Genomic DNA, 57,671 nt, shown 5'->3' with positions numbered 1-57,671 from the left:
TGGTCGATGCTGGTGTACTCAACGGGAGGAAAAAGCAGCTTGATCCAGGACGGATCGTCTATACCTTTGCCTTAGGAACTCAAAAACTCTATGACTTTATTGATAATAACCCTGCTGTTGCAGGTTATACAGCAGATTATACTAATGACCGCAAGATTGCGAGTTTAAATGACAATGTTGTATCAATTAATAATTCCCTAGAGATTGATCTTACTGGTCAAGTTTGTTCAGAATCCGTTGGTCCTCGCATGATTAGTGGATCTGGTGGACAATTAGACTTTGTTGAAACTGCTTACCATTCTAAAGGCGGACGTAGTTTCATCTGTATGGCTTCAACCTTTACAGATAAGCAAGGACAAGTTCATTCTCGCATTAAGCCTTTGTTAGCACATGGAGCTGTTGTTACTGATACTCGTCCAGCTGTCCATTATGTGGTTACTGAACATGGGATAGTTAACCTGAAGGGCTTATTCACCTGGCAGCGGGCAGAGGCATTGATCAGTGTAGCTCACCCTGATTTCCGTGAAGATCTTATAAAAGAAGCAGACAAACTAAAATTATGGCGTAATAGCAATAAACGAGGATAAATAATATGCCATAGGAGGACTGGGCTGATGGAACAAAAGACTATGAAAGCACTAGTATATGAAGGGCCCGATAAATATAGCCTCAAAGATGTTCCAATGCCCGTGATTTCTGATCCACATGATGTAATCGGCAGAGTAACTTTGGGAGCAATCTGCACTAGTGATATTCATACAGTCAAAGGCGAACTTCAAAATGTTCACTATCCTAAGACTATGGGGCACGAGTGTTGTTTGGAAGTTGTTGAGGTTGGATCGAAAATAACCCATGTTAAGCCTGGAGATTTGTGCATTGTTAATCCCGGCGTAGCCTGTGGAAAGTGTTTAGCATGTAAGCTGGGGATTATTGTGGCGTGCAAAAATGGCGGAGTATTTGGCAGTCGTGGACCACTTGAAGGCTGTCATGCTGAGTATATCAAGATTCCTTATGCCCATCATAAGAACGGTCTGATTAAGATCCCGGAGGGCTTGACTGAGGAAGATGTTATTCTACTACCCGATATGCTGGCAACTGCGTGGTATGGACTGAAAAATGCTGATTTTAAAGAGGGCCAAACTCTTGCAGTGATTGGTGTTGGGCCAGTTGGACTAAGTGCCTGTGTATTAGCCAAAAAGGTATTTGGTGCAAAACAGGTAATAGCAGTAGATATACTGCAAAACAGAGTGGATATGGCCTTAAACCAAGGTATCGCTGATTTAGGCTTTAATCCAAACACGGATGAAGTTGTAAAGAAAATTCAGGAAGCAACAGGTGGGTTAGGGGTTGATGTTGTTCTTGAAACTCCGGGACTTGAAGAAACCATGGCAATGTCTGTTGCGGCAACAAGGCCGAGCGGAATAGTATCTACGATTGCAGTATTTAGTGAACCCTTAGTACCTATGCCCTTATTAGATATGATTCTCAGAAATATTCAATTGAAAATGGGGATTCAGAAGAGCGAAGGTTTAGAGGAAATGTTGGAGTGGATTAAAGAAGGGAAAATTGACACCAAATTCATGCTAACTCATCGTGCCCCGTTAAATGATCTGGAAAAGGGATATGAAATATTTGGAGATCATGAAGATGGCTGTGTCAAATGGTTGATTACTCCCTATGAGCGTCCCAACATATAATTGTATATATAATATACAGATAATTCGAAATTCCGTGCCTGCCCTTAAAATGCTCATGTACTTGCCCAGAACGTTATAAGAACTCCTAATAATCATACTAGCATAAGCATGTAAAAACTGTAGTTTATGTCAATAAAAGAATAAAAAGGGAACTAAAAACCATGCGTTGATTATGTTATCTAATCAATGCATGGTTTTGTATATTTTACATACAAATCGGAGCGAATTAATCACATGAAGTGTATAGTATACATACATATGTAATACATAATTATGGTAAAGAGTAGCACAAATCGGCATTTTTAAAACTCTTTATATGATGGCATAAATATTGCTATATCCATAGAATAAGTTATCAGAATATTATGAAGAGAGGAGATATTCTAAAAGTTTGAAATAGTGCGTGTTTACGAGAGGGATCATTGAAAATTGAGGAGGTTCGTCAGAATGCAAGTTAAAGAGATGCCATGGTTACAAAGCTATCCTACCTATGTCAACCCAAACTTAGACTATCCAGCAAAAACTCTTGGGCAAATGTTTGATGAAACTGTTGAGAAAATGCCTGATACTCTAGCCATAATCTTTGAAGGAAGAGAGATTACCTATAAAGAATTTGGCGATCAAGTTAATCGATTTGCAACAGCTTTGGCGGACATGGGCATTGTAAAAGGTGAGCGAGTTGGGCTGATGGGACCGAATTGTCCCCAATGGGAAACTGCTTTCTTCGCTTTACTCAAATTGGGGGCCATCGTGGTACAAACGAATCCTATGTATGTGGAGCGTGAGATAGCGTATCAAATGAATGACGCCGGCGCAACGTCTATCATTGTCTTTGAACCGTTGTATCCTAGAGTAAAGAATATTATCCAAAACACCTCCTTGAAGAATGTTATTGGCTTTAACTTTCTTGCTCCAGTTAAATCAACCCCGGATTTGCAATCCTTTGATGAGTTAATTGCCAAGTATGAACCAAATCCTCCCCAAGTATTGATTGATCATGAAGAAGACATAGCTGTTCTACAGTACACAGGTGGAACAACAGGAGTATCCAAAGGGGTTATGCTTACTCATAAAAATCTAGTCTGCAATACAATTCAAAGTATATCATGGTCTCTTGATTTAAAGTATGGAGAAGAACGTATTTTAACAATTCTTCCTGTGTTTCACGTCTATGGAATGACAAACTGTGTAAACTACGCCGTGGCCACGGCTGCTACTCAAATTCTTTTGCCCCGCTTTGAATTGAATCATTTTATGGAAACAATTAATAAATATAGACCCACCCTTTTTCCAGGTGCACCAACTGTCTATATGGCTATTAATAGTCACCCTCGTATCTCAGAATATAAAGAAAGCTTAGCGGCAATTAAAGTGTGTAATAGCGGTTCTGCTCCACTGCCTTTGGAAGTTGCTCAAAAGTTTGCAAAACTGACGGATGGAGAGGGGAATTTAGTTGAAGGATATGGACTTTCTGAGGCTTCCCCTGTAACCCATAGTAATCCTCTTGATCGACCAAACAGAGCCGGTTCGATAGGTATACCATTCCCAGACACGGATTCTAAAATTGTAGATTTAGAGACAGGGGAAAAAGAACTCCCTGCAGGGGAAATAGGGGAATTATGCATCCGAGGGCCACAAGTTATGAAAGGATATTGGGGAAAACCGGAGGCGACTGCTGAAACATTGCGGGACGGTTGGCTTCATACAGGGGATATCGCGAAAAAAGATGAGGATGGATATTTTTATATTATTGATCGTAAAAAAGATATGATTATCGCCGGGGGCTATAACGTTTATCCGCGTGACATTGAAGAGGTTCTTTACGAACATCCAAAGGTCAAGGAAGTAGTGGTAGCAGGTGTTCCAGATAAATATCGTGGAGAGACTCCCAAAGCTTATATAGTCTTAAAACCTGATGTAGAAGCGACAGCAGAGGAGTTTGTAGATTTCTGTAGATCAAGGATGGCTGCCTATAAAGTTCCACGCTTAGTGGAGTTCAGAAGTGAATTGCCAAGAACTATTGTTGGGAAGGTGCTTCGTCGCCAATTAGTAGAAGAAGAAAAGGCCAAAATGCAGGCCGCAGCTGCAAGTCAAGACTAATATTTGACGTTAGTAAAGGAGTTTCCCTAAGGCAGGAATTATTTATCTATGAAGTAGACTTGGTCAGGATATTTTAAGATTACCTCCATAGATATTACAATAGAGTAGAAAGAACTCTTTGTGTACTTTATATACTGAATTTTCGGTTAATGGCTTGTGCTTGTATGAAATATATACAGTGTTGCAATCTTTAAAGAACTAAGAACAATAGAGTTCTTGAAGATTGCAATTTTTTTTGATTTAGATGGACTCTTTCTAGTTGGCGTTATAGGTTAACTAAGTGCTAGATCATAGAAATTAATCAAGTTTTGGCACAGTAATTGCAATTATTAATCTACTGCAACCACACAGGGGCCTACTCTGGCGTGACTACCATTCCCTGGAGTTCGACCGGAGAAGGCTTTAAACAATATTAACAAAGAGGTGACAAGGATGACTTTAAAAACGCCACAAGAATATATTGATGACATCCGTAATATGAAAATTGATCTATACATGTTTGGAGAGAAGATAGAAAATTACGTTGATCATCCCATGGTTCGGCCCTCATTGAACGCCATGGCCATGACCTATAAGTTGGCTATGGAACCTGAATACGAAGATGTTATGACTGCAATCTCTAATCTTACAGGTCAAAAGGTCAATCGTTTCACACACCTTCATCAAAGTACTGATGATTTGGTGAAGAAAGTAAAAATGCAACGTCTTTTAGGTCAAAAGACCGGCTGTTGTTTCCAACGTTGTGTCGGGATGGATGCTTTTAATGCTGTCTTTAACACCACGTTTGAGATTGACGCCAAACATGGAACAAAGTACCATCAAAGATTTAATGACTTTTTAAAATATGTGCAAGAAAATGACCTTGCTGTAGATGGATGTATGACAGATTCCCGGGGAGATCGATCAAAAGGTCCCGGCGAACAAACTGATCCAGACGCCTACGTTCATGTTGTAGGACGGAATGAAGAAGGTATTATTGTCAGAGGCTGTAAAATGCATCAGACGGGATTGATTAACTCTCATGAAATTCTAGTAATGCCTAATAACTCACTAAAAGATAATGAGAAAGAGTGGGCCGTCAGCTTTGCAGTGCCTCTCGAAGCCCCAGGAATTATTTACGTCTATGGACGACAATCCTGTGACACTCGTAAACTAGAAGGCGGCAGCATTGATGTTGGTAACCAATATTTCGGTGGTCAAGAAGTTATGGCGATTTTCAATGATGTCTTTGTACCTTGGAATAGGGTCTTTATGGATGGGGAAACGGATTTTTCGACTATGCTGGTTGAGCGATTCGCTTCATATCACCGCCAGAGTTATGGGGGGTGTAAAGTTGGAGTAGGAGATGCCTTAATTGGAGCTACTCAAGCAATGGCTGAGTACAATGGTGTTTCTAAAGCATCCCATATTAAGGACAAGATTGTGGAGATGTGCCATCTTAACGAGTCCTTGTATTCTTGCGGAATTGCTTGCTCGGCAGAGGGTCATAAAACAGCCTCAGGCAATTATCTTGTTGACATTTTGTTAGCTAATATTTGCAAACAGAATGTTACACGTTTTCCCTATGAAATTGCCCGCTTAGCTCAAGATGTTGCCGGTGGAGCATTTGTTACAATGCCCTCCGAAAAAGATTTTGATCATTCCGAAGTAGGAGCTTTAATTAAGAAATACTTTATAGGCAAGGCAGATGTTTCAGCGGAAAACCGTCACCGTATGCTGAGATTAGTAGAGAACTTAACTATGGGTACAGCAGCTGTAGGCTATTTAACTGAATCAATGCACGGAGCGGGTTCTCCTCAGGCCCAACGTATTATGATCAGTCGAATGGTTAACTTAGCCCAGCGCAAGAACCTGGCAGAGAGACTTGCGGGGGTTCAGAAAAATACCGATGTTGATTGGCAATAAAGTTGTTAAGATACAAGACAACTAAGTTGAAAAAAAGTTTTTGGCAGAGTATATGTTGAAAGGAGCTTAAATTGTGAAAGAAGTTGTTATTGTCAGCGCTGCCAGGACTGCGGTTGGTGATTTCCAAGGTTCTTTGGAAAGCTTAAAGGCGCACGATCTAGGTGTAATAGCGCTTAAAGGAGCCATTGAGAAGGCCGGCATTTCCCCTAACCTTGTTGAAGAGGTTATGGTGGGCCAATGTAATCAGGCAGGTTCTCCAGGAAACTCCGCTCGTTGGGTAACGCTTAAATCCGGATGTCCTGTTGAAACTATATCTACCACCATTCATCAACAGTGCCCATCATCTATGCGTGCAGCGGATATTTTATCCCAAGAAATAATGTTAGGCAGGGTAGATGTTGCTGCAGCCGTAGGTCAAGAAAGCATGACTAACGCCCCTTATTTGCTTATGCAAGCACGTAAAGGATATCGACTAAATGATGCTGAAAAAATCCAGGATAGTTTAATGATTGGCGGATTGGTCTGTGCTTTTGAGGGCTACCATATGGGTATTACGGCTGAGAATATTGCGGAAATGTACAAGATTACCCGTGAAGAGCAAGACGAGTATTCTTTGCTCAGTCATCGAAGAGCATGTAATGCTATTGAACAAGGTTTATTTAAGGATGAAATTGTACCTGTTGAGATTAAGACAAGAAAAGGGCTTAAGATTTTCGATACTGATGAGCATGCCAATCCCAATGCAACAATGGAGATAGCTGCTAAGGCTAAACCTGTATTTAAAAAGGACGGTACGGTTACAGCCTTTAACGCTTCAGGCTTAAATGACGGTGCTGCAGCAATAATTATGATGTCCTATGAAAAGGCCAAGGAATTAGGATTAAAACCATTGGCTCGTGTGGTGGCATCTGCTTCTGGGGCTGTGGAGCCTAGAATTATGGGCATGGGTGTAGTCCCCGCTGTAGAGAGAGCGCTGAGATTTGCAGGGCTCAAGAAAAATGATATCGATTATTGGGAAATCAATGAAGCATTTGCAGCTCAATTCCTAGGTTGTCAGAAGGAACTTGATATCCCGCTAGAACGGGTTAATGCAGTTGGATCAGGTATATCTTTAGGACATGCGGTAGGAATGACAGGTGTGCGGATTATAATGGCAGCAATCAATGAGTTGAAACGTCGGGGTGGACGTTATGCTTGTGCAACAATGTGTGCGAGCGGAGGCCCTGGATGTGCATTTATAGTTGAACGAATGCCTGAATATAATTAAATGTTAACTAATGTTTAGAACTCTATTTGGTTATAAATATGACTCTTAAGAAAACAGAAACGGTTTGCCTATGAGGAAACTGTTTCTGTTTTGCGTTTTAAAGAAGACCTTTTTCATAAGGTGGAGGGTTTGCACTTCAAATGATAGTACAAAAAAGGAAACATTAAGTTAATGTGATTGTACGTAATTAAAACATATTTTGTTTAAGGTGTGGCTGATAAGACCTTAACAGTTTAACAACTATTCTGATATATCGTAATATTCTACTAGAAAAAATTAAGAAGCAAGGATTAGGGGCTTTGAGAAGTGAGATTCCGAGAATATGTTTAATGTAAACAACTGAGAACTTTGATGTTGGCACAAAACTTGCTTATTGAGATATAAAGCCTTTGTGGATTAATAAGGGAAGATGTGAAGGAATCTAGCATGGAGTTTGATTTGCATACACATACCAATCAGGGTTCGGCCTGCAGTCGTATGAACATTTGGGACTTGATTGAAGCAGCGTGTAAAAAAGGTCTAGATGGCATTTGCATTACAGATCATGATTACTGTTGGGATCAAACAGAGCTTGCCAAACTTAGTAATGAAAGTGGTATACAAATTTATGGCGGAGTTGAACTTAGTACCTCAGTGGGAGAAATACTGGTATATGGAGTGCACCAATCGTTGTTAAATCTTCGAGATGACTTACCAAAATTAGCACAATTCGTGCATAACTCGAAGGGAATAATGGTCGCTGCTCATCCCTTTAGGAAGGATTTTTCTTATTCCACATTTTCAAGGGAAGAGCGTGGCTTGGAGCCAATCGAAGTGGAGGTGATGTGCCGGAGGCCAATATTTGACTTTGTAGATGCTTTAGAGGTCTACAATGGTCGAAGCAATTGGCAGGAAATCCGTGCCGCGAGAAATGCTGTGAGCATTTTAGGTAAGATTGGAACCGGAGGAAGCGACGCACACAATATACTCAGTGTTGGATCTTGTATAACAGTGTTTGAAGATTCAATTCGTAATGAGGCCCAATTGGTAGCTCAGTTGCGAAAAGGACGTATTCGAGCAAAGAAAAAGGAGGTTACGTAATGTGTTGGGTATGTGATAAATATGGTAATGGGGAAAAGTGGTATCTCAATCCGGAAAATTATGCGCGGCGCCTGTATAAGGTACGCAAAGAAGGTAAAGAAGCTGCTGGTGCAGATGCCGACCCACAGGCAGCGGGAATGGGTGCGGGTGTGGTGGCAGAGTTAGTCAAAGCTCGTATAAGTGGGGATTTGGAGTGGGAAAACGAAATCAAAAGTGATGCCTTAGAACATGCCTATCAGACTCACTTCGGACAAGTGGTTACACTTGATGAATATCTTCAAATTCTAGATATTGCCTATCCTTTAGCGAAAATGACCTGCGGATGTCGTCGAGTGCAAAGGGGTATGCCTGATGATGAGAACTTCACCTGTATGGGTATTGGACCTGGTATGTATAAATGGGAACGTTGGCCTGAGACTTATCATGGCGGGGTAGAGTTTGTCACACCGGAAGAAGCTAAAGAATGGGCTATGATGAACCACAAAGAAGGTCGAGTGCAAACAGTTGATGTGTTTGGGACTCCATATATCGGGGGGCTTTGTCAATGTGAGTATCCTGGATGTGTTGCAGTAAGAAATAGAATTGACTATGATTTTAAGTTTCTTTTAAAAGGACATACAGTTGCTAAAGTCGATCGAGAAAAATGTATTGGCTGTAAAAGCTGCCTAGGTCGTTGTCAGTTTAAAGCACTAAATCTTGAAGTCTATACGAGCAAAGCGTATATAGATTTAGATCAATGCTTTGGCTGTGGACTTTGTGTGACGGCATGTCCAAGTGAAGCTATTGAGTTAGTAGACAGACAAAGTTTGCCTGGAATAGCTGAAAACTGGTAAGGGGAGGGACCTGTAAATGATTGCTCAAATCGGCATTGACTATAACTTATGTAAAGATCCCTTGAACTGTCGAAAGTGTTTAAGTGTATGTCCATCAGTGGTCTTCGTTTGCGGCCCTACAAAGGTCTGGAAGGGAAGAGAGAGTGATCCGAGTGAATATCGGATCGTAGGTCGTTATTTTGACAAATGTTCAGGGTGTGGCGACTGTGTGAAAGTGTGTCCTTTCAATGCTATACAGCTCAGTTTTGTCCCGCGTGATCAATTAGCTCAGAAATTCAAAGAGGAAAGAGCCGCTCAAATTAAAGAACGCAATTCTTAACATTCCCGGAACTAAAACTATGAATTTGAAGGGGAGTTTTTAGTATGGCTGTGGATTTTAAGGTCTTACAAAAAATAAAAGGCAACCCTAGCACTGAGGTAGCCCCTGAGCGAAGGTTAAAGATTAACCCCGGACAGGATTATGTCTATGATTTACCTAAGGAACTAATTTATGCCGTAAATAAAGAATTTCCTGTAGAAAGTCTTTTTAACTCGGATAAAGAAATCAGCGAGGATTTTCTTGAGGAACAGGGAAAGTCGTTTATGGCAGTCCTGATCAAAAACACAGATTCGGAAGCCTTCCGAGATCGGACTGCAGATATGATTGAACGAGTTGCTGAGCAAACCGGAATTCGTTTTCCTCACGTCTTTGAAAGATATGTAGAGCATGCAATTATAGTTCTGCGTCCACGAGATGCTTGGACTGTCACAGAAGCCACTACAAAGCAATTAAAGGTTCGCAGTTTTAACTGCTCTTTAGGAAAAAAGTTTGCTGAAAAGGGAATAAGCAATTGCCAGTCCTTCTGCTTCGCGGCTTATCAAGCAGCAGCAGAGAAGGTTGGAGTTCCAGTCTTCATGACTTGTAATAACGATGCTAACGACAGCGGGCTATGTGAACTCGCTTTTCAAAAGCAATAAGGAGGCCAACTGTGCACATCGGACATAACGCAGATGATCTGGATCATGAAAGTTTAGCTATGAGGCATCTAGGAGAGGGGATTCTCAAGGAGCGTGCCGGGTACCTTTATGAAGCTTTAAATGAGTATATGGTAGCCGGTGCCCTTGACCCAGACTCTGAATTTATTAAAGAAAAGCTTATTGAACTGAAAAGAAAGATGGGCCTTTAAAGAAATGGCTATACCTATTTAGCAAAGGTGGGCAGAGGAGTATGATTAATAAAGAATTAATCGGCCGCGAAAGTGAAGCAATAGCTTTAAAAATTAGACTTGAAGATGTACGTAGGTTTGCTGAAGCCATAGGAGTGCGGTTCGATGACCGTGTTCCTGCTACTTTTGTAGGAACATTGGTTCAAGCAAACATACCGGGAGTACAATTGCCGACTCCCGGTATGATTCACGGTGAGCAGAGAATAACATACTATCGACCGCTCAATGTGGGGGATAGCCTTACTTATAAGAAAAGCATCAAAGACGTTTACGAAGGTCGCGGCAAGTTGGGAAAGAACACCTTTCTCGTGCTTGAAACAACGGGGTATGATTTGACTGGGGAATTGGTGTTTTCCAGTAGTTCTGTCCTAATCCAGCCATCTAAGGAGGAAGGGGAATGAAAAGTCTACTAAATTATCAGGTTTCAGATCAACTGCCTGTCCGTGAATGGATCCCAAGCGATTTGCAAGTTCGTCAGTATGCCGAAGCTTCAGGGGATTTTAATCCTATTCATCTTGATGACGATTATGCACGCCAAGCAGGCTTAGAGGGAACAATTGTACACGGAATGTTAACTATGGCCCAAATGGCGGCTATGGTAACAGATTGGATTGGTGAAGAAGGAATTATCAGCAAATTCAATGTGCGTTTTGAAAAAATAGTACGACCGGGAGATATCATAACATGTTCTGGAAATATAAAAGTCCGCTCCGAAAACACCTTGGTTTGTAACTTAGAGGCCTTTAACAACCAACAGAAACGTGTTATGTCAGGACTAGCACATGTTTCACTCAGGCGATGAACGTTCATTTAAAACCCTTGTGTGCGGATTTGTATACACTTTAACAAATTAATGCCCCAGAAAACAAAAAAGACTTAGATTAGGTCTTTTTTGTATTTCTGGGGCATTATAATATATTATAATATTAAGAATATTTAAACTATTACCAAATTTTCCTTTACTTCAATTGGCTTACTCCTATATAATGATTACAAAATAAGTTTAAATGGGGGATAATCATGAGTGTCGGAGCCCATGCAGTCACAACCAGCGATTTTCCACGATGGGATAGAGAACTATTGTTCCAAATATTGGATAGTATTCATGATGTTGTGCTCGTTATTGATTCCGATACAACGATTGTTTATGCAAATGAGGCTTATGCAAAAATTCTCGGGGTACCTGTGGCCAAAGTATTAGGACGGAGATTAGATAAAATTGAGCCAAAAGCAGCAGCTATAGAGATATTACATACAGGTAAGGCAACCAGTGGCAGAGACTACTTAGAATCTTTAGGTATCGATGTAGTAGGCAGCTCCTTCCCTTTATATAATGGAGAAGTAATTATTGGTTGTGTTTCAACATTCAAGAATATAACAGAAGTTGTTCAATTAAACCGTGAACTTCAACAAACAAAAGGTTTGGCCGATTATTTAAAAGAGCAGTTAGAACAATGGGAACACCTGCCTCTATCTTTTAAAGAATATGTAGGACAAAATAGAAATGTAAAAGAGACCTTAATCTTGGCAGCTAAGGTTGCCCGCACGGATAGTACAGTATTAATCCGGGGTGAAAGTGGTGTTGGTAAGGAAGTATTAGCTAGAGCGGTACATAATAGCAGCCGTCGTAAAGATAAACCTCTGATTAAAGTAAATTGTGCAGCAATCCCGGAAGATCTCATCGAGAGTGAACTATTTGGCTATGAAGATGGAGCTTTTACTGGGGCAAAAAAAGGGGGTAAACTTGGTAAGTTTGAGCTGGCCCATGGAGGTACAATCTTTTTAGACGAAATTGGGGATATGAGCTATACAATGCAAGCAAAATTACTAAGAGTCTTGCAAGAGAAAGAGTTTGAAAGAGTCGGGGGAACTAAAACTATCAAGGTAGATATTCGGGTCATCGCGGCCACCAATCGAGATTTGGAAAGTATGATTAAACAAGGTGCTTTTCGACGAGATCTATATTATCGCTTAAATATTGTTCCCCTTAATCTAAATCCTTTACGAGAACGCAAAGATGACATCTTAGCACTCGCTAAAACATTTTTAGATCAGTTTGCCCGTGAGGTTGGGCATGAATTAACTCTCTCTCCCCAGGTTGTTGGTTTTTTCCAAGAGTATGACTGGCCGGGCAACATTCGAGAGTTGCAAAATGTTTTAGAGCACGCAAGTATAGTGTGCAGTGGCCTGACCATAGAGATGTATCATCTGCCAGGTCAAATATTACCAACGCATGAGGATCAATTAAAACAAAAAAAACCTTCTTCGGTTAAAGAAATTGTTGCTTCCGTTGAAAAAGAACTAATCCTCTCAGCCCTAGTAACGCATAAAAACAACCGTACGAAGGCAATGAAGGCTCTGGGCTATTCAAGGAGAGTATTTTACGATAAGTTACACAGATATGGTATAGACTAACAATGATTTGTACGTTTTACGCACGGTTTTAAAATCGAGAATAAAGCTTTGTACCAATTTCCATACAGATTATAAACCTCCAGTCAGGCAAATTTGCTTGACTGGAGGTTTATTTTACACTTGGCAGAAATAACTTGATAGTGCTGGTTTTTTTATGGGTAACCTTCTCCCCGTTTTAAGTCAAAAGGAACCCGACTATTGTTGGTTTTACTACTAAGTAAAGATTCCAGTGCGAATAACTTAATTGTTCAAAATTAGACTAATTTATGAGTTTGGTAAAATAAGTTTCTAATCAGGCATGATTTTTGCTAGTCTTGAATGTTGAGTCAGTATTCAGAAAATTTAAGGAAGTCATTCTTGTAGGGAGGTAATGAAATGGCTTATGAAACAATCCTTGTCGAAATAGAGGACGGCATTGCAATGCTTACGCTTAATCGTCCTGCGGTACTTAATGCTCTTAATGATCAAGTTTTCAGCGAACTTGCAGAAGCCGCTGCGAAGATTGCTAATGACCCATCTGTAAGGGTAATGATAATTACCGGTGGAGAGAAGGTGTTTGCAGCCGGTGCGGATATTGGGCAGATGGCTTCTGCTACCGCAGTTGAAGTGACAATTAGTGACAGACCTTCTCATCGAGCCCTCCAGATCATTGAAAATATGCCTCAGCCTGTTATTGCTGCCATTGCAGGATATGCTTTGGGGGGCGGGTGTGAACTGACCCTGGTAGCGGATGTGCGCATAGCAGCGGATAACGCCCAGTTTGGTTTGCCGGAAATAAAACTGGGCATTCTGCCGGGAGCAGGAGGAACACAACGTTTACCTCGTTTAATTGGTGCCGGTAGGGCAAAAGAACTTATATTTAGCGGCGATTTTATCAAAGCTGAGGAGGCCTTACGCATAGGTCTAGTCAATAAAGTTGTGCCTGCAGATCTGTTATTCTCTGAAGCTAAGAAAATGGCTAAGCGATTTGCCGATCGAGGGGCTGTGGCTTTACGCATGGCTAAATCTTCCGTGAATGAGGGGCTTAGAATGGATCTTGAAGCAGGGCTGCAGTATGAACATAAGTGTTTCAGCCTTCTTTTTGCAACTGAGGATCAAAAAGAAGGGATGAAAGCTTTTTTAGAAAAGAGACCGGCAAAATTTCTGGGCCGTTAGGGAATCTAGGATGAATGCTTAATAGGTTAGATTGTTTAGAAAAAATTATGTAGATTTAATACTAAGCCTAAATTGAAAGGGGTTTGAATATGAGGACTAGAGCTCAGTATATTGAGAGATTAGGAAAGATGAACAACAACCTCTATTGCAATGGACAGAAAATGGATAGGCTTGATGAGCGTCAAGAAGGAACGATTAATGTTATGGGCTTAACCTTTGATGCAGCTTGGGATCCGGCTAGTAAGGAACTATGTACTGCCACATCTCATCTTACCGGAGAAATTATTAATCGTTTTAACCATATTCATCAGAGCGTAGAGGATCTGCACAAAAAGCAAGATATGACTAGATTTATGTGTAATAAGGTGGGGCAGTGTATTCAAAGGTGCATGGGAATAGATGCTGCTAATGCCATTAATGCAGTTTCTTACGAAGCACAAAAGTCACCAAAGGCTAAAACCGCTTATCACGACAACTGGCTTAAGTGGTTGGAAAGGTTTCAGAGAGAGGATCTAGTCGCAAGCTGCGCCCAGACTGATGTTAAAGGTGCTCGTCTTAAACGACCGGCAGAACAGGATGATCCTGACATGTATGTGCACGTGGTAGAAGAAAGGAGCGACGGCATCATAGTTCGTGGTTCTAAGGTTCACATTTCTGAAGCCTCTATCTCTGATGAAATCCTGGTTGTTCCTAATCGGGCTCTCAAAAAGGGTGAAGAAGCTTATGCCTTGGCTTTTGCTGTGCCATCTGACTACGAAGGAATAAAGCAGGTTGTTCATATACACAATCCTCGTAAGCGTGACCATTATGAGAGGGGAATTGAGTATGGCTATACCGATTCTTATATCATCTTTGAGGATTGTTTCATTCCTTGGGAAAGAGTTTTCCTATGTGGGGAAGTTCAGCACGGAGGTATTGCTGCTCTTTTGTTTGCCTTGTTCCATCGGCATTCCTACTCCGGATGTAAGCCGGCCATGCTCGATTATGTCATCGGTCTAAGCGGTCTGGCAGCAGAAATTAATGGTATTGAGAATACGCCACATGTGCGTGAGATGTTATCGAAACTAATCATGACAGGAGAACTGGGTTATGCAGCAGGTTATACTGCTTCCGATTTTGGTAAGCCTGAAGTCTATATTCCAGGTGTTGGAGTTATGAAGTATGGGCCCGGCGGCTATATTCCAAATTCAATCTATGCCAATGTAGGCAGGTGTCTAACTGGAGAGGCAGTTTTCCATGAGCAAGAAATTCTCTGCAATATTGCTGGTGGTATGCCGGCAACCTTCCCTTATGAAAAAGACCTTGCAAATCCAGAGACCAAACAATTATTAGAAAAGTACCTTAACAGAAATCCGAAAATCCCCATTGAGGATCAAATTAAGTATTGGCTGAATTTTGTTGACTTTGGACTTTCCAGTTTTTCTGGGCCTACTCAATATGGTGCTTATCATGGTGGGGGATCGCCGATTATGGAGCAGATTGCTATCACATCCCAGTATGACCTAGAATCGAAAAAGGATATCGTGCGAGCTATTGCCGGTATGTCGCCAAGGCCTACAAAGAAATAATTCGAAGAAGATGTAAATTAATCACCATATTTGGATTCCTTAATAGAGGTACTAATTATTGTCTAACAGAGAGGGTGGATTTCCATGGCCAGTAATTTCCTTTTTAGTAATCGGGATCATAAATTTATCATCAAAGAGTGGTTGGATGGAGGTAAAATTCTTGGTTTAAAACGCTTTCAGGATTATCTGAGTATTGAGGATGTCGATGGAATTCTCGATCAGTCTTTAAAAGTGTGTAAAGAGGTTGTCGCTCCTACAAACGATGATGGTGACTCAATAGGAGCAATTTTCAAGGATGGAAAAGTAACTGTTCCGCCATCCTTTCATAAGGCCTACAAGTATATCCAAGAAAACGGGTGGGGGGCCAGCAATAGTGACGTAGAAGGAGAGGGTGCACTTCCGGAGATCCTAAACCAAGCTGTACGTGAGTTTATTATTGGTGCTAACCCGTCAATGTCCCCCTATATCGGCTTGAGTGGTGGTATTGGTTCAGTAATTAAAGCCTTTGGATCGCCGGAACAGATTGCCCTTTATACCCCAAAAATGTTCCAGGGGATTTGGGAAGGGACTATGTGTTTAACTGAACCTGGTGGTGGTTCTGATGTTGGGGATATGACCTCGAAAGCTTATCCTACAGAGGATCCCTTAATTTATAAGATGAAAGGCACAAAGTGTTTTATTACCGGCGGGGATCACGATCTCACTGAAAACATCATTCATTTAGTATTAGCTCGGGTCGATGGAGCGGCACCTGGCACAAAAGGTTTGTCCTTATTCATTGTACCCAAGATCTGGGTTAATGAAGACGGAAGTTTGGGAGAGTCCAATGACGTTTCTACAGTTGGAATTGAACACAAAATGGGTCTTAAGGGATCCTCGACAGCAGTGCTTAGTTTTGGAGAAGAAGGTCAATGTCGGGGTGTGTTATTAGGAAGCGCACCTGATGAGAGAGGTTTTGGACAGGGCATGGCCCAGATGTTTAAGATGATCAATGGATCACGGTTAGATACAGGACACAGCGCCCTGGCAGTGGCAACTGTAGCCTATAATAATTCCGTACATTACGCTAAAGAACGTGTTCAGGGGCGTCCCATTCACAATCCCAAAGGGGATAGAGTTCCTATCATTCAACATGAGGATATCCGTCGTATGTTGCTGACTCAAAAGGCAACCTTGGAAGCAATGAGAGCGATGATTTTTCAAGGTTACTTCTTTCAGGATTTAATTGAATTTGGAGATGATCCTGCTGATGTAGCTAAGGCAAAACGTTTCATTGAAGTTATAACCCCTCTTGTTAAAGCCTACTGCTCTGACCAAGGTTGGTTAATGATTACCGAAGCCATTCAAGTTTTAGGAGGGTACGGCTTCACGGAGGAGTATCCGGTGGCTCGTCAAGCAAGGGACGTGAAGATCTATTCAATTTGGGAAGGAACTAATTTCATTCAATCCATGGACTTAGTGGGACGTAAATGGAATCTGGATAAAGGAACCATCTTCAAAGAATGGATTATGGAAATAGCTGCTTTTGTGCAGGCAAACCAGAATCATGAAACTTTTGCCCGGGAGTTCCAGGTGCTGGGCAAAGCATTGTTGGCATATCAAGACTTGTTAGGTACAGTGTTAGGCTACTTCAAAGAAAATATCAGACTTGTTCCTTTGTACAGTACAAGAATTCTTAGGATTACTGCGGAACTGTATAGCGGTTATTTACTCATACAACAGGCAATTGTGGCGCAAACAAAACTAAACCAAGGCAATGATGATAAAGACTTCTATCAAGGGAAAGTACAGAGTGCCAGATTTTATATCTTAAATATTTTGCCTGATGTTATGGCGACTGTGAAGATTATCAAGGAAGCAGATACTTCGGCTATTGATATTCCGGAAGGGGCATTTTAATTGTTCGGGGTTTTTCGGTTCTAGTCCTCATGCAACATCTGAGAAGACAGTGTCTTCGAGTGACAGCCAAGTTTTCTTTAGGAGGGTAACAATGAGAATAGAGGATGTTAAGAAAATATGTGTCATTGGTGCAGGAAATATGGGGCATCAAATAGCTTTGAGTGCAGCATTAGCTGGCTTTAAGGTCAGTTGTACGGATATTAGCCTCCAAATGCTTCAAAAAGCCGAAGAATTTGCTCGCACCTATTTGCCGGAGCGAGTTAGCAAAGGCAAATTAACTCAACAAATGGCAGACCAAGGATTGTCCAATATTTCCTTTACCCAAAGCCTTGAAGAAGCAGCGGGAGATGCAGATTTTGTCATTGAGGCTGCCGTGGAGATGATCAATGTAAAGCGAAAGCTCTTTGCAGACTTAGACAGGATTACACCTCCTCAGGCTATTTTGGCAACCAACAGTTCCTTTATTGTTAGTTCTAAGATAGCAGATGCCACGAAACGGCCGGATAAAGTATGCAATATGCATTTCTTCAATCCTGCCCTTGTCATGAAGCTTGTTGAGGTAGTGCAAGGCCCACATACTTCTATGGAAACTGCACAGTTAACAATGGATTTATGCGAAAAAATGGGCAAGAATGGTGTTTTACTCAAGAAGGAGATTTATGGATTTTTAGTTAATCGAATCCTTGCAGCACTTCACCATGAGGCTCAGTTTCTGGCTGATATGGGGATTGCCACACCTGAGGAGATTGATGTGGCAGTAACCAATGCCTTAGGTCATCCCATGGGCCCTTTCCGTTTGCTGGATTTCACGGGCATAGACCTAGCTTATTATATCGGTATGGAAAGGTATCAAGAAACTCAAGATCCTAAAGATAAGCCGTCACCATTAATTGTAGAGAAGTTTGCTAAGGGAGAATGGGGTAGGAAGACGAAAAAGGGTTTTTATGCTTATGAGTGAACTGCCAACCAATCTTTTCAGAAGGAGAAGGTAGCTTCTATGATCAAAAAAGCGGTTTCTCTTGTTAAAGTAACGGATGTTTATGAATCTCTCCAAGAATGTCTGAGATTGTGCGATGGACTTACTGGTCTAAATACGAATGATAAGATCCTTATTAAACCGAACATCGTCAGTTGGGATTTTGATTTGCCTTTTCCTCCTTACGGTGTCATTACCACTAGTGCAGTGATGGGTGCGTTAGTTCGGATTTTGGCGGAGCATGGTTTTAATGATTTGACAATTGGTGAAGGCGCAGTTCTTACGTCAAAGCCCCAGGGAGATGCTGTTTATGACAGGATTGGATATAAAAAGTTACAAGAACGTTTCGGTGTTAAACTTGTGGACTTTAACCAAGCAGAATTTACAACATTAGACTACGGAGAAGGTTTAATACTTGATATTGCCAAATCTGCTTTGGAAGCAGACAAAATTATTAATGTACCGGTTTTAAAAACTCACAATATAGCAAAAGTGTCTTTGGGCATCAAAAATCTCAAAGGATGCCTCAATAAGAAGTCAAAACAGACTTGTCATGGTGTGGGTGATAAGGAACTAAGCAGCATGTTTCCTCGAATTATTGAAAAGTTACCCGTCGCCTTGACTATAATAGATGGCCTTTATACCTTAGAAAAAGGTCCCGGACCAACTGGAAAGGCGTTTAGAAAAGATCTCTTGATAGCGTCTCGTGATCCTTTTGCTTGTGATCTTGTAGGGTCGGCTGTCTTAGGCTATGAAGCGAAGGAGGTGATCCATCTAACCAATTATGCCCAACGTCACGGCTATAGTTTAGAACTGGCAGATTATGAGGTCAAAGGGGAAAGTGTTATAGATCATCAGGAATATGTGGACTACGATTGGGAATGGTCAGAAGATGACACCGGTCCTATCGGATTTCAAAAACGGGGAATAACTGGACTGTCAATTCGCAAGTATGACAGCAGTTTGTGCACAGGCTGTTCAGTTCAGTACAATCCAATGTTGATACTTTTCGGGTCAGCCTTTAAGGGCGAGCCTTTCCCTAACGTAGAGCTAGTCAGCGGCAAGCAGAAGATCGCCTCCAGCGGTTTTGACAAGACAGTTCTCTTTGGTAAGTGCGCTTGTCACTTGAATAAAGAGAATCCCAATATTAAGAAGGCTATCCAACTTTGGGGGTGTCCGCCTGACTTAGAAAAGTTCGTTGAGGCCTTGGATGAAGAGGGGATTAGGTGCGACTATAAAGAGTATGTGCGTTTTCGGCACTACTTGATAGATCGTTACAAAGAAACGGATGGTTTTAAGATTGGGGATTGGTCAGTTGAATAATTATGAACGTTCATAGGGAGGTAAAAAGATACCAGGAAACTCAAGAAATGAGAGGAGGATTTAAATGCAGATTCATAAAGTAGCGGTAATAGGATCAGGTGTCATGGGAAGTACGATTGCAGCACTTTTGGCTAATGCCGGGATTCCAAGCCTGTTACTGGATATTGTACCATCTAAGCTTTCAGCAAAGGATGAGACTGCAGGATTGACCCTTGAAGACCCTAAGGTTCGAAATAGCATTGCGCAAGGGAATAAAGGCAACTTGATAAAAATGAATCCCGCTCCACTTTTAGTACCGGAGTTTGCAGATCGTATAGAGGTAGGAAACCTAAGCGATGATTTAGGACGCTTAAATGAAGTGGATTGGGTCATTGAGGTTGTGGTCGAGCGCCTGGATATAAAGATTGATCTTTTCCAAAAGATTGCTGGGGTTGTTCGGCCGGGGACTATTGTTAGTTCAAATACTTCAGGGATTTCCCTAAAAGCAATGGTTGAGGGGCTTCCAGAGAGCTTTACAAATTATTTCTTGGGAACCCATTTCTTTAATCCGCCACGTTATATGAAACTACTGGAGATCATACCTGGCCCCAATACTGATCCCCAGGTTGTCAAATTCATTGTCGAGTTTGGAGAACGTGTCTTAGGTAAAGGGGTGGTTATGTGCAAGGATACCCCTAACTTTATTGCCAATCGCATCGGTGCTATAGGTTCACCGGTAATACTTAAGGAAATGCTTCGAACAGGATTAACTGTAGAGGAAGTCGATGCCTTAACCGGACCGGTTATGGGTCGTCCAAAGAGTGCCTCATTCCGCACCATAGATCTTGTTGGTTTGGATACTTTTATTCATTCAAACAATAATGTTGCCGAAGGTGTGCCTGGCGAAAAAGACAGTTTCATTCTGCCGGAGTTCATTCATACTATGTTGAAAAATGGTTGGTTAGGGGATAAGACCAAGCAGGGTTTTTACAAAAAGACTAAAGGGCCACAAGGAAAAGTCATTGAAGTCTTGGACATTAATACTTTGACCTATGGCCCACAGAAAAAGGTTCAATTTGCTTCCTTAGAAAAGGCAAAACAGGCTAAAGGGTTGCAGGAAAAGCTTCGTACCTTAGTTAATGGTGATGATGTGGGAGCAGAGTTTGCTTGGAATGTGTTGAAAGCATCCCTGCTTTATGCTGCTACTATCGTCAAGGATATAGCCGAGGATATTACTGCCATCGATCAAGCCATGAGGTGGGGCTATAACTGGGAAATGGGTCCCTTTGAATTGTGGGATGCCTTGGGAGTTAAAGCAATTGCTGATCGTATCCTCGCCGAAGGAGGCACAATTCCACCACTAGTGGATGAACTGCTTTCTAAAGGATATACAAGTTTTTATCAGAAGACGGAAGATGGACAGACCGCCTATTATGGGGATGGGAATTATCATCAAAAACCCATAAGCCCTTATGCCTTTTCCTTTAAACAAGCACATAAAGCCGGTAAGGTTATTATGGGGAACGCGGGAGCAAGCTTAATTGATCTTGAAGATGGAGTTGCTTGCTTAGAATTTCACTCCCCTAACAATTCTATTGGCGAAGATATCGTAACCATGATCCAAAAATCACTTCAAGAAGTTGAAAAGAATTACCTGGGTATGGTAATCGGAAATCAAGGAAAGAACTTCTGCGTGGGTGCGAATTTGATGCTTATTCTCATGGAAGCGGAAGAAGAAAATTGGGATCAAATTGACTTGATGATTCGTGCTTTACAGGATCAGACGATGGCTTTGAAATATGCTAAGAAACCTGTTGTTGCGGCTCCTTTTGGGATGACACTTGGTGGCGGCGCGGAAATTTGCTTGCACACTCACGCTATTCAAGCCTCTTCAGAAACCTATATGGGACTCGTGGAAATGGGGGTTGGCTTAATCCCCGGCGGCGGTGGAACCAAAGAAATGGCTGTAAGAGCAATGGAAGGTATTCTTCCCGGGATTCAAGTGGCACCAGATTATTTCTTTGCTAAGCGGTTTGAAGCAATTGCTATGGCCCAGGTCTCAACAAGTGCCGAAAAAGCCCGGCAGCTTGGATACTTGCGTGATCATGATCGTTATAGCATGAATTCTGAACATATAATTTTAGATGCTAAGGCCCGAGTGATTGATTTGGCACGAAACTTCAGGCCAAATCTGCCGAAGAAGGTTAAAATCGCTGGTCCCGGTGTTCGTGGTACTTTGGAGCTGGGCTTATATGGCATGCGCCAAGGAAACTATATCTCGGATTATGACCAGCATATGGGTAAAAAGCTTGCTTATGCTATGACCGGTGGAAATCGTCCTGCAGGAATGCTCGTTGACGAGCAATATCTCTTGGATCTTGAACGAGAAGCCTTTATGAGCTTACTAGGCGAAGCGAAGACCCAGGATCGTATTCGGCATATGCTCGCCAAAGGCAAGCCATTACGGAATTAGGGGGGAGAAGAATGCAAGAAGCCTTTATTGTACAAGCCAAACGAACTGCTATCGGAAAATCGGGGAAAGGATCCTTGGCCCAAGTCAGACCCGACGATTTAGGTGCTTATGTTATCCAGGACATCCTTAAAAGTGTACCGGCTCTTGATACCAAAGACATTGAAGATCTTGTTATTGGTTGTTCCTTTCCTGAAGCAGAACAGGGAATGAACGTTGCCAAAATTATGGCTTTGCGCACAGGTCTCCCAATTGATGTGTGCGGAGTAACGATTAATCGCTTTTGCTCATCAGGGCTGCAGGCTATTTCCATGGCAGCAGATCGAATTCGCTTGGGTGAAGCAGATGTTATGATTGGGGGAGGGATTGAGAGCATGTCCATGGTTCCCATGGGGGGGGCCAAACCTGCGCCGAATCCATATATGATCCTAAACTGCCCTGAAGCATATATTTCCATGGGCATTACTGCTGAGAATGTAGCGGTAAAGTACGAGGTGAGCCGTGAACAACAAGATGAGTTTGCAGCCGGAAGCCATAAGAAAGCCTGGGCTGCTCAAACCAGTGGGCGCTTTGATGATGAGATTGTGCACGTTCCATTGCCAACATGGGGAAAACCGGGAGAAAAATGGTTTAGCAAAGATGAGGGGATTCGCCCTGAAACCACGGTTGAGTCTTTGGCAAAATTAAGACCTGTTTTCAAGGCCGGTGGCTCTGTCACGGCTGGGAATTCTTCTCAGACCAGTGACGGAGCGGCAATGACTCTTTTGATGTCGGAACGGAAAGTTAAGGATTTAGGCATAAAACCTTTGGCTGTCTGGCGTGGATTTGCCGTGGCAGGTGTGGAACCGGAGCTTATGGGTATTGGCCCGATTAAGGCTATTCCTAAAGTTCTAAAACAAGTTGGATTAACCTTGGATCAAATTGATTTATTCGAACTGAACGAAGCTTTTGCGTCTCAATCACTGGCAATCTTAAAAACTCTGGGGATAGACCCTGCAAAAGTAAATGTTAATGGAGGGGCGATTGCTTTTGGGCATCCCCTCGGTTGTACTGGTGCAAAGCTTACCGCTACGCTGTTAAGTGAAATGACTAAGCGGAAGCTGAAATATGGTATGGTGACCATGTGTATCGGCGGCGGCATGGGGGCTGCCGGGGTTTACGAGTTACTATAGGGTTTGTGAAAGTAAGGGGTCTGTGAAAGTAAGGGTCAAATTGGGGTTTTGTGAAAGTAAGGGGCTAATTGCCCTGTTCACACACGTTACGTTCACTGGCTCGTTGGATGCTAAAGGAATTGCGCCAACCTCTAGGGGCGCTCAAGGGAGTGAACCTGGGCGCAATTGGCCTTCAGCATCGGCACTCGCTGTAGCGTGAACTTCACTAAAGTGTTCACTGTGCAATTGTCCCCTTAGTTTCTGGCGACTGGGCTGGGAACGTAGGAGTGTATAAGTGTATGTTTGGGGTTGTGAAAGTAAGGGGCAAATTAGGGTCTGTGAAAGTAAGGGTAAAATTGCCTGTTCACACACGTTACGTTCACTGGCTCGTTGGATGCTGAAGGAATTGCGCCAACCTCTGGGGCGCTCGGAGAAGTGAACCTGGTCGCAATTGGCCTTCAGCATCGGCACTCGCTTTAACGTGAACTTCACTAAAGTGTTCACTAAAGCAATTGTCCCCTTAGTTTCTGGCGACTGGGCTGGGAACGTAGGAGTGTATAAGTGTATGTTTGGGGTTGTGAAAGTAAGGGGCAAATTAGGGTCTGTGAAAGTAAGGGTAAAATTGTCCGTTCACACACGTTACGTATTACGGGCTCGTTAGATGCTGAAGGAATTGCGCCAACCTCTAGGGGCGCTCAAGGAAGTGAACCTTGGCGCAATATCCTCTTGATTTCTGGTTGATGGGTTGGAGACGGAGTAAGAGGAGGTAAAACCGGTGGGAGGCTGAGGCATAAGCAAAAAGGTGATATTTTTTTTGAGCAAATATATCAGAAAATTCTATAAATTAATTGTTTCATAGCATTATTATTTTACATTAAGCCTTAATTAAGTGATTACCCAAAATATTTCTAAGAGATGAACAAAGAAATTTGAGGAGGTAGTCAGCATGGATGAAGGTATGCGCAAAGAGTGGCCTGGAGATTTAGACCCTAAGTTAAACTATTCCAAGGGTCAGAAACCTTTACACGAGTATTTGAGAGATAATGCCCGCTTAAACCCTGAGAAGGTTGCTATTATTTGGTATGGGCGGGAGATTACTTATAAGGAATTAGATGATCTTAGCGAAGGGTTTGCGACTTATTTGTCAAAATCAGGAGTTAAGAAAGGGGAGCATGTTGCTCTGTTTCTTTCTAATAGTCCTCAGTACTTCATTGCGCATTACGGTATCCAGAAAATCGGGGCGGTTGTTGGCCCTTGCAGTCCATTATTTAAGGAGTGGGAGTTGGAGTATCAATTAAATGATATGCAAGCCAAGGTAATTGTTGCTGTTGACAGCGTATATGATGTTATAGCAAAGGTTCAATCCAAGACTAAAATCGAGCAAATCATTCTAACCAGTTACAGTGATTTTCTCCCTGAGAAACCGACGCTAAATGTCCCCGAAGAGTTTTTTCAACCTAAACCAGTCATATCAGGAGTTCAGGATATGCTGACGGTTATTAAAGGCGTGGAAGCTTTAAATTCTGTCGTAGAAGTTGATATGGAAGATGTTAGTCTGTTAATTTATACTTCTGGCACGACTGGTAAGCCAAAAGGAGCCATGCTTACGTATAAAAATGCACTCTTTAAGGCCGCTGCAGTGTCTCAAAGCAGCTCAATCATGGCAGAAGATGTCCTACTAACGGTGGTACCCCTTTATCATATCGCGGGAATGTTACTGGGGGTCAACTGCCCTATATATGCAAATGCCAGCATCGTGCTCCTATATCGATTTGACCCAATTGTTGTTTTACAAGCAATTGATTTGTATAAGTGTACCTGGTGGTATAGTGTTGCCCCAATGAATATTGCGGTAATGCAAGTGAAGAATGCCGGAGTGTATAATTTCACTTCGCTTAAAACATGTCGAGCCACAAGCTTCGGAATTACCCTGAATCAGGAGATCGCCCAGAAGTGGGCTGAGTTTACCGGAGGGTGTGGACTATGCGAAGGGGCCTATGGTTTAAGCGAAACTCATACTGCGGATACATTTATGCCTTCGAAAGCAGTAAAGTGGGGAACTCAAGGGATTCCAAACTATGAAACCAAGATGAAAATTATTGACCCCGAAACTGGCAAGGAAAGACCATCAGGAGAAATGGGGGAAATAGTCATCTCTAATCCAGGTGTATTTATGGGTTATTGGAATAAGCCTAAAGAAACAACTCAGACCTTGAGTAATGGATGGGTATACACCGGAGATATGGGGATATTAGATGAAGACAATTATCTTACCTTTTGTGGGCGGTTCAAAGAAATGATCAAGGTAAGTGGATACAGTGTGTTTCCTGAAGAAGTTGAAGCTATGTTAATCAGATATGAAGGGATTGCCCAAGTAGCCGTTACTGGAATTTCTGATGCTCAAAAAGGAGAAGTAGTCAAAGCTTATGTGGTAGTTAAACCTGATCAGCGTGCAAATATTACCGCTGAAAAAATTATTGAGTGGGCAAAACAAAAAATGGCACCCTATAAGGTGCCCCGACTCGTAGAATTTAGAGAATCTCTGCCGGCGACAGGAGCAGGAAAAGTTTTGCGAAGACTGTTAAAAGAGGAGCAGTAATTTTGAAAAAATCCCTGGAAAAACGCAAAACACCGAACACCCTTCAAGGGTGTCCGATAGGGATGTAGATTGCCCACTAAATCTCTTATGCGCGCGAGTTTGATCATTTTTTTTGGTTTCATCCTATTTCACACACATCAAAAAACACCCCTATCCGTAGAGTATAATTATACCATTGGATAGGGGTATTTCTGCTTTTGTCTATATAGCCTTAATAATACATGAAAAACGCCATGCCATCAGTGTTTTGCCCTGGATCACCAGTAGTGCTTCGCACATGGTAAACTTGACCACCGAATGATCTCGATTGATTATCGACGATATATGCATAATCATAGTTTCCGGGATTAACCCACCCCATAAATGTATAGGTATGGGAGTATCCTTTAGTGAAAACAATATCACCCGGCTTAAGATTGCCAATGTTTGTATCTTTTTTAAAACCAAGCTTTGTAAGCAAATTACTAAATTGAATGGTATTAGCCATAGAATTGCTAATATTAAAGCCTATTCTCCTCAAGGCTTCAGCTTGAAAATAAACACAGTTATTGATGGTTATCCCGCCATGAAGTGCTAAAGCCCTGTTGTGAACAGATACCTGATTATCTAAATTCAGCATATAGTAATACAGATTGTATCCTACGGTTGAATGAAAACTGCTATAAGGATAGTTATATTTGTAAGTGTTAATGTTGAACCAATAGTTTTTATTAGGTAACAGATTGACAGGTAAGCCGCCAAAATTCAACCTAGAATCAACCGTGGTGATATTAAATAGCGGCGATTGGCTTTGGCCATTTAACAGGTTAACCACATTATTAATGACTTCATCCGGTACAACAACCGACCCGCCCAGAGCGGTAACGTTTGGGGTTGCACCATTTTTATAGAGCTGCGATAAATACATAGCAATACTATCAGGTACCAATGGTGTGGAGGGGTCAATTAGTAGAATGGGGTCGCCATTTAAAGCCGCTAGTATAGTACCTGATAAGGCATCAGGATAGTTCAATCCTGACGCAATGTAGATTGTCTTTGGGTTGGCAGCTAATTGGCTATATGCTAATGAAGCTGTATCGAATCTAGTTTGTCCTGCAAATCGTGTGATTTTTGAATTAGGGGAAATCGATTTAATCTCATTTTCCACGGAGCCTGATACAACCGCAGTTCCGCCAGCGATATAAATGTTCTTTGGTTTATTGTTTGTTAGGTATTCTTGTGCTCCTTTTGGTAAGCTATTGGTTTGCGTCAATAGAATAGGTGAATTGGTTTGACTAGCAAAACTGGAAATAGCTAACGCATCGGGGAAATTTTGACCGCTGGCTATATAAACAGTATCACTCGTCGAGTTTAACTCGTTTACAATTAACTCATTCGTGTCGTACAGGTCTGCGCCACCCAGTCGTTTTATTTGATAACCTTGACTAGAAAGCACGCTATCAAAATCGCTCCCTATTACGCTAGTACCGCCGGTTATATATACTGTGCCTTGCGGTGGCAGATGGGCTTGAATATAATCTAGAGCTGCTTTAGATGTTTGGGTATTACGGTCAACCAATAAGATTGGAGCACTTAATTCATGGGCTAAAACACTGGCTGACAAAGCATCGGGAAAATCATTGCCGGAAGCTAGTACGACATTGCTAACCCTTTGATTAGAAAACTGATTCGCAATGGCAATTGAAGTTTCGTATCGATCTGAACCATAAAGGCGAGGATTAATGCTGATACTAGCCAGAGATAAAGTTGCTGTTGTTGCGATAAAAGTTGCCACTAATATGGGTACAATAGCTAATCTAATCAATTTACGATACTTCATCTCGGCCTCCTTTTTTCAGTACATCAATGTAGCGCATCAATCTGAAATTATTTGCCCTTTTTCGCACAGGGTTCTTCAAGTTTACCATAAACTTGGACGATTCTAACCTCGTAATTTTTTCCATCTTATCGGCATTATAAGGAGAAAAAATGTCAAAAGTCTTTGACTTGGCTTATTAACTTCTTGGCAAAGCAAAATAACCTAGCAGGGATTTTATCCGATGACTACCAGCCGTAAGACTCCATCTTCTATAAGTACGAAAGCATTCAGTGACGAAACCCGGGTGAGGGTTTCGCCCAAGCCGCCTACTCCAAAGAAAAGCATAACGGCGCAGGTTGCTTTCGCCGAACCGCAAACTAAACAGAACAACTTTAGCGGTGAGGATGAGATAACGGCTGATACGTCCCTGGATAAGTTCCTCTTAGCTTCAGATGGAGTAAGTATTCCTCTTAGGCAAACTCCATCTGAAGCTAAGAGTCACTTGATCCTAGCTAGGCTATAAGAAATTCACGCTATAATTACTTTTCTCGAATCTATTTGCATGGTTGAGACATGGAAAAAGGAAACTATACAATCAATTCGTAAAGTATACAGGATTCTTTGCTGATTTTATGGTCAATCCATGTTATAAACGGTTGAATCGTAAGGGTTCTTATGTTAAGTTTAAACAAACACACTAAGATGAATAATGTAGAGCAAAGGCGCTCAAAAAGAAAATTGTACTTCGGGGTTGAGGTACATTCTTTTAGAGTCGCTTTTTTGCTTTATATATTTAAAATTCGCAACGAAGGGTGAGTAATATGCAAAGTTATGGTTTGCCAATGAAACAAGGGCTTTACGATCCAGCATTAGAGCATGATGCATGTGGAATGGGATTCGTTGTGAATATCAAGGGCGAAAAGTCTCATGGCATTATAGATGAGGCCTTAACTGTATTGGAAAACTTAAGCCACAGAGGGGCAAGCGGGGCGGATGAAAACACAGGTGATGGCGCCGGAATACTGATTCAAATACCTCACGATTTCTTCCAAAGGGAATGTGAAGTTTTAGGTTTTAAAATGCCGAAAAAAGGCAGCTACGGCGTAGGGATGATTTTTGCCCATAAGTATGATGATTTTAGAAAAACCCAGATAGAGACCTTTGAAAGAATCGTTCAGGAAGAAGGCCAGAAGATTCTCGGCTGGAGAGAAGTTCCCATCGATAAATCAACCATCGGCGAAGGCGCAAAAGCGGTAATGCCCAGATTTATTCAGGTTTTTATCGAAAAAGATCCTAGCATTACTGATGAGATGGACTTCGAAAGAAAGCTATATATTATCAGAAAAAGGGCCGAGCAAGTGATTGTTCCCATGTGTGAAGATAAGGGGGGAACATTCTATGTTGCCAGCCTTTCCTGCAAAACAATTGTCTATAAGGGCATGCTCACAGCTGAGCAATTGAGAAACTTTTATCTCGATCTTTCTGATCTTGATTTCGTATCAGCTTTAGCAATGGTTCACTCAAGGTTCAGCACCAACACCTTCCCAAGCTGGGAGCGGGCTCATCCTAATAGATACATTGTTCATAATGGTGAGATTAATACCATTCGAGGCAATGTAAACTGGATGAAGGCCAGACAAAAGTGTATCGCTTCCCCGCTATTTGAGGATCTCTCAAAAGTCTATCCTATTGTGGACGAGTCGGGCAGTGACTCCGCTATGTTCGACAACAGTTTGGAATTTCTTCACCTAACCGGCAGGTCGCTGCCGCACTCCGTAATGATGATGATCCCTGAACCCTGGGAAAAGAATGAGCAAATGTCTAAAGAAAAGAAGGACTTTTATCAATTCCATGACTTTCTAATGGAGCCCTGGGATGGTCCGGCTGCCATGGGATTTACCGACGGTGTGGTCATCGGTGGGGTATTAGACAGAAATGGACTCAGACCTTCTCGGTATTACGTTACAAAAGATGATAAAGTTGTCTTGGCCTCAGAGGTCGGGGTAATTGATATAAAACCTGAAAATGTAAAATATAAGGGCAGGTTGGAACCTGGCAAAATGCTGCTTATTGATACTCAAGCGCAAAGAATCATCTCAGATGAAGAGTTAAAGCAAAGTGTATCAATAATGCATCCTTATGAAGAATGGAACAACCGCCATATCGTCAAACTCAGCGATCTGCCTGTTGAGAAGGTAAAGGAAGAGAAGGTAAGTGAAGACCTAATTCAGCAACAGAAGGCTTTTGGTTATACCTTTGAAGATATTACTATGACTATTCAGCCTATGGCAACCCAAGGGGTTGATCCTATAGGCGCGATGGGTATGGATTCACCATTAGCGGTATTATCAGAGAAACCCCAGATGTTGTATCTGTACTTTAAACAGCTCTTTGCTCAAGTTACTAATCCTCCTATTGACGGAATAAGAGAAGAAATAGTTACATCAAGCAGCGTGTTGCTGGGTGATACGGGAAACCTTCTTGATCCTGATCAAAGAAACTCAGCTAGTCTGTCCCTTGATTACCCTATACTGACTAATGAACAACTTGAAACCATTAAGCAGCTAAACAATGGCAGGCTCAAAGCTGCCACCCTTTCCATACTTTATAAGGCCTCGGAAGGGGTAAGCTCTATGGAAAAGGCTTTAGATAGAGTTTTCGCAGAAGCCGACAAGGCTATCAGTGAAGGGGCAAATATTATTATCCTCTCAGATCGGGGCGTCAATGAGGAGTTTGCAGCAATTCCTGCGCTTTTAGCATCCTCAGGACTTCATCACCATCTAATTAGACGAGAAATTCGAACAAATTTAGGAATAGTCTTAGAATCTGGTGAGCCGAGAGAAGTCCACCATTTCTGTACCTTAATTGGTTATGGGGTCACTGCAATCAACCCGTATTTGGCCTATGAAACAATTCAAGACCTTGCTGAAAAAGACGTATTAAACGGGCTTAGTTATGAAGAGGCTAAAAAGAATTATATCAAAGCTGCGGTAAAAGGGGTTCTTAAGGTACTCACAAAAATGGGGATTTCCACGATGAGAAGTTATCATGGTGCCCAAATTTTTGAGGCCGTAGGGCTTAAAAAGGAGCTTATTGACAAATACTTCACTTTTACCCCCTCCAGACTAGAGGGTATAGGACTTGAAGAAATTGCCCAGGAAAATCAAATGCGGCACGAAAGCGCTTTCGATGAGAATTCACTCTACACTGATTCGCTTGAAGTAGGCGGACACTTCCAATGTAAGGATGATGGGGAAATCCATCTCTATAATCCTGAAACTATCTATATGCTGCAAAGAGCATGTAGGGAAGGAAACTACCACCTCTATAGAGAGTATTCTAAAAAGGTTAATGATGACGAACTCTACACCTTAAGAAATATTCTGGATTTTAAGGTTAATGCCGATGACATCATTCCCATTGAGGAAGTAGAGTCGGTTGATTCGATTGTCAAACGATTTAAGACCGGAGCTATGTCCTATGGATCTATCAGCAAAGAGGCCCATGAGTGTCTGGCTATTGCCATGAACAGGCTTGGTGGTAAAAGTAACTCCGGTGAAGGTGGAGAAGACAGCGAACGCTTTAAAGTAATGGCCAACGGAGATACAAAAAACAGTGCTATTAAGCAAGTTGCTTCCGGGCGGTTTGGGGTTACCAGCAACTACTTGGTAAATGCTCAGGAGATTCAAATTAAGATGGCTCAGGGTGCCAAGCCAGGTGAGGGTGGCCAGCTTCCGGGACGAAAGATTTACCCAAGCATAGCTAAGGTAAGGCATTCAACCCCAGGTGTAGATCTTATTTCACCTCCACCCCATCATGATATTTATTCCATTGAAGATTTGGCAGAGCTAATATATGACCTAAAAAACGCCAACAGGGATGCACGAATTAACGTTAAATTGGTTTCCGAAGTTGGAGTTGGAACCATCGCTGCAGGAGTAGCAAAAGGAAAAGCTGACGTCATTCTTATCAGTGGATATGACGGAGGAACCGGGGCCTCACCTAGAACAAGTATCAAGAACTCAGGACTTCCATGGGAACTGGGACTTGCCGAGACTCATCAGACCTTGGTTCTAAACAAGTTGAGAGATAGAGTAGTTGTCGAAACTGATGGCAAATTGCTTTCAGGCCGAGATGTAGTTATTGCGGCTATGCTTGGGGCTGAAGAGTACGGATTTGCAACAACACCGTTAATCGCCCTGGGATGTGTGATGATGAGAGTTTGTAATCTAAACACATGCCCTGTGGGAATAGCTACTCAAGATGAAACTTTGAGGAAAAACTTCACAGGGAAACCAGAACATGTTGAAAACTTTATGAGATTTATTGCTCAGGAAATGCGTGAGCTTATGGCTAAGCTGGGCTTTAGAACCATCAATGAGATGGTTGGACGTTCGGATAAACTAAAAGCAAAAGAGAATGTAAAGCACTGGAAGGCTAAACACTTAGACCTATCCCAGATTCTTTATCAACCATATGCCGGCGCAGATATCAGTCGATTCAATACCCAGCCCCAGAACCATATGCTGGAACAAACAATGGATGTCAAAAAACTTCTGAGAATTTGTAAACCTGCTCTTGAGAATCAAACACCAATTCGGGCCAAACTCAAGATCAATAATGTGGACCGAGTTGTCGGCACAGTCATCGGAAGCGAAATTTCTAAGAGATACGCAGAAGCAGGACTTCCTGAAGATACAATTAAGCTTACCTTTGTGGGGTCAGCGGGACAAAGCTTTGGGGCATTTACCCCGAAAGGATTGTCCCTCGAATTGGAAGGAGATTCTAACGACTATTTAGGAAAAGGTCTTTCAGGGGCAAAAATTTCGGTTTATCCTCCGAAAACTTCTGACTTTGAACCTGAGAAGAATATCTTGATCGGAAATGTTGCTTTTTACGGAGCAACTTCAGGGGAAGCCTATATCAATGGGATAGCGGGAGAAAGATTCTGTGTAAGGAACAGTGGGGTAAAAGCAGTTGTCGAAGGTGTAGGCGACCATGGCTGTGAATATATGACCGGAGGCAAAGTGGTTATTCTGGGCAAAACAGGAAGGAACTTTGCAGCCGGAATGTCTGGTGGAATAGCCTACCTTCTTGATTTTGATGAAGCATATTGCAACAAATCACTGGTTTTACTGGAGAAAATTGGATCTGAAGAAGAAATGAATGAAATTCGGGAAATGATTCAAAAGCATGTCGAGAATACCGGCAGTCCTCTGGGCAAGAAGGTTCTGGAGAGCTGGAAAAGCTATTCACTAAGATTCACTAAGGTCATTCCAAAGGATTACAAACGTATGCTTGAGAACATTGATAAAGCTCATAAGGCCGGCTTAGAAGGTGAAGAGGCCTTACTGGTTGCCTTTAAAGAGAATTTTAAAGATGTTTCCAGGACTTAAGTGTGAGGTGGGACTGAAATGGGAAAAGCGACTGGATTCTTAGAGTACAAGAGAGTTAAACCGAAGAAACGTTCCCCAGAGGAAAGAATCAAAGACTGGAATGAGATAAGACTTTCACGGGATCCTGATGTTATAAAAACTCAGGGTGCACGATGTATGAACTGTGGAGTACCTTTCTGTCACGGTGGTGTGTTGTTAAATGGCATGGCCTCGGGATGTCCTCTGCACAATTTAATTCCGGAGTGGAACGAACTGATCTTTAAGGGTCAGTGGGAAGATGCTTATAAAAGGCTGACTAGAACCAGCCCTTTCCCGGAATTTACGTCCAGAGTTTGCCCTGCACCCTGTGAAGGTGCCTGTACTGAAGGCTATATCATGGAGCCTGTTACTATCAACAGTCTTGAGTATGAGATCATTGAGAAAGCCTTTGCTGAAGGGTGGGTAAAGCCCCGAAAGGGTAAAGCCACAGGAAAGAGAATAGCAATTGTCGGTTCCGGCCCCGCAGGACTATCCACGGCATATTATTTAAATGCCGTGGGGCATAACGTCACTGTCTATGAGAGAAGCGACAGAGTCGGTGGTTTAATGATGTACGGGATCCCCAACATGAAGCTTGAGAAACAAATTATTGAAAGACGGTTTGCGTTACTGAAGGAATCTGGAATTCAATTCGTTCTAAATACAGAAGTGGGTAAAGACCTCAGTGCTCAGGAGTTGGTTGATCAGTATGATGCAGTAGTGTTATGCACAGGGGCAACCAAAGCACGTGGGCTTGACGTTGAAGGGAAAGATCTCCAAGGTGTTCACTTTGCTGTGGATTTTCTAAAGGCTAATACAAAGAGCCTATTGGATTCAAAGCTGCAAGATGGCAATTTCATTAGTGCTAAAGGCAAGAATGTTATTATCATCGGGGGAGGGGACACAGGAACAGACTGCGTAGCCACTTCGATACGGCACGGCTGTGAGAGCGTCTACCAGTTTGAGATCATGCCTGAACCACCCTCCGAGAGAAAAGAAGAGTCTAATCCCTGGCCGGAATGGCCGAAGAAACTCAATGTGGACTACGGTCAAGAAGAAGCCATAAGTTTGTATGGTAAGGATCCAAGAAACTATCTTATTTCTACAAAAAAGATTGTTGGAAATGAAAATGGTGAGGTCAGTGAAGTACACACAGTAGAAATCAATTGGGTCAAGAGTCCCTCGGGAAGAATGGTGCCTCAGGAGGTTCCCGGAACCGAAAAGATTTGGAAAGCGGATCTGGTTCTCTTAGCCATGGGATTTCTAGGCCCGGAGGATACGATTGCTAATGAGCTCAAACTTGACAGAGACCTCCAAAGTAATGTAAAAGCTGAATACGAGGTTTTTAAGACCAACGTCGATAAGGTATTCACCGCTGGGGATATGAGGAGAGGTCAGAGTCTCATTGTCTGGGCTCTGCAAGAAGGGAAACTTTCTGCTCGAGAAGTTGATAAATACCTCATGGGTAAGAGTATTATAAAGTAAGTTTGCAGAAATGATAATTGACAGAGGGCCCGCAACAACTGAATTTTTGTTGCGGGCCTTCTGTATGACCTTTTCGATATATGCGATACTTTCATAAGGCTTTGTCACCAAAAAAATATCAAAGAACGATGGATTAATACCTTGAGTAATTTCCAATATCTATTCTTGAAGACAGTATTGATTAACCTCTTATTCACTATTAGAATATTATACCTAAAGAAATTCGACTTCAAAGGTGAGATTTCTGAGGTTTGCGAATCTTCTCTACATACTCGACTAATTATTACTTAGATGTAAAAACTAGTAGTAAAATTGTATAGTAAGCTAGTTTATGTTAACGTATATTGTGGAAATTTAAATGACTGATTGAAAAGATCTATAGGAGCTATTCTGGTTTCAGATTTGGAAGTGGGGGGGCGCAAAATGATAGCCGTATATAATACAATTAACAATACTATTGTCAAAACTGACAAACCAGAGGTTAAAGGTTCCTGGGTAAATATGATAAATCCATCGGAAGAAGAAATTGCTATAATAACAAAAGCATTAAATTTAGAAAATGAGTTTTCTATTAGAGACGCCTTAGATGATGAAGAGCGGCCTAGGATTGAAGCGGAGAATGATCAAATTTTCGTGATTATTAACGTCCCAATTAGACAGGATGCCACCGTGATTTATGATACAATTCCTTTAGGGATTATTTTGACAAAGGATCATTTTGTAACGGTGTGTTTACAAGAAGTTGACGTGCTAAAAGATTTTGAATGCGGAAAAGTTCGCGGCCTGGAAACCTATAAGAAGACCAGATTTCTCTTTCAAATTCTCTATAAAAGTGCCACATTATATTTATCATTTCTTCGGGAGATTGAAAAGAAAACCAACGAGATTGAGCTAACCCTCCACAAATCCATGAAAAATCAAGAATTAATTAGGCTGCTTAATCTTCAAAAAAGTCTATTGTATTTTACGACATCCTTAAAGTCTAATGATAAAGTTATGCAGAAGCTTCTAAGAACAAAAGTCTTGAAAATCTATGAAGAGGATCAGGATTTGTTAGAAGACGTTATTATCGAGAATAAACAGGCAGTTGAGATGGCAGAAACCTATAGTAATATTTCAAGTAGTATGATGGATGCTTTTGCTTCTATTATTTCTAATAACTTAAATATGGTGATGAAGTTTTTGGCGTCAATTACTATAATTTTAGCCCTGCCTACTATGCTGGCAAGTTTTTTTGGGATGAACGTAAATATTCCATTCCAGACATCAGAACATGGTTTTCTAATTATCGTAGGTATGTCTGTTGTTCTCTGCTTTGGTGGTGTTATTTTTCTTGCTAAAAGAAAAATGTTTTAAGGAATAAAGGGAGGATTTTAATCTGCAGTGATAGTTAAGATTTCGGTGCGAAATTTAGTTGAGTTTGTACTAAGGCGTGGGGATCTTCAACCGGGTTCTATTGGTGCTTCCAGGGCCTTGGAGGGAATCAAAGCTCATCAGTTTATCCAGAAAATCGGCGGATCCGACTATGTACCGGAAGTGTCCCTTAGCTACTCGTATCCTAATCCTGAACATCTATCAAGTTATAAAAGTAATCTGTGTGAAAGTCTCACCTTAGAGGTTAATGGTCGTGCTGACGGAATAATAATCAAGGAAACAACTTCATGTATTGATGAAATTAAAACTACGTCCTTGGACTTAGATCTAATTGATGAATCCTATAACGATTTGCACTGGGCTCAGGCCCAGTGTTATGCATTCATGTATGCGAGCCAAGAGGGTTTAGAGGCCATGGAGACACAGCTTACCTACGTTCAGCTGGATACGAATCAAATTAAAAGGTTTTCGCGGAAATTTACTTTCATAGAGCTCGAGGAATTCTTCATTAATCTAGTTGAAGAGTACTTGGTTTGGGCATATCGACTGCAAGAATGGATTGTGAAAAGAGACGAAAGCATTCGAACAATCCAATTTCCTTTCGGAACTTATAGGCCGGGTCAGCGAGAATTAGCTGTAGCTGTTTATCAAACGATTAAACAAACTCAAAAACTATTTGCCCAAGCTCCTACAGGTATTGGAAAGACAATCGGCGCATTATTTCCAGCCTTAAAAGCTGTGGCAGAAGGGCATACCAAGCAGATTTTTTATCTTACCGCAAAAACCATTACTCGTACCGTTGCTGAAAAAGCTTTGCTGGATTTAGATATCCAAGGCCTAAAGATTAAACGCTTGACTTTAACTGCCAAAAGTAAGATTTGCTTTCTGCCGGAAGAGTCGTGTTTGCCTGAAGATTGCCAGTTTGCGCGAGGATATTACGATCGTTTAAGAGTGGCAGTCGATGAAATGTTCAATGAAGATGCTTGGACGAGGCAAACGGTTGAAAATCATGCACGACGACATTCAATCTGTCCCTTTGAATTTTCTTTGGAATTAGCAAATTGGGCAGATGTGGTTATCTGTGATTATAACTATGTCTTTGATCCTCGGGTTTACTTGAAACATTTATTTCTTGAAGGGGGCGAGTACACCTTTCTGATAGATGAAGCCCATAACTTAGTGGACAGAGCAAGGGATATGTTCTCGGCTGAGTTGGGAAAAGAATCTTGGCTGAGCTTAAAAAGAAAGACCAAAGATGATAATAAACGGCTGACCAAAAGTCTGACCAAAGTTAACACGGCCCTGGTTAATGAAAAAAAAGATTGTACTGAGACAACGGGAAATGGAGAGAGTGTACAAAAGGAGCCTCCAAACGGATTGATACAAGCTTTGAGGAATTTTATTAAAGAGGCTGAATACTTTTTGAAGACAAATGATCAACCCTATTCCTGGCAAGAGCATCTCTTAGACCAATATTTCCAAGCTCTTAGCTTTACAAGAACGGCTGATAGTTATGATGAACGTTATATTACTTATAAGTATCTTACTGGAGATGATTTTCAGATAAAATTGTTTTGTCTAGATCCATCAATGCGTCTTATGGAAGCCTTGGGAAGAGGTAGATCTTCGGTTCTCTTTTCTGCCACATTGAGTCCGATGGATTATTTTATGAATATTCTGGGTGGGGAGGAAACCTCCTATAAGCTCAAGTTATCATCTCCTTTTCCAGCAGAGAACCTATGTTTGCTTGTGAATGATCGGATTTCGACCAAGTATAAACAACGTAATTCAACCTACGATCAAGTTGCTGAAGCGATTCAGGCATTGGTACTAACCAGAATGGGTAATTATTTTGCCTTTTTCTCTTCGTATCACTATATGAAGGAAGTTTATTCAAGATTTAGGGAACTTGAACCACAGGTTGAGGTAATTTGTCAGTTTTCTGATATGAAGGAAGAAGAGCGGGAAGCTTTTTTGAAAAAGTTCTCGCAAAATCCCGAGCAGACTTTAGTTGGATTTGTTTTACTTGGAGGGATTTTTGGTGAGGGTATTGATCTTATTGGGGAGAGGCTTTCGGGAGCGATTGTAGTAGGGGTAGGGTTGCCCCAAGTTTGCATGGAGCGAGAGATAATCCGTACGTATTTCGAAGCTTCATGTCAATTAGGTTTTGAATTTGCTTATATGTATCCTGGTATGAACAAAGTATTACAAGCAGTGGGAAGAGTAATTCGAACTGAGAAAGATCGCGGGGTAGTTTTACTCATCGATGAACGTTTCTCAAAGACTGCCTATAAAAGGTTGTTTCCCGAGGAATGGAAAAGTATTACCTGCTGCAGGACCTGTGATAGTATTCTTTCATCTGCTCAAAATTTCTGGTCAGCAAACTAAACACCAAAGATTTCACAATGTTTACCAAGAGATTAATAAAGGTACTAGGCATACACATAGTTCTTATGGTTAAATATATTTGGTTAGAAAGTGAATAGAGGTTTTTTTATGTTTATGTACTTCTTCCCTATCTTCCTAATCGTAACATCAAATGTTATTTATAATATCTGCCAAAAATCTACCCCTCAGAGTGCTAACCCTTTTTCAGCTTTGCTGGTTACCTACCTGACAGCAGCCCTTTTAACCCTGATTGCATTTCCTTTTTACAAGACAGATAAAAGCTTTTTCCAATCTTTTAGCGATTTGAATTGGACAAGCTATGCCCTTGGCGCAGCCATAGTAGGGCTTGAATTAGGTTATTTGCTGGCCTACAGAGTAGGGTGGAATTTGAGTGTCGGATCCTTGGTAGCCAATATTATTCTTGCGATTATGCTTATCCCAATAGGGATTTTGTTTTACAAAGAAGGTTTTGCCGTTAATCAAATCATTGGAGTAGTGTTTTGCCTAGTAGGCTTAATACTGATAAACAAGTAGTGGATTAGTTATAGCAACTATAGGAGACGACAGAAATGAAATCAACTAACCCTAAGTTACCTGAAATAATAAAGAATCAGCATCTATCAACCCGATTGTTGGATTGGTACTCTACTGTAAAAAGGGATTTGCCTTGGCGAAAGACTGGGAATCCCTATGCAATTTGGGTATCAGAGGTTATGCTGCAGCAAACCCAAGTAAAAACGGTTATCCCATATTATGAACGGTTTTTGGATCGCTTTCCCAGCGTTGAACATTTGGGAGAGTCTAATCTTGACGATGTATTAGCAATTTGGAGTGGTCTGGGATACTATTCTCGAGCCCGTCGCTTGTGGGAAGGGGCCAGGTATCTGATTCAAAACCTTGGTGGAATAATCCCCAAAGATTACGAAGCGCTTGTAAAGATTCCAGGGATCGGAGACTATACAGCTGGAGCTGTTGCCAGCATCGCCTTCGGACAAAGAGTTGCAGCTATTGATGGAAATGTTAAGAGGGTAGTGTCCCGTCTTTTAGCTTGGCCGGAACCAATTGAAACCACTCGCAGCCTGCGATACTTTAGAGAAAGCCTGATGACATGGCAATCGGATCAAAACCCGGGGGATTTTAACCAGGCATTAATGGAGTTGGGTGCCATGGTTTGTAAACCAACAAGACCCCACTGCGAGGCTTGTCCTTTAGCACAATTTTGTGAGGGATATTTGCAGGGAGATGTTCAACATTATCCGGTCAAAAAGCCTAAGAGTCAACGCCAAGAGGTCACTCGTCTGACCTTTGTTCTACGTAAAGAAAATCAAATTTATCTACAAAAACGTCCTTCAAAGGGGCTGTTGGCTGATTTATGGGAACTTCCGGGTGTGGAATTGAGTCAAGATGATCTGCAGAACTTTACTAACAGTCTTTCGACAATTTCTATAGATACGTACTTGAGCCTTTTTCGACAGGCAATACCTGAAAGTGAGTATGAAAGGCAAGTGGAGGAAGACTTTAAGCACGGGATAGAGTTTCATGGTCCAGTTTGGTATACCTTCAGCCATCGTCGTTGGGAACTAATCTGGTTAATTATTGATCTTGATAAAAAATATAGAGTAGGCTGCGATTTGGGAGAAACTGAACCAACAAGATCCTCACTTCTAAGAGAAATACAAGGGACATATCAGTTGGAAGCTTTAAAAGTGAGGAAAAGTAATATGGGTAAATGGGTTTCATCAGAGGATTTAAGAATAATTCCACTTCCAGTGGCGTTTCAGTCCATTATCGAAAAGCTAGTGAATTTCTAATAAAGTGATTTAATATTGTATACATGGGGAAAAACAGTTGAATCTAAGGCAGTCTCTATGTTACTTTAAGTGTATAAACTCCCATATTGAATGGTGAAGCAAAGGCGCTTTATAGTATTTTGTACTTGATTCAAGTACAATTTCTTAAAAGCGTCCCTTTTTTTACGGTCAAGAAGTATTATTAGGGTACTTGAATGATACCTGAACGCTTGGCCCCAGCCAAGGTTTTTTGATTCTTTGTACATTGAATTACGAGGTGATGGACTAAAAATCTTTTCCCAAGTATTTTGCATAATGACCTAAGAATACATCTGGGACTTATATGGGATATAATAAGTCCAAGCCGATATAATTAATCATAACTTTGGCTTTAGGAAAGGAGAGAATCTTAATTGAATTTATCAAAAGAGGAATGTCTCAAGTTTGTGAAAGAAAACGACGTTCGGTTTATTCGACTTCAGTTTACAGATATTTATGGTCGGATGAAGAACATAGCTATCACAGATAAACAGCTTGCTAACGCCTTCCAAAATGGAGTCATGTTTGATGGCTCGGCAGTGGCCGGGTTTTCTGGTATTGAATCATCAGATATGTTTCTTTTTCCAGACCCGAGTACATTTTCGATTATTCCTTGGAGGCCACAACAAGGTAAAGTTGCCAGAATAATTTGCGATATTAAAAACCATGATGGTTCTCAGTTTGAAGGTGATCCCCGTTATATTCTCAAACGAACTATAAAGAAAGCCCAAGATTTGGGATACACTTTTCAGGTTGGCCCGGAATGTGAGTTTTTTATGTTTTATAACGATGATGAAGGCCAACCCACCACAATTACCCATGATTCAGCCAGTTATTGTGATTTAGCACCCATTGACTTGGGTGAAAACACTCGTCGTGAAATTTGCATTGTTTTAGAGGAAATGGGATTTGAAATTGAGACTTCCCATCATGAAACTGCGGCGGGACAACATGAAATCGATTTTAGGTACACTGATGCCCTTACTGCAGCAGATAGCATTATGACTTTTAAAATGGTTGTAAAGATTATTGCTCAGCGCAATGGTTTACATGCCACCTTTATGCCCAAACCACTTCCAGGCGTTAATGGTTCGGGAATGCATATTAATATGTCCTTAACTAAAAATGGTAACAACCTTTTTAGTGGAGGTCAAACTCAATCAGATATATCCGACACGGCTAAGCAGTTTGCCGCCGGGCTCCTAAACCATATCAAAGGGATTACTGCCATCGCTAATCCCCTCATTAACTCCTATAAACGTTTACAACCGGGCTTTGAAGCTCCAGTGCATATTGCCTGGTCTCATATGAACAGGAGCCCATTACTGAGAGTTCCTGCTCCTAGGGGTGAAGGAACCAGACTTGAACTTAGAAGTCCTGACCCCAGCTGCAATCCATATTTTACTTTAGCATTGCTATTGGAAGCGGGGCTTGATGGATTAAACAGAAATTTATCCCTGCCTGATCCGGTTAATGTCAATATTTACACCCTGACAGCTGAACAGGAAGAAAATCTAAAGCTAGAGCGCTTACCTTCAAATTTGTTATTTGCGCTTGAAGAGATGAAGAAAGATCCTCTGATTCAATCGACACTGGGTTCACATGCGTTTAATAAATATCTGACCGCAAAGGTCTTAGAATGGGAAGACTACGATAATTCAGTTCATGCATGGGAAATTGAAAAATATCTAAAGGCCTATTAGAAATAGTTTCCCTGCATAAAGGGGTGATTGTAGTGAGCGCAGGGAGTGTTTTAGTTGTTTGTGGAAAAGCTGAAATGGCGAGCAGCATACAGACAATGCTCGTAAAAGAAGGCTTTTATCCGGTTAGCTGCGCTCAATCAGCCAATGAAGCGCGCAGGAATTTTTTTAGCACGGGATTTGATTTAGTCATTATAAGCACTCCGTTACCCGATGAACAGGGTACAGATTTAGTCTTTGATGCTCATGAGAAAACGTCTGCTGGTATAGTAGTCATTTCAAGGCCGGAACAGCTACTTGACATGCAATGTAGTCTTGAGAAAATAAATGCACTAATTTTGCCAAAGCCCATTAATCGTTTGACACTGCTTCAAACTGCTCGGTTTGCACTCTCAGTACGAAATTCCATGACTCAGCTTATTAACGAGCGGGATAGTTTAAAGAAACGAATGGATGAACGTAAGATACTTGAGCAAGCTAAATGGCTGCTTGTAGAAAAGTTAAATATGAGCGAGCCCCAAGCCTTTCGCCTAATCCAGAAAAGAGCAATGGATTTGCGTCTTTCTCAGGCACTGGTTGCGGAAGAGATTATTAAAAAATATGAATAGATTAGGATACCTAGTAGGATAGCTAGGTATTCTTTTTTGTGTTAATTAGAATGGTTATTGAACAATGTGGAGAGAGAAATAAAACTAGGTATAAAGGATTTCAGTTAAATCAGGAATATGATATTCTTTAGTGGAAAATAGTAATACATAGAGGTATGCATGGGCAGGAGATGAAACATGGAAATTGTTGTAGGAGTTACAGGAGCAACGGGAACAATTTACGCGATAAATTTAATGAGAGCTCTTCGGGAAACTGGGAAAGTGAATGTTCATCTGATAATGAGCGATTGGGCTAAAGAAAACCTGAAAATAGAAACCGACTATTCCTTGAAGGATATGGAAAGCTTGGCTGCTGAAGTCTACGACAATAAGAACTTGGGAGCAAAAACCTCCAGTGGATCCTTTAGGACTGATGGAATGGTTATTTTGCCCTGCAGTATGAAGACGTTGAGTTCGATAGCCAACGGTTATGATGATAATCTTATATCTCGGACAGCAGGCGTGATGCTCAAAGAAGGCAGAACCCTTATCTTGAGTCCAAGAGAGACTCCTCTGAGTCCAATTCATATGGAAAATATGCTTAAATTAGCTAGAATTGGGGTGAGGATTATACCTCCTATGCCTGCTTTCTATAATCATCCTCAAACCATACAAGACATAATAAATCATCATGTTATGAAGATACTTGATCAATTTGGAATTGATTTCGAGAAGGCTAAGCGCTGGCAGGGGTAAGGATTGTATTTTACTGGATGGAGTGTTTTACATATTGATTAGCGGCAGCTTCCTCATTCATAAAGTTTTTTCTTTTCTGGAATCAAAAAGTGGAAAATAAATACTTGACACGGAACCGAGGATCGTTTAGAATCTAAATAATTCAAAACGCAAACAACTAACACAATGAAGGGAAGTCCCCAGCTCCTAGAGTTAAGAGAACTGACGGTTGGTGCAAGTCAGTCTACAGAGTTGAAGGATTCCATCCTGGAGTGGCCAATGATGAATTGTGACGGGTTCCGCCCGATATTGCGGACATAAGTTGGCCGTTTCGGCAACATGGGTGGCAACGCGGGAATAACCTCTCGTCCCTAATTGGGATGAGGGGTTTTGTTTATTTTTAAGCGTTTGTTTCCTGTTGCGACTAAACGGCTGAAACTTGGGTGGCACCGCGGAATTCCCGCCCCAATACTGGGGTGGGTTTTGTTTTTCTCCAGTAAACCAAATTTATACAAATTATCAATATAATTTAAAAGGAGGAATAATTTATAAGTTGTAAAAGATGGTGATTGCGGCTAGGGAATATACGCTCAAATGTAAATCTAACTTAGAAAAGTTTTCTTTGAGGCAATACACCTATTAGATAGCAAAGTAAGCTAATTTGATTTTTTCTAGTTAAAAAAGTAAAAGATAGAGGAGGATTTGATATGTCAAGAATTTATAATTTTTCTGCAGGACCTGCTGTATTACCTGAAGAGGTGTTAAAAGAGGCAGCAGCGGAGATGCTGGATTATAACGGAACGGGCATGTCCGTTATGGAAATGAGTCATCGTTCTAAAGCTTTTGAACAAATTATTACTGAGGCTGAAAAAGACCTTCGAGATCTACTGCAGATTCCTGATAATTACAAGGTCTTATTTCTTCAAGGCGGTGCATCCCAACAGTTTGCCATGATACCTATGAACTTAATGAAAAACAAAGTAGCCGATCACATTAACACTGGGCAATGGGCAAAAAAAGCAATCGCTGAAGGGAAATTATTTGGAAAGATTAATGTTATTGCTTCTTCTGAGGATAAGACCTTTACTTATATTCCCGACTTGAACAACTTAAAGATTTCGGATGACGCTGATTATGTTTATATTTGCCATAACAACACAATATACGGAACTAAGTATCATCAATTACCCGACACTGGGGATAAGGTTCTAGTTGCTGATATGTCTTCGGACATATTATCTGAACCTGTAGATGTTACAAAATATGGACTGATTTTTGCAGGAGTTCAAAAAAATATTGGCCCTGCCGGTGTAGTGGTTGTCATTATCCGTGAAGACTTAATTACTGAGGATGTCCTGCCGGGAACGCCAACCATGCTGCGCTATAAGGTGCATGCTGATAACAAGTCACTGTATAATACCCCTCCGGCTTATGGTATTTATATTTGCGGTAAAGTGTTTAAGTGGATTCAAAACCTAGGCGGACTCGAGGCAATGAAGAAAATCAATGTAGAAAAGGCTTCAATTTTATATGATTATCTTGATTCCAGTAAGCTGTTTCGCGGGACTGTTGTAAAGCAGGATCGCTCATTAATGAATGTTCCTTTTGTCACAGGTTCTGACGAGTTAGATGCTAAATTTATTAAGGAAGCTAAAGCTGCCGGATTTGAAAACCTAAAAGGACATAGAACTGTGGGTGGTATGAGAGCAAGTATTTACAACGCCATGCCCATCGACGGAGTTAAGGCTCTAGTTGCGTTTATGAAGAAGTTTGAAGAAGAAAATTGTTAAAAGCAAATCCATGGTTGGATCAGTAAATATAATTATGAGGTGAAAGAAATGTTTAATGTTAATTGTATCAATAAAATAGCTAATGTTGGTTTAGACCTGTTTACAGATAATTATCAAATGGTGGAGCAATTCAACGATGCCGATGCAGTACTCGTAAGAAGTTCAAGTCTCCATGAATTGGAATTGCCTAGTACCCTAGAAGCTATCGCCAGAGCAGGCGCCGGTGTAAATAACATTCCGTTGGAGAAATGTGCTGAAAACGGAACTGTAGTTTTTAACACTCCGGGTGCAAATGCTAATGGAGTAAAAGAAATTGTCATTGCCTCGCTAATCATTGCCTCAAGGGATATTTTTGGGGGAGTCAACTGGGTGAATTCCTGCAAGGACGATCCGGAGGTAGCTAAACTTGTTGAGAAGAACAAGGCCAAGTTTGCTGGGACAGAAATTAGAGGAAAAAAACTGGGTGTCATAGGATTAGGTGCTATAGGAATTTTAGTTGCTAATGCCTTGAATAAGCTGGACATGGAGGTCTATGGATATGACCCATTCATTTCTGTGGATGCAGCTTGGAACCTTTCAAAATATATCAAACAAGCAAAGTCTTTAGAAGAGATCTACAGAGAATGTGATTTTATTACGGTTCATGTGCCTCTAACCGATTCAACTAAGGGAATGTTTAATAAAGAAACCTTTGCCATGATGAAAGATGGCGTTAAACTATTAAACTTTTCCAGGGATACCTTAGTTATTGATGATGACATTGTTGAAGCCTTGGAGTCGGGAAAGGTTGGCCGCTATGTCACAGATTTTCCAAATCCCAAGGTGTGTGGAGTTAATGGTGTAATTACGGTTCCTCATTTAGGTGCTTCAACGATTGAATCAGAAGATAACTGTGCAGTTATGGCAGTAAAGCAGATAATGGACTACCTGGAAAATGGAAACATCAAGAATTCGGTTAATTATCCCAATTGTGATATGGGAGTATGCAACCAGGTTGGACGTATAGCCATTAATCACAGAAACATACCGAACATGCTCAGTCAATTTACCTCAACCGTTGCTAAAGAAAACATCAATATCCCGGACATGATTAATAAAAGCAAAGGAAAGTATGCCTATACTATTCTGGATATTGAATCTCCTGCCACTCCAGAACTAGCAAATAAGATAAAGGAAATTGACGGAGTCTTAAAGGTTAGAATCATTAAGTAGTAAATTGAGTGTTAAGAAGTTTATGAATTGGAGGTTAAGCTTTGGCAACAGTCAGACCATTTAAAGCCCTTAGGCCTAAAGAAGAAGTGGCAAACAAAGTAGCGGCACTGCCCTATGATGTATTTAATCGAGAAGAGGCTTTGCAGGAAGTATTGAAGGAGCCTTTATCCTTTTTGAAAGTTGATAGAGCTGAGACCCAATTTCCTGAGAGTTTTAACCCTTACGATATCCAGGTTTATGAGAAAGCCAGAGATATTCTTCAAGACATGATAAGCCAAGGCATCTTAATTAAGGAAGCTCAGAATTGTTATTATGCCTACGAACTAACTATGGCAGGACGTACCCAAACTGGTTTAGTGGGATGCGCCTCCATTGATGACTACCTTACTAATGTTATAAAAAAACATGAGAAAACCAGAGAAGACAAAGAGATCGATCGAATAAATCATGTGGATATTTGTGCTGCCCATACCGGACCTATCTTCTTAGCCTATCGTGCTCAAGAAACTATCAACACTGTGATCGAAAGAATAAAACAGGAAAAATCCATCTATGATTTTGTTGCAACCGATGGAGTTGGGCATAGAGTGTGGAGAATTGCGAACCAAGACGACATGGAAACAATCTCCACTGAGTTTAAAAACATAGAAAGTATCTATATTGCAGATGGACACCACAGAACAGCTTCAGCAGTGAAAGTTGGCTTGAAAAGACGGGCCGACAATCCTAACTATACGGGAGACGAAGAATTCAACTATTTCCTTTCTGTTCTTTTTCCCCATGACCAATTAATGATTTTAGATTATAATCGAGTTGTGAAAGATTTAAATGGTCTTAGTAAAGAAGATTTTCTAACTAAGGTAGCAAAAAACTTCATCGTTGAAGAGCTTGGAACAGAACCCTATAAGCCGGAGACAAAGGCTGTATTCGGAATGTACCTAGAAGAAGTATGGTATAAGCTGACGGCAAAGGATGAGATCCGTTCTGTCAATCCTGTCGAGGGACTTGATGTGGCAATGCTTCAAAATTTTTTATTAATTCCCATTCTTAATATTAAAGACATAAGAACTGACAAAAGAATCGACTTTGTCGGTGGAATAAGAGGACTTAAAGAACTTGAGAAACGAGTAAGCACTGATATGAAGCTTGCCTTTGCCATGTTTCCAACTTCAATTAATGAATTGTTTGAAGTATCCGATGCTGGTGAGTTAATGCCGCCAAAATCTACTTGGTTTGAACCAAAGCTTAGAAGCGGATTGTTCATTCATGAGCTGAGTTAAGTATTATTGGCAGAGGAAAAGTATTTTTGAATCCATGTATAAACCTTCACTCAATTGGATATGCTAGTTGGTGAGATGAAATTCATGGCAAATTCAGACTGATAGACAAGTTATATTACTGCCTTGGCATTGTTACAATCGCTACAGCCTTATTGGCTTGGTCCAAATCCTAAGTAGAACGTGAATAAGTCATCTGACAGAGTCCAAAATGGGCTCTGTTTTTTATTTAGTAACTAGTTGACAAAACTAGTCAGCGTGTTATAATTAGTTTCAATTAAATCATTAAAGGCTATGACGGAGTAAAGTAACCTATTTATTACCTTTCAGGGAGGAAGAGTCTCGACTGTAAGCTCTTCTATGTGTAGTGATAGATGAAGTTCCCTCCCGAGCTGCCGGCTGAACGTTTTATATAGTAGGCTTGGACGGTTCTTCACCGTTAACAAGAAGGGGGTATCGGATATCAATTCCCGTACCTTTGTCGAGTGGCCTTTTTGGCTTAAGTTGGGTGGTAACGCGAGATACAGCATCTCGTCCCTGCAGAGGGATGAGATGCTTTTTATTTTGCTAACCTTGCATATTCGACAAACACGAGTATTTGATAGACCTGTACCTTTTGATGAGTGGGCCAATTTTGGTCAAAATGGGTGGTAACGCGGAAGTCCACGGCTTTCGTCCCTGTGGAAGGGATGTGCCGTGGACTTTTTTAATTTAAATATTTAGGAGGCTTTTTATTATGAAAGATTTAAGATTAGCAGGGTTAAAGGCAGAGCGCAGCACTATAGAGATTAATGGAGTGACCATAGGAGGCAAAGAAATAATCCTGATCGGTGGACCTTGTGCTGTAGAATCAAGCATCCAAATGAGCCAATCGGCGGAGACCGTAAAAAAAGCGGGAGGGAAAATCCTGCGTGGTGGAGTATTCAAACCTCGTACCTCTCCCTATAGCTTCCAAGGCCTAGGGCGAGAGGGGCTTAATTATTTAGTGCAGGCAGCTAAGGAACAAGGCTTGCTCTGTGTAACAGAAGTAATAGATGCTCCAAGTCTTGAATTAGTGGTCAATGATATTGATATTATCCAAATAGGCGCTCGTAATATGCAAAACTTTGAGTTGTTGAAAATGGCGGGTAAAATTAATAAACCAATAATCCTGAAACGGGGATTATCAGCAACAATTGAGGAATGGCTGTATGCAGCTGAATATATCCTATCCTCAGGTAACCCTAATGTCATCCTTTGTGAAAGGGGAATTCGAACTTATGAACCCAGTACAAGAAACACCCTTGATCTCAGTGCTGTTGGAGTTGCTAAGGAGCTTTCCCATCTTCCGGTGATTGTTGATCCAAGCCATGCAGCAGGGAGAAGAGATTTGATTGCTTCCTTGTCTAAGGCAGCAATTGCCTCTGGAGCAGACGGTCTGTTGATTGAGATGCATCCAAATCCTGCAGAGGCTGTCAGTGATGGGCCTCAATCCCTACACCCCGAGCAACTCATCCAGTTAGCTGGAGAATTAGGAGTCGTGGCGGAAGCAGTTAATAGAATCTTTGCCGGTGAAAGAAATTGTGAAGAAGAGACTCTTGATTCTTTGCGAGGACAAATTGACAACATTGATCAAGAAATTATCGAGCGTTTAGCTGCTCGCATGGAGATAGTAAGTAAAGTCGCAGATCAAAAACGTTTGGATAGAGTGAAGGACAGTTCTCGAGAGAAGGAAGTGATTCAAAGATTGACTGCTCTTGGCAATGAATTAAAACTTCCGTCAGAACTGGTTAAGAAGATCTACCCAATAATTTTTGATGTAGCAGTTCAATCTCAAATTAGACAAAAATTGGTTAGAGAGAAGGAAGGAGACCTTTCCCTTGTTTCCCCTTTAGTGAGCAAATAGCGGCTTACTAGGCTAGAAATTAGTTAGCTAAATTAATTATACGAGGAGTAGTATAATCATAGCTCTGTTGCATCACCCTTATTTTATCTAAAAGTAATCTTTGCAGCAATCATTTAAAAGATCTCTAGAAAATTTGATTTCTAGAGGTCTTTTAGTTTGGCGATTGTAGTTTACCCTGATACAGTTTTGGAATAAAAATAATTGATTATGTCAATACGTATTAGCTATAGACATAGTGGGAGGGCAATGCTAGACTTTAATTGACTAAAAGAATCACAAAGGGATGTGAGTACTGAAGTTGGTAAGAAGTAAATTTATGAAAAAGAGGGGAGGATGCAACATGATCCTAGAAACGCAAATTACAATATATGTATGTTCTCTTTGTCAGAGAACATACAAACTGAAGGAAGATGCTAAAAAATGTGAATACCTCTGTTCCAAATTACTTGAGTCCCCTGATATATCTGTATTAGGCTTAACCTCTAGGACTTACAATCTTCTTAAAATTGCTGGCATAGATACACTCGATGAGTTGCGTGAGACAACAGACAGTCAATTACTGAACTTAAAACGCTTTGGACAAGGTGCATTAAATGAGTTGCATCAAAAGTTGCAACGTTATGAGGCTAAACTTAAGAATCATTGAGCGGTTAAGTTAACTGAAAATTAATCAATTACAACTATTATTGAATAATACCACTGCCTGTTGGTGAGTGAAATATTAGTGTGAGGAAAATTGCAGTTTTCAGCTTTATGCGCCTTCTAGAATACTGATTCATGGAATGGGGGGATGTCTATGAACCAACAATATTATGAAACTCAAACGGATTTTTCGCCTTTTTACAAACAACGATTTCAGGTTGGTGACCGGGTGGAGACTTGTAGTCATTGTCTTGGAACCGTGATACGAATTGAATGCGATGAAATGGGACTCTTTATAATAGTTCGCTTAGATATTCTACAGGAGGAATTTGCCTATGATCCCTATGATTTAGAAATAATCCAATAACAAATATCCCTATTGGAAAGGTTGAAATGAAAGTTGGAAAATAGCATGCTTGAGCAGATAAGCAAACTGTATCATTCAAGATACAGTTTGCTTAATTTTTTACGCTTGGTATTTGGTATACCATTTAACTTGCGTCTTAGGTGTCTACAGAATTATAATTGCCTTAACTGGAAGTTTAAAAACATAAAGGGGAGAAGGAAAGTGGCGTATCATTTTTCACCCATTAAGATAGATAATAAAGGTCATATAAGAGATTCGGTGTTTGCGATTTTGAGGAATGCAATCTTAGATAAAAAACTGGAACCGGGTCAGAAATTGGTAGAACGTACTATTGCAGAACAACTAGGAATTAGCAGAACTCCTGTTCGTGAAGCAATTAATCAACTTGTCTTAGAAAGGTTGGTAACACATATCCCGCGTAAAGGGGTAGTAGTTTCTGGTTTCTCCAAAGCAGATATTATTGAGATTCTTGCTATTAGGACTTCGTTAGAAGCGCTTATTTGTAGTATTGCAGCAACAAAGATTAAACCCCGGGATTTAAAACGATTAGAATCTTTAGCAAAGCAAATTACTGAAGAACATGGTAAGGGTAATTTCAAAAAATCTAACCAATTAAATGATAAATTTCATGAGATAATTTATAAGGCTGCTGAAAGTCCAAGAGTTTACAGTTTTCTTTATACTTTGCACGAGTATATTACCAAGTTCACTCAACTGGCATATTCAAAACCTGGTCGATCAGAAGAAGTTTGGGTGGAACATAATGAAATAATTGAGGCACTAGGCAGACATGATAGTTCTCAAGCTGAGATTGTAGCGAAACGACATGCCGAGAATTCGAGTAGAGCATTCTTACAAATGGCTTACTGGGAAAAAGATTAGTTGATCCAATTATGCTTATAAGCCCTCTGGGAAAGTTGTTCTTGGCAGTTGTTTTAGAATAATTAAATCAAATTATGCCCAAATAATTTGGTATACAAAAATTAATGATTTGGTATACCAAAGCTATTGAATTTGAGAAGTTGAGGTAATATACTTACCTTAAGAAAGCTTATGATATCTGTCTGTGAGAGATTCTTAGACTAGACCCAAGAAAGAAGGGAGAGCACAATGTTATCACAACTTTGGGATCTTTTAATTGCCTTTGCTAGAGCCAGCAATTTGGGCTTCGGAGGTGGTCCGGCGGTGATTCCACTTATTAAAATCGAAGTCGTGGAAAGGTACCACTGGATGACTAATTCGGAATTCACGGATGCTCTTGCCGTTGGAAATGCCTTACCGGGACCCATCGCTACAAAACTGGCAGGTTATGTAGGCTACCAAGAGGCCGGATGGTTAGGAGCCTTGGTGGCAAATATTGGTGTAATTCTACCGACTTCACTTGCTGTAATTTTGCTGGCCCGTTTCTTGATGAAATATTCCAATTCTCCAGTTTTAAAAGGAATGCTCAAGGGTGTTCGTCCTGTTGTCGTAGTTTTGATAGCTCAAACCGCATTAGATATGGGTATAGGCTCTTTTCCTAATTTAACAACTTGGGGGATTGCTTTAGCTACAGTTGTTTCATTATTCTGGTTGAAGCTGCACCCTGCACTAATCATTGTAATTTCTATGCTATTTGGATTAGTTGTTTTCCGCTAAAATCTGTTGGTTTAAACTACAGCAATTATTTTACATCGTATAACATAATTACTTGCTAAAAATCTGGAATACAAGGTGGTGCTTTCATGCTTAGAAAATTATGGGACCTATTTATTGGTTTTACTCGTGCTTCAAACTTAGGGTTTGGAGGAGGTCCTTCACTAATACCGCTGGTTAAAGCGGAGGCAGTTGATCGTTATCATTGGATGGATAACGAAGAATTTGCCGACGCACTCGCTATTGGCAATGCGTTGCCGGGACCCATCGCTACAAAAATGGCAGCTTATACCGGTTATAAGGTTGCAGGTTGGTTAGGTGCTTTAGCGGCAACAATTGGAACGGTTGCCCCTACGGTAATTGTAGTAGTTCTTTTGGGAAGTCTGATTATTAAATACTCCCATTCTCCTGAGCTGCAGGCTATGCTTATGGCAGTCCGCCCTGTGGTAGTTGTTCTTGTTGCAGAAACTGCTTATGACATGGGCAAGAAAGCTTTTCCATCAAACAGTACCTGGGGAATCGCTGTTGTAACTATAGCCCTGCTATATTTAGTGAATATTCATCCTGCCTTTATTATCCTAGCCTCGATGCTTTTCGGCTGGCTAATTTATGGAAGGGCGAAAAAGACAAGCTAGTAAGCCCAAGCAGTCATAGGGAATTTGACACCCACTTTGAGTGGGTGTTTTGCATTTAAACTGGAAGTTCACTTGACTTTAAGTGGAAAACAGGCAAAATTAACATAATAGACCATTTAGCTTAGGGACGTAGAAATAGGGGGGATATTAATGAATGAATGTGTATTTTGTACACTGCCAGCAGAAGTTAATCTTGTTGAGAATGACCTTGTGCGGGCATTTTATGACAAATACCCTGTAAGTGAAGGACATGTATTAATCGTTCCCAAAAATCATGCTTCAAGTTTCTTTGATGCCACGGCTGAGGAGATGGCAAGTGTTGGTGAACTGCTTAAGAGAGTAAAAGAGTTGTTAGATAAGCGCTTTCATCCTGATGGTTATAATATTGGAGCAAATGTAGGAAGTACGGCGGGCCAAACCGTGTTTCATTGGCATATACATGTAATCCCGAGATATAATGGAGATATTGGTACTGTGAGGTGGCATACATAAAATGGTTAATCGGGAAAGATTATTGGCAGAGTTTTTCGAACTCATAAAAATTGATTCTCCTACTAAGAATGAACGCCAAATCGCCGACATACTTAAAAGTCGCCTGGTTGGTTTAGGTATGGAAGTAACAGAAGATGAGGCAGGTCAAAAAGCTGGAGGGAATTGTGGCAATGTCTTTGCCTACCTAAAGGGTAATCTTCCAAAAGCACCCGTGATTTTGTTGTCTGCCCATATGGACACAGTGGATCCCTGCCTTAACATTGAGCCGATAATGAAAGATGGAATAATCAGCTCAGCCGGAGCAACAATCTTAGGAGCCGATGACAAATCCGGGATAGCTCCTATTTTAGAAGTGCTAAGGACGATCCAAGAGCAAAATATTCCCCATGGCGATATCCAGGTTATTTTTAGTGTTGCTGAAGAAGGGGGTCTCAACGGGGTCAAACATCTGGATAGAACCCTCTTGAAAGCTGACCTGGGATTTGTCATGGATTGTGTCGGAGGACCGGGCGAAATAATTCTTGCAGCTCCGGGTCAAGATCGTATTAATGTAGTTATTAAAGGCAGGGCTGCTCATGCTGGTTTTGCTCCTGAAGAAGGGGTCAGCTCGATCGTTGTTGCAGCTAAGGCCATCGCTAGCATGACAACCGGCAGGATTGATGAAGAAACAACAGCGAATATTGGAACTATTGAGGGTGGCAGAGCAACGAATATAGTTCCAGACGAAGTGGTTATTGCCTGTGAAGCTAGAAGTAGAGATTTGACAAAGCTAGAGATCCAAACTAATAGAATGTGTAATGCCTTTCAACGTTGTGCCGAAGAAATGGGTGCAGCTGCTGAAATTGAAGTTATCCGATTATATGAACCATTTACTTTAACTGAGGAATCTCAAGTGGTAGTTATTGCCAGTCAGGCTACTAAGTCTGCAGGATTAAAAGTCGTCACGGGGGTAACTGGTGGCGGCAGTGATGCTAACTACTATAACCGTTATGGTGTACCTTGTGCTGTTTTAGGGACGGGAATGCAAAAGCCTCATACCACCGAGGAGTCAATTAAAGAAGAAGACTTGTATAGAACGGCAGATCTGCTGATAGAAATTATTAAGATTGTGGGAACTACTGAAAAGTCCTAGAATGAATGTTAAAATAAATTCAATATTGGTTTTAGAGAGGTGGAAATTAACTCTTTGATTAAAATCTAAGGGTTTACTGACAAAAAGGCTTATCCTGTGATAGGCCTTTTTGTATTGGAATAATACAGCTTTATTTGGATTGTTTGATTTAAAATGTCCTAACTCTTTTGCGCAATGAAAAGTATAGAAGTCAAGAGAAAACTCAAATGGGAATATCCTTGAGTTTTATTTTGATTTTATAATTTAAGATACTCATCTTGGATAGAATAACAAAAACAGAAAAAAGGTGAGTAATTTGAATAAAGAATATAGTATAGATGCCTATTCAGAGCGTCGGGCTGAACGTGAGTGGATGGTTCATACGCAGCTCCTGAGTCGAGACATAACAGACGAGACTGTTATTAATAGCATGTCTTTGGTTCCTAGGCACAAATTTGTCAGAGAGGATAAACAAGACTTAGCCTATTATGATACTCCACTTGAAATAGATTCTGGACAGACAATTAGTCAGCCGTATATTGTTGCTCTAATGGCTCAGGCGTTAAAGTTAAAAGCAAGTGATCGAGTTTTGGAAATAGGAACAGGTTCTGGCTATTCAGCGGCAATATTATCTCGAATTGCCTTGAGGGTCTATACAATAGAACGGCATCAAGTACTTGCAAGCCTGGCAGAGGAACGATTTAGAAAACAAGGGTATAAGAATATTGAAGTAAGAATTGGGGATGGGACTCTGGGGTGGCAAGAGAGGGCACCCTTTGATGCTATCTTAGTTACTGCAGGAGGGCCTGTTATTCCGGATCCTTTGCTGGATCAACTAGCTGTCGGAGGCCGCTTGGTGATTCCGGTTGGGGAGAGGGGAGAGCAAAGTTTATTACGTGTGAAGAAAACAATGTCCGGTAAATTGATAACTGAAGATCTGGGAGGAGTACGTTTTGTTCCGCTAATTGGAATGGGGGGATGGGATGAAAGAATAAAGAATAGTTAGTCCCCCCTCTAGGCTTAATTTTTTGTTATAATGAGGACAGCTTATAAAGTAGATAACTTTAAGGAGATGTTCATTATTATGATTAAGCAGGCCTTGGAGGTATTGCAAAGGTATTTCGGGTTTACTCAATTTCGAGATGGCCAGCAAAAAGTGATTGGAAGTTTACTCCAGGGCTTAGATACTCTAGCCATTATGCCGACAGGAGCGGGAAAGTCACTCGCTTATCAGATACCAGCCCTATTGTTCAAAGGGACGACTCTGGTAATCTCTCCTCTGATTTCTCTAATGAAAGATCAGGTTGATGCCCTTTTACAATATGGGGTTCCCGCGACGTTTATTAATAGTTCACTTTCTCTTAATGAAGTAAGGTCACGGATTGACGGGGTAGCCCGGGGTAAATATAAGCTTTTGTATATAGCCCCTGAACGATTAGAGTCGGATAGTTTCCGAAGTCTTTTAGAATCGTTGCAGGTCTCCTTCCTGGTAATCGATGAGGCTCATTGTGTTTCCCAGTGGGGCCATGATTTTAGGCCCAGCTACCTTCATTTGGGGCCATTCCTTAAGTCCCTCCCCCAAAAACCAATCATTGGTGCTTTTACAGCAACAGCAACTGAGGAAGTTCAGGCGGATATTGTCCGATTATTAGAGCTAGACAAACCTAGTATATTTGTTACAGGATTTGATCGTCCAAATCTGATGTTCTCTACCTTTAGAGGAGAAAACAAGAAGGAATTTGTGCTTGATTATACAAAAGCGCACGTTGACCAACCTGGAATTATTTATGCCGCGACACGCAAAGAGGTAGATAATCTTCAAAGTTTTTTGGCGAAAAGCGGTTTGAAAGTGGGTAAATATCATGCTGGTATGAGTGACCCAGACCGCCAAAAAACCCAGGAGGATTTCCTCTTTGATGAGATAACCGTCATGGTGGCTACAAATGCCTTTGGAATGGGAATTGATAAATCCAATGTACGATATGTAATTCACTACAATATGCCTAAAAACATGGAAGCATACTATCAAGAGGCAGGTCGGGCAGGGCGAGATGGAGAACCAGGAGAGTGCCTTTTATTGTTTTCTCCTCAGGATGTTGTATTGCAAAGATTCTTGATTGAACAGACAGTCTTTCAGCCAGAACGAAAAATGAATGAGTTAAAGAAGCTTCAAGGTATGGTTGATTACTGCCATTCCCCTAGGTGTCTGCGCAAAACAATTTTAGAGTATTTTGGGGAAGAAAATGTACAAGCTAAATGTGATAATTGTAGTAATTGTAACGATGAGCGTGAAATTGTAGATATTACCTTGGAAGCTCAAAAAATATTCTCGTGCATTTATCGCATGCGAGAACGGTTCGGCATAGGAATGGTTGCAGACGTTTTGAAAGGCTCTCGAAAAGCTAAGATACGAGAACTTCGCTTTGATGAACTATCAACATATGGCCTTATGCATAAAGTTCCCTTGCAAGAGATTAAGGATCTCATCAACTATTTAGTTGCAGAGGGATATTTGCAATTATCTAATGGAGAATACCCAGTCGTAAAACTTCAGCCTAATGCAGCTTCGGTCTTAAAAGGAGAAGCGAAAGTATCTCGGAAAATAACGCAAAAACCGTTACGTGTTGAAAGCGAAGAGGTTAGTCTGTTTGAAAAACTACGTGAACTCCGCAGAGAAATAGCTATTCGAGAAAATCTCCCCCCATATCTGATTTTTGCAGACAGTACCTTAAGAGAAATGGCTCAAATTTGTCCAAAGGATCACAGGGCAATGATTAGTGTTAGTGGAGTTGGGGAGCGGAAATTAGAAAAATACGGGGACGAATTTTTAGAAGTGATTAAGAAGTTTTTTGGAGATACAGCAGTTGATACAAATGAAGGCTCTCCTGAAAAATGTGTTAGCACTAAGTGTTTGGCTCAACAAGATAAGAGTAATCCTGAGATTGCCGCTAATACGAAAGCCTCCAGTCATCTTCAAACATTCCTAATGTATCAAGAAGGGCATTCGTTAGAAGCTATTGCGAAAATCAGGAATGTTACTCCTATTACAGTTCAGAATCATTTTGTGCGCTGCAGTTTGGATGGACATGATGTGCCCTGGGATGATTTTATTCCTAAAGAGCAAGAAGTGCATATCTTAGAAGCAATCCGACAAGTAGGAGGAGAAAAGTTACGACCTATTAAAGATCTCCTTCCTGATGAGGTGGAGTGGTTTACAATTCGGGCAGTCTTAGAAAAGCATAAAATAATTGATAGCAAAGAATAGACGGGGGAAATTTCTTTTGGTTAATTCGACATTATTTATTATTAACGTCTGGAACCCTGCTCCATTAAGGTAGCGGGTTCTCGGAAACAGTAATAAATGTCGAAAAAAGCATTGACCCTTACTTGGAAATATGGTAATATAACAAATGTCGCTCACGAGAGTTAAATCTTAGGTGATGAGACAGCGAAAAAGAGAAAAAAACTTGTTGACAGCGATTGCTGAAAATGGTATTATAACTGAGTGCCGCAACGAAGGGTTATCAACAACGGGTGAGCTCGTAATTATAACTCGAAACAATAGTATTAACAACAAGTGCTAGAAGTACTTAGTTATAAGTTATGGCCAAATCCTGATCTTTGAAAACTAAACAACAAGGACAGCCAATGAGAGAAACTCGCAAGAGTTTCAAAAATAAATCATGAGTCAAT

46 protein-coding genes and 1 other annotated feature (1 of these 47 running past the window's edge) are annotated in these 57,671 nt (G+C 41.0%); of the genes, 44 read left to right on the top strand and 2 right to left on the bottom strand.

What is annotated here, in order from left to right; genetic code table 11:
• From DP73_RS06515 to DP73_RS06420, 20 genes are all read left to right on the top strand, one after another.
• On the top strand, positions 1 to 587 hold the 3' portion of the coding sequence (locus tag DP73_RS06515) for an acetyl-CoA hydrolase/transferase C-terminal domain-containing protein (RefSeq protein ID WP_034598365.1). It extends 757 nt beyond the left edge of the window; the window shows 587 of its 1,344 coding nt (coding positions 758-1,344); its start codon lies off the left edge, out of view; its stop codon occupies positions 585 to 587.
• A gap of 27 nt (positions 588 to 614) precedes the next feature.
• Positions 615 to 1,697: an alcohol dehydrogenase catalytic domain-containing protein gene (locus tag DP73_RS06510; RefSeq protein WP_034598364.1), complete on the top strand. Its 1,083-nt coding sequence runs from the start codon at positions 615 to 617 to the stop codon at positions 1,695 to 1,697.
• A 447-nt stretch (positions 1,698 to 2,144) separates the two neighbouring features.
• A complete protein-coding gene (locus DP73_RS06505; protein WP_034598363.1) occupies positions 2,145 to 3,797 on the top strand; it encodes a long-chain fatty acid--CoA ligase in 1,653 nt (550 codons plus the stop codon).
• Between the two features lie 432 nt (positions 3,798 to 4,229).
• Entirely contained in the window at positions 4,230 to 5,702 is a 1,473-nt protein-coding gene (locus DP73_RS06500) for a 4-hydroxyphenylacetate 3-hydroxylase N-terminal domain-containing protein (protein WP_034598361.1), read from the top strand.
• Positions 5,703 to 5,775: 73 nt separating this feature from the next.
• Positions 5,776 to 6,969: a thiolase family protein gene (locus DP73_RS06495; protein ID WP_034598360.1), complete on the top strand. Its 1,194-nt coding sequence runs from the start codon at positions 5,776 to 5,778 to the stop codon at positions 6,967 to 6,969.
• Between the two features lie 426 nt (positions 6,970 to 7,395).
• Positions 7,396 to 8,049 carry a PHP domain-containing protein gene (locus DP73_RS21990; RefSeq protein ID WP_081962976.1) on the top strand — a complete coding sequence of 218 codons (654 nt, stop codon included), beginning with the start codon at positions 7,396 to 7,398 and terminating at the stop codon, positions 8,047 to 8,049.
• The gene (locus tag DP73_RS06485) at positions 8,049 to 8,882 is read left to right on the top strand and encodes a 4Fe-4S binding protein (RefSeq protein WP_034598359.1); all 834 of its coding nucleotides are present in this window, start codon (positions 8,049 to 8,051) and stop codon (positions 8,880 to 8,882) included. The genes DP73_RS21990 and DP73_RS06485 overlap by 1 nt, the downstream gene beginning before the upstream one ends.
• Before the next feature lie 16 nt (positions 8,883 to 8,898).
• The gene (locus DP73_RS06480) at positions 8,899 to 9,201 is read left to right on the top strand and encodes a 4Fe-4S dicluster domain-containing protein (protein ID WP_034598358.1); all 303 of its coding nucleotides are present in this window, start codon (positions 8,899 to 8,901) and stop codon (positions 9,199 to 9,201) included.
• A gap of 44 nt (positions 9,202 to 9,245) precedes the next feature.
• Positions 9,246 to 9,839: a hypothetical protein gene (locus tag DP73_RS06475; RefSeq protein WP_034598356.1), complete on the top strand. Its 594-nt coding sequence runs from the start codon at positions 9,246 to 9,248 to the stop codon at positions 9,837 to 9,839.
• Positions 9,840 to 9,850: 11 nt separating this feature from the next.
• Complete coding sequence (locus DP73_RS06470; protein ID WP_034598354.1) at positions 9,851 to 10,048, top strand: hypothetical protein; 198 nt, start codon at positions 9,851 to 9,853, stop codon at positions 10,046 to 10,048.
• 41 nt (positions 10,049 to 10,089) lie between these two features.
• Entirely contained in the window at positions 10,090 to 10,488 is a 399-nt protein-coding gene (locus DP73_RS06465) for a MaoC family dehydratase N-terminal domain-containing protein (protein WP_034598353.1), read from the top strand.
• Entirely contained in the window at positions 10,485 to 10,889 is a 405-nt protein-coding gene (locus tag DP73_RS06460; protein ID WP_034598351.1) for a MaoC/PaaZ C-terminal domain-containing protein, read from the top strand. The genes DP73_RS06465 and DP73_RS06460 overlap by 4 nt, the downstream gene beginning before the upstream one ends.
• A 218-nt stretch (positions 10,890 to 11,107) precedes the next feature.
• Positions 11,108 to 12,502 carry a sigma-54-dependent Fis family transcriptional regulator gene (locus tag DP73_RS06455; protein WP_034598350.1) on the top strand — a complete coding sequence of 465 codons (1,395 nt, stop codon included), beginning with the start codon at positions 11,108 to 11,110 and terminating at the stop codon, positions 12,500 to 12,502.
• A 375-nt stretch (positions 12,503 to 12,877) separates the two neighbouring features.
• Positions 12,878 to 13,657 (top strand): enoyl-CoA hydratase-related protein, encoded by a 780-nt coding sequence (locus tag DP73_RS06450; protein ID WP_034598349.1) that lies wholly within the window; start codon positions 12,878 to 12,880, stop codon positions 13,655 to 13,657.
• 89 nt (positions 13,658 to 13,746) lie between these two features.
• Positions 13,747 to 15,225, top strand: coding sequence for a 4-hydroxyphenylacetate 3-hydroxylase N-terminal domain-containing protein (locus DP73_RS06445; RefSeq protein ID WP_034598346.1), 1,479 nt, complete (start codon positions 13,747 to 13,749; stop codon positions 15,223 to 15,225).
• A gap of 84 nt (positions 15,226 to 15,309) precedes the next feature.
• Complete coding sequence (locus DP73_RS06440; RefSeq protein ID WP_034598345.1) at positions 15,310 to 17,124, top strand: acyl-CoA dehydrogenase; 1,815 nt, start codon at positions 15,310 to 15,312, stop codon at positions 17,122 to 17,124.
• Between the two features lie 91 nt (positions 17,125 to 17,215).
• Entirely contained in the window at positions 17,216 to 18,082 is an 867-nt protein-coding gene (locus DP73_RS06435; RefSeq protein WP_034598343.1) for a 3-hydroxyacyl-CoA dehydrogenase family protein, read from the top strand.
• A gap of 39 nt (positions 18,083 to 18,121) precedes the next feature.
• A complete protein-coding gene (locus DP73_RS06430) occupies positions 18,122 to 19,423 on the top strand; it encodes a DUF362 domain-containing protein (RefSeq protein WP_034598342.1) in 1,302 nt (433 codons plus the stop codon).
• Positions 19,424 to 19,487: 64 nt separating this feature from the next.
• A complete protein-coding gene (locus DP73_RS06425; RefSeq protein WP_034598341.1) occupies positions 19,488 to 21,875 on the top strand; it encodes a 3-hydroxyacyl-CoA dehydrogenase/enoyl-CoA hydratase family protein in 2,388 nt (795 codons plus the stop codon).
• Between the two features lie 11 nt (positions 21,876 to 21,886).
• Positions 21,887 to 23,044, top strand: a complete 1,158-nt coding sequence (locus DP73_RS06420; RefSeq protein WP_034598340.1) for an acetyl-CoA C-acyltransferase — start codon at positions 21,887 to 21,889, stop codon at positions 23,042 to 23,044.
• Between the two features lie 141 nt (positions 23,045 to 23,185).
• Here DP73_RS06420 and DP73_RS23020 read toward each other — a convergent pair whose 3' ends face one another.
• Entirely contained in the window at positions 23,186 to 23,527 is a 342-nt protein-coding gene (locus DP73_RS23020; RefSeq protein WP_128751386.1) for a hypothetical protein, read from the bottom strand.
• Positions 23,528 to 23,969: 442 nt separating this feature from the next.
• On the opposite strand from DP73_RS23020, the gene DP73_RS06410 reads away from it, so the two are divergent.
• Positions 23,970 to 25,622: an AMP-binding protein gene (locus DP73_RS06410; protein WP_034598338.1), complete on the top strand. Its 1,653-nt coding sequence runs from the start codon at positions 23,970 to 23,972 to the stop codon at positions 25,620 to 25,622.
• A gap of 211 nt (positions 25,623 to 25,833) precedes the next feature.
• Here the strand turns inward: DP73_RS06410 and DP73_RS06405 are convergent, their stop codons facing one another.
• Entirely contained in the window at positions 25,834 to 27,441 is a 1,608-nt protein-coding gene (locus tag DP73_RS06405) for a cell wall-binding repeat-containing protein (RefSeq protein ID WP_034598336.1), read from the bottom strand.
• Between the two features lie 220 nt (positions 27,442 to 27,661).
• Here DP73_RS06405 and DP73_RS06400 point away from each other — a divergent pair, with 220 nt between their 5' ends.
• From DP73_RS06400 to recQ, 23 genes are all read left to right on the top strand, one after another.
• Complete coding sequence (locus tag DP73_RS06400; protein WP_034598335.1) at positions 27,662 to 27,943, top strand: hypothetical protein; 282 nt, start codon at positions 27,662 to 27,664, stop codon at positions 27,941 to 27,943.
• 298 nt (positions 27,944 to 28,241) lie between these two features.
• Complete coding sequence (gltB, locus tag DP73_RS06395) at positions 28,242 to 32,816, top strand: glutamate synthase large subunit (RefSeq protein ID WP_034598334.1); 4,575 nt, start codon at positions 28,242 to 28,244, stop codon at positions 32,814 to 32,816.
• 18 nt (positions 32,817 to 32,834) lie between these two features.
• On the top strand, positions 32,835 to 34,319 hold the full coding sequence (locus DP73_RS06390; protein WP_034598333.1) for a glutamate synthase subunit beta: 1,485 nt from the start codon (positions 32,835 to 32,837) through the stop codon (positions 34,317 to 34,319).
• Between the two features lie 423 nt (positions 34,320 to 34,742).
• Positions 34,743 to 35,675, top strand: a complete 933-nt coding sequence (locus tag DP73_RS06385) for a magnesium transporter CorA family protein (protein ID WP_034598331.1) — start codon at positions 34,743 to 34,745, stop codon at positions 35,673 to 35,675.
• A gap of 27 nt (positions 35,676 to 35,702) precedes the next feature.
• The gene (locus DP73_RS06380) at positions 35,703 to 38,081 is read left to right on the top strand and encodes an ATP-dependent DNA helicase (protein ID WP_034598330.1); all 2,379 of its coding nucleotides are present in this window, start codon (positions 35,703 to 35,705) and stop codon (positions 38,079 to 38,081) included.
• Between the two features lie 108 nt (positions 38,082 to 38,189).
• Positions 38,190 to 38,615 carry an EamA family transporter gene (locus DP73_RS06375; protein ID WP_034598329.1) on the top strand — a complete coding sequence of 142 codons (426 nt, stop codon included), beginning with the start codon at positions 38,190 to 38,192 and terminating at the stop codon, positions 38,613 to 38,615.
• Between the two features lie 35 nt (positions 38,616 to 38,650).
• Positions 38,651 to 39,892 carry an A/G-specific adenine glycosylase gene (mutY, locus tag DP73_RS06370; protein WP_052090429.1) on the top strand — a complete coding sequence of 414 codons (1,242 nt, stop codon included), beginning with the start codon at positions 38,651 to 38,653 and terminating at the stop codon, positions 39,890 to 39,892.
• A gap of 392 nt (positions 39,893 to 40,284) precedes the next feature.
• On the top strand, positions 40,285 to 41,613 hold the full coding sequence (glnA, locus tag DP73_RS06365) for a type I glutamate--ammonia ligase (protein ID WP_034598328.1): 1,329 nt from the start codon (positions 40,285 to 40,287) through the stop codon (positions 41,611 to 41,613).
• Between the two features lie 32 nt (positions 41,614 to 41,645).
• Positions 41,646 to 42,218, top strand: a complete 573-nt coding sequence (locus DP73_RS06360) for an ANTAR domain-containing protein (protein WP_034598327.1) — start codon at positions 41,646 to 41,648, stop codon at positions 42,216 to 42,218.
• 177 nt (positions 42,219 to 42,395) lie between these two features.
• Complete coding sequence (locus DP73_RS06355; protein ID WP_034598326.1) at positions 42,396 to 42,953, top strand: UbiX family flavin prenyltransferase; 558 nt, start codon at positions 42,396 to 42,398, stop codon at positions 42,951 to 42,953.
• 686 nt (positions 42,954 to 43,639) lie between these two features.
• Positions 43,640 to 44,722 (top strand): 3-phosphoserine/phosphohydroxythreonine transaminase, encoded by a 1,083-nt coding sequence (serC, locus tag DP73_RS06350; protein ID WP_034598325.1) that lies wholly within the window; start codon positions 43,640 to 43,642, stop codon positions 44,720 to 44,722.
• A 48-nt stretch (positions 44,723 to 44,770) separates the two neighbouring features.
• The gene (locus tag DP73_RS06345; RefSeq protein WP_034598320.1) at positions 44,771 to 45,934 is read left to right on the top strand and encodes a phosphoglycerate dehydrogenase; all 1,164 of its coding nucleotides are present in this window, start codon (positions 44,771 to 44,773) and stop codon (positions 45,932 to 45,934) included.
• 41 nt (positions 45,935 to 45,975) lie between these two features.
• A complete protein-coding gene (locus DP73_RS06340) occupies positions 45,976 to 47,214 on the top strand; it encodes a DUF1015 family protein (RefSeq protein ID WP_034598318.1) in 1,239 nt (412 codons plus the stop codon).
• 282 nt (positions 47,215 to 47,496) lie between these two features.
• Positions 47,497 to 47,894, top strand: a binding site (T-box leader).
• A 53-nt stretch (positions 47,895 to 47,947) separates the two neighbouring features.
• Complete coding sequence (locus tag DP73_RS06335; protein ID WP_034598317.1) at positions 47,948 to 49,096, top strand: bifunctional 3-deoxy-7-phosphoheptulonate synthase/chorismate mutase; 1,149 nt, start codon at positions 47,948 to 47,950, stop codon at positions 49,094 to 49,096.
• Positions 49,097 to 49,436: 340 nt separating this feature from the next.
• On the top strand, positions 49,437 to 49,742 hold the full coding sequence (locus DP73_RS06330) for a DNA-directed RNA polymerase subunit alpha C-terminal domain-containing protein (RefSeq protein ID WP_034598316.1): 306 nt from the start codon (positions 49,437 to 49,439) through the stop codon (positions 49,740 to 49,742).
• 150 nt (positions 49,743 to 49,892) lie between these two features.
• Positions 49,893 to 50,105, top strand: a complete 213-nt coding sequence (locus DP73_RS06325; protein ID WP_034598314.1) for a hypothetical protein — start codon at positions 49,893 to 49,895, stop codon at positions 50,103 to 50,105.
• 201 nt (positions 50,106 to 50,306) lie between these two features.
• The gene (locus DP73_RS06320) at positions 50,307 to 50,987 is read left to right on the top strand and encodes a GntR family transcriptional regulator (RefSeq protein WP_034598312.1); all 681 of its coding nucleotides are present in this window, start codon (positions 50,307 to 50,309) and stop codon (positions 50,985 to 50,987) included.
• A gap of 228 nt (positions 50,988 to 51,215) precedes the next feature.
• Positions 51,216 to 51,743, top strand: a complete 528-nt coding sequence (locus DP73_RS06315; protein ID WP_034598311.1) for a chromate transporter — start codon at positions 51,216 to 51,218, stop codon at positions 51,741 to 51,743.
• Positions 51,744 to 51,829: 86 nt separating this feature from the next.
• Positions 51,830 to 52,375 carry a chromate transporter gene (locus DP73_RS06310; RefSeq protein ID WP_034598310.1) on the top strand — a complete coding sequence of 182 codons (546 nt, stop codon included), beginning with the start codon at positions 51,830 to 51,832 and terminating at the stop codon, positions 52,373 to 52,375.
• Positions 52,376 to 52,525: 150 nt separating this feature from the next.
• Complete coding sequence (locus tag DP73_RS06305; protein WP_034598309.1) at positions 52,526 to 52,867, top strand: HIT family protein; 342 nt, start codon at positions 52,526 to 52,528, stop codon at positions 52,865 to 52,867.
• Position 52,868: 1 nt separating this feature from the next.
• A complete protein-coding gene (locus tag DP73_RS06300; protein ID WP_034598308.1) occupies positions 52,869 to 53,999 on the top strand; it encodes a M20/M25/M40 family metallo-hydrolase in 1,131 nt (376 codons plus the stop codon).
• 295 nt (positions 54,000 to 54,294) lie between these two features.
• Positions 54,295 to 54,984 carry a protein-L-isoaspartate(D-aspartate) O-methyltransferase gene (locus tag DP73_RS06295; RefSeq protein ID WP_034598307.1) on the top strand — a complete coding sequence of 230 codons (690 nt, stop codon included), beginning with the start codon at positions 54,295 to 54,297 and terminating at the stop codon, positions 54,982 to 54,984.
• A 78-nt stretch (positions 54,985 to 55,062) separates the two neighbouring features.
• Positions 55,063 to 57,243 carry a DNA helicase RecQ gene (gene recQ, locus DP73_RS06290; RefSeq protein WP_034598306.1) on the top strand — a complete coding sequence of 727 codons (2,181 nt, stop codon included), beginning with the start codon at positions 55,063 to 55,065 and terminating at the stop codon, positions 57,241 to 57,243.
• Positions 57,244 to 57,671: the final 428 nt, after the last annotated feature.

The organism is Desulfosporosinus sp. HMP52 (assembly GCF_000765145.1).
Lineage (GTDB): Bacteria > Bacillota > Desulfitobacteriia > Desulfitobacteriales > Desulfitobacteriaceae > Desulfosporosinus.
This window is presented reverse-complemented; position numbering and strand designations above follow the sequence as displayed.

What these genes read in the sequence shown, in the direction of transcription:
- DP73_RS06510 (WP_034598364.1), top strand. Translation starts at nt 615, where the DNA reads ATGGAACAAAAGACTATGAAAGCACTAGTATATGAAGGGCCCGATAAA.
- DP73_RS06505 (WP_034598363.1), top strand. Translation starts at nt 2,145, where the DNA reads ATGCAAGTTAAAGAGATGCCATGGTTACAAAGCTATCCTACCTATGTC.
- DP73_RS06500 (WP_034598361.1), top strand. Translation starts at nt 4,230, where the DNA reads ATGACTTTAAAAACGCCACAAGAATATATTGATGACATCCGTAATATG.
- DP73_RS21990 (WP_081962976.1), top strand. Translation starts at nt 7,396, where the DNA reads ATGGAGTTTGATTTGCATACACATACCAATCAGGGTTCGGCCTGCAGT.
- DP73_RS06485 (WP_034598359.1), top strand. Translation starts at nt 8,049, where the DNA reads ATGTGTTGGGTATGTGATAAATATGGTAATGGGGAAAAGTGGTATCTC.
- DP73_RS06480 (WP_034598358.1), top strand. Translation starts at nt 8,899, where the DNA reads ATGATTGCTCAAATCGGCATTGACTATAACTTATGTAAAGATCCCTTG.
- DP73_RS06475 (WP_034598356.1), top strand. Translation starts at nt 9,246, where the DNA reads ATGGCTGTGGATTTTAAGGTCTTACAAAAAATAAAAGGCAACCCTAGC.
- DP73_RS06465 (WP_034598353.1), top strand. Translation starts at nt 10,090, where the DNA reads ATGATTAATAAAGAATTAATCGGCCGCGAAAGTGAAGCAATAGCTTTA.
- DP73_RS06460 (WP_034598351.1), top strand. Translation starts at nt 10,485, where the DNA reads ATGAAAAGTCTACTAAATTATCAGGTTTCAGATCAACTGCCTGTCCGT.
- DP73_RS06455 (WP_034598350.1), top strand. Translation starts at nt 11,108, where the DNA reads ATGAGTGTCGGAGCCCATGCAGTCACAACCAGCGATTTTCCACGATGG.
- DP73_RS06450 (WP_034598349.1), top strand. Translation starts at nt 12,878, where the DNA reads ATGGCTTATGAAACAATCCTTGTCGAAATAGAGGACGGCATTGCAATG.
- DP73_RS06445 (WP_034598346.1), top strand. Translation starts at nt 13,747, where the DNA reads ATGAGGACTAGAGCTCAGTATATTGAGAGATTAGGAAAGATGAACAAC.
- DP73_RS06440 (WP_034598345.1), top strand. Translation starts at nt 15,310, where the DNA reads ATGGCCAGTAATTTCCTTTTTAGTAATCGGGATCATAAATTTATCATC.
- DP73_RS06435 (WP_034598343.1), top strand. Translation starts at nt 17,216, where the DNA reads ATGAGAATAGAGGATGTTAAGAAAATATGTGTCATTGGTGCAGGAAAT.
- DP73_RS06430 (WP_034598342.1), top strand. Translation starts at nt 18,122, where the DNA reads ATGATCAAAAAAGCGGTTTCTCTTGTTAAAGTAACGGATGTTTATGAA.
- DP73_RS06425 (WP_034598341.1), top strand. Translation starts at nt 19,488, where the DNA reads ATGCAGATTCATAAAGTAGCGGTAATAGGATCAGGTGTCATGGGAAGT.
- DP73_RS06420 (WP_034598340.1), top strand. Translation starts at nt 21,887, where the DNA reads ATGCAAGAAGCCTTTATTGTACAAGCCAAACGAACTGCTATCGGAAAA.
- DP73_RS06410 (WP_034598338.1), top strand. Translation starts at nt 23,970, where the DNA reads ATGGATGAAGGTATGCGCAAAGAGTGGCCTGGAGATTTAGACCCTAAG.
- DP73_RS06405 (WP_034598336.1), bottom strand. Translation starts at nt 27,441, where the DNA reads ATGAAGTATCGTAAATTGATTAGATTAGCTATTGTACCCATATTAGTG.
- DP73_RS06400 (WP_034598335.1), top strand. Translation starts at nt 27,662, where the DNA reads ATGACTACCAGCCGTAAGACTCCATCTTCTATAAGTACGAAAGCATTC.
- gltB (WP_034598334.1), top strand. Translation starts at nt 28,242, where the DNA reads ATGCAAAGTTATGGTTTGCCAATGAAACAAGGGCTTTACGATCCAGCA.
- DP73_RS06390 (WP_034598333.1), top strand. Translation starts at nt 32,835, where the DNA reads ATGGGAAAAGCGACTGGATTCTTAGAGTACAAGAGAGTTAAACCGAAG.
- DP73_RS06385 (WP_034598331.1), top strand. Translation starts at nt 34,743, where the DNA reads ATGATAGCCGTATATAATACAATTAACAATACTATTGTCAAAACTGAC.
- DP73_RS06375 (WP_034598329.1), top strand. Translation starts at nt 38,190, where the DNA reads ATGTTTATGTACTTCTTCCCTATCTTCCTAATCGTAACATCAAATGTT.
- mutY (WP_052090429.1), top strand. Translation starts at nt 38,651, where the DNA reads ATGAAATCAACTAACCCTAAGTTACCTGAAATAATAAAGAATCAGCAT.
- DP73_RS06355 (WP_034598326.1), top strand. Translation starts at nt 42,396, where the DNA reads ATGGAAATTGTTGTAGGAGTTACAGGAGCAACGGGAACAATTTACGCG.
- serC (WP_034598325.1), top strand. Translation starts at nt 43,640, where the DNA reads ATGTCAAGAATTTATAATTTTTCTGCAGGACCTGCTGTATTACCTGAA.
- DP73_RS06345 (WP_034598320.1), top strand. Translation starts at nt 44,771, where the DNA reads ATGTTTAATGTTAATTGTATCAATAAAATAGCTAATGTTGGTTTAGAC.
- DP73_RS06335 (WP_034598317.1), top strand. Translation starts at nt 47,948, where the DNA reads ATGAAAGATTTAAGATTAGCAGGGTTAAAGGCAGAGCGCAGCACTATA.
- DP73_RS06330 (WP_034598316.1), top strand. Translation starts at nt 49,437, where the DNA reads ATGATCCTAGAAACGCAAATTACAATATATGTATGTTCTCTTTGTCAG.
- DP73_RS06325 (WP_034598314.1), top strand. Translation starts at nt 49,893, where the DNA reads ATGAACCAACAATATTATGAAACTCAAACGGATTTTTCGCCTTTTTAC.
- DP73_RS06315 (WP_034598311.1), top strand. Translation starts at nt 51,216, where the DNA reads ATGTTATCACAACTTTGGGATCTTTTAATTGCCTTTGCTAGAGCCAGC.
- DP73_RS06310 (WP_034598310.1), top strand. Translation starts at nt 51,830, where the DNA reads ATGCTTAGAAAATTATGGGACCTATTTATTGGTTTTACTCGTGCTTCA.
- DP73_RS06305 (WP_034598309.1), top strand. Translation starts at nt 52,526, where the DNA reads ATGAATGAATGTGTATTTTGTACACTGCCAGCAGAAGTTAATCTTGTT.
- DP73_RS06300 (WP_034598308.1), top strand. Translation starts at nt 52,869, where the DNA reads ATGGTTAATCGGGAAAGATTATTGGCAGAGTTTTTCGAACTCATAAAA.
- recQ (WP_034598306.1), top strand. Translation starts at nt 55,063, where the DNA reads ATGATTAAGCAGGCCTTGGAGGTATTGCAAAGGTATTTCGGGTTTACT.